The following is a 57,671-nucleotide window of genomic DNA, read 5'->3' as shown; positions in this document are numbered from 1 at the left end:
ATGTTAATTCCAAAACTGTAGTGTCTGATTCGTCGCCGTAGCCAACAAAAGCCAGAGTAAATTTACCGTCGGGATACTCTTTTTGTCGCAGCAATTTCATCCCCAGAACCTCGGTGTAAAATTTGAGGGACTCTTCCAGGTTGCCGACTCGGAGCATCGTGTGTAGTAGTTGCATTTAGCTCACTCCAAATTTTTTAAGCTTCCTCAATTTTAGCGATATCTTGCTGGAAAAAACCGCGTCGGCAAAGTTTACCTGGTGTTAGCTTGCTTTTTACTGAACAAAAACCACCACAACTCTAAACCCATTAATGTCAATCCGCCTGCTGTTACGCCAATTTTTACACCTAGTGGCTGTTCAATGCTGTGGAATTGATTCGTTGAAGTAGAATGCTGGACGGACTGTTCGGAAGCTTGAACTCCCGAGGCCATTCCCATCACAAGTCCTAAACTCGCGAGACTTCCCCAAATTTGACGATGGTGTAACATTTTTCTAATTCCTCCTAATTTAGGCAAGAGATTTTGGTTTAAAATTCCGCAATCGCAAAGCATTAGTAAGTACGGAAACTGAACTAAAAGCCATTGCTGCGCCGGCGATAATTGGATTTAGCAGCCAGCCAAAAATGGGGAACAAAATACCAGCGGCGATCGGTATTCCAGCGATGTTGTAAATAAACGCAAAAAACAGATTTTCGCGGATGTTCCGCATGGTGGCGCGGGAAAGTTTAATTGCTGTAACTATGCCTTGCAAATCTCCTGAAATTAAGGTAATGTCGCTGGCTGCGATCGCCACATCTGTGCCGGTGCCGATCGCAATTCCCACGTCTGCTAAGGCCAAAGCCGGTGCATCATTAATCCCGTCTCCCACCATCGCGACAATTTTTCCTCGCCGTTGCAGGGCTTGGATTTGAGCTGCTTTTTGGTCGGGTCTAACTTCAGCAAAAACACGAGTAATGCCCACGGATTGGGCGATCGACTCCGCAGTAGCGCGATTATCCCCCGTCAGCATCGCCACCTCCAAACCCAGTTTTTGAAGCGCTTTCACCGCCTGCGCTGACGAGGGTTTGAGGGCATCCGCAATGCCCAGAATTGCCTCTATTTTGCCCTCTATCGCCATCCAAACCACCGTTTTGCTCGCAGCTTCCAAAGCTCTCGCGCGCAATTCCAGATATTCAGTATCGCAGCCTAGTTCCTGCATCCACCTCAGCGTTCCCAGGGCGATCGACTTTCCGGCTACAACTCCGCGAACACCACTTCCCGCGATCGCCTCAAAATCCTTAACATCCGTCAAATTCACCTCTTGAGATTGAGCGTATCTCACAACAGCTTCCCCCAAAGGATGCTCCGAATTTCGCTCGACAGACGCAGCTAATTGCAGCAACTTTAACTCATTGCTATTCTCGGTTCCTTTAATTGTCACAAAATCAGTTACAGTCGGCTTGCCTTCTGTGAGAGTTCCCGTTTTATCTAACACGATAATTTGGATTTGGTGAGCCAATTCTAAACTCTCCGCTCCTTTAATTAAAATCCCGTTTTCTGCACCTTTACCAGTTCCCACCATCACAGCAGTCGGAGTCGCTAAACCCAAAGCGCAGGGACAAGCAATAATCAAGACTCCCACCATTGTCACGGTCGCTAGAGTGAAGTTTCCCGTCGTGTTAAACCAGATAATAAAAGTAGCTAAAGCGAGGGAAATTACTACAGGAACAAACCAACCAGTCACTTGGTCTGCTAACTTTTGAATTGGTGCTTTTGAACCCTGTGCGTCCTGCACCATCTTGACAATTTGAGCTAAAAATGTATCTTTGCCAACTCTTGTCGCCCGAAACTTGAAGCTGCCAGTTTTGTTAATTGTGGCTCCGATAACTTCGTCGCCAAGCTGCTTTTTGACAGGCAAACTTTCTCCCGTAACCATTGCTTCGTCTACCGTCGAAGCACCCTCAATAACATCTCCATCTACGGGGATTTGCTCTCCCGGCCGCACCTGCACGATGTCGCCAATTTCCACTTGGGCGATCGGCACTTCCAACTCTTCCCCGTTGCGAACTATCCGAGCAGTTTTTGCTTGCAAACCCATGAGTTTCCGAATGGCTTCGGAAGTCTCTCCCTTCGCCCGATTTTCTAGGGTTTTCCCCAACAGAATTAAGGCGATAACGCTGGCTGCTACTTCATAGTAAACGCTAGGAGTCAAACCTTGGGCTGTCAAGAAACCGGGAAAAAATGTCACAAATACAGAATAAAAGTAAGCAGCACTCGTTCCCAAGGCAATCAAGGTATCCATTGTCGCCACCCGCCGTTTGAAGGATTTCCAAGCTCCTACATAAAACGATTTGCCGCACCAAAATTGTACGGGGGATGTCAGGACTAATTGCAGCCAAAAATTGTGCAGCCATGGGGGAATAAATGGCAGATGCAAGCCGGTCATCGCTGGAATAGCGCCCACAAATAGCAGGGTGCTTATGATACCTGCTGTCCAGAGCTTCCGCTGCAAGGTTTGAGATTCAGATTTGCGAGCGGCTTGTTCGGAATCATCCTCTGTCGCGGCCATTTCTTGAAGCGGCAAAGCTTGGTATCCCGCATCATCAACAGCAGATTGAATTGTTTCTAAGTTGGTTTGCTTGGAGTCGTATTGGATGGTTGCTCGTTCCATCCCAAAATTGACATGACACTCAAGTACGCCGGGAACAGATTGAATTGCTTGTTCGATAGATGAAGCACAAGAAGCACAACTCATGCCCCGCAATTTAAGTGTGAGATTGTCCATAGATGCCCTCCTAACTTATAAAGTTACCTTCTGTCTTCAAATGACCTCGCCTAAAAACGGATAACGTGCGACGTACTCCTGTCGTGGAGAATCAAAAATTTTAGACTCTTGTTAAATCTCCCAGATTCAAAGCTGCAAGTAAATCTAAAATCTAAAATCTAAAATAGACTTGTTGGATAGCCCGCCGATGCGATCGCTTTCCTAACTTCACTTTCTGACTTAGCGGTTTGAATCGTGACCAATTTTGTCTTGAGATCGGCCTCAACCTTTGAGGCTGAGTCAATGGTTTGGACTGCTTTTGCGATCGTAGTCGCACAAGCAGAACAAGCCATCTTAGGAACTTTTAGCTGTAAAGTCATAATTTCAACCTCAGCAGAAACTACTCTGCTCAATCAATGAATTAACTCCATTGTAAAGTCTCCAGTACACAGGAGAGTCAAGGGGAATTGCAAAATAAATCAGGAATTATAAAAAAAGTGGTTTGACACCCTACCCATAGGGGTAAGGCGCGGACTGTGTACCCTACATAATTAGATTCAAGTGAGTTCTGTAAATCTTAAATTTGAGTGCGATCGACGGCACAGAAATAATTCTTTACAAGTTTGCCACAAAAATTTCATCCTAATTTCATTTATATATGAAAAACTGAAAATAAATAGCCGTTTTAAGGATATAAGCTCTATGAAACCAATTTCATTAAAAACAGGCTTTGCAGCGCTGACGCTGACCGCCACAGCCGCTTTTACCAGTGGATTGCTTGCAGCTTGTTCAAATGCCCCTTCCAGTGAAACTCCCGCCCCAAATGTTACGGCTGCAACTGAAGCAAACAACAAGCAAGACGTGGTACAAGGCGGTGGCATGGGTGGCATGAATCATGGCATGAATCACGATATGTCAATGGATTTAGGCCCTGCTGATGCCGACTACGATTTGCGATTTATTGATGGCATGACAGTACACCATCAAGGTGCTGTAAACATGGCTCAAGATGTGCTTAAACAATCCAAACGCCCGGAAATGAAAAAACTTGCGACTGATATAATTGCTGCTCAAAACCGTGAAATAAATCAAATGAAAGAGTGGCGAAAAACTTGGTATCCCAAAGCCAGCAGTACGCCGATGGCTTATCACGGTCCCATGGGTCACATGATGGCAATGACTCCCGAACAAATGCAAAGCATGATGATGAGCATGGATTTAGGGGCCGCTGACGACAAATTTGACTTGCGATTTATTAATGCGATGATTCCTCACCACGAAGGAGCTTTAGTGATGGCCCAAGATGCTTTGAAGAAGTCAAAACGCCCGGTAATGAAGAAATTAGCTCAAGAAATTTTGACTTCGCAAAAACAAGAAATTCAGCAAATGAAACAGTGGCGCCAAGCTTGGTATAAACAGTAATTTAGCTACCGTAAACAAAACATGACACAAATCCACAACATGAGTGACATGAATCACGTTAGGTCAAATGTTCAGGAAATACTTGCTTCACAAAAGCAAGTAATTGAGCAAATGAAAAAGTGGCGACAACCTTGGTAGACAAAGTAATGTAGCTCGACTGTGGCTGTCAGAATTTGTCTGACTCCACCTCAGTTTCCTGAGAGTACCTACACATACTGTAGATAATTGAACAGTCCTACGTCTAAAGTAGTAGAAACTTAGGTAAGAATACTGTAGACAATGGAGCAAATCTACCTCTAAAGTAGTAGATACGTCAGCAAAAATCTATATAGATAGATAGGGTAGTTTATGATATTGAATAGCTTGGAATTAAACACCACTTATAAATCAAATGCAGCCGTAGATGAGCTAGTGAGCGCATTGACAAACGAAATTGAAGCGCGAGCAGAGATTAAAAAAACGGAAAAAAATCTACAGCACAATCGCTTGTCATTAGGCACAACTTATCTTCGTATTTTAGAATCTGCTGGGCATCTGGGCTGCTGATGCGAAATTTCATCCTAATTTCATTTGACCGTGAAATACTAGGTTGAGTAGAGCATTTCTAGCTCTCGGTCATTGCTTAGCGGTCGCTTCTTGGAAAATGCTAATAAGTAACTTTACTTAATGAGTATCATTTACTTACCTTGGCAAAATACCAACTGCTAAACCTGTGGTACTCAACCTGATTTCAAGGACAATGCCAACGATGATATTTCATAAATATGCTCAATGTCCGGCAATTATTAGCAGCTTTTCGGGAAGTTTGTTCAGCCTAATTTTGCTAAGTTATCCTGCCGCTGTTTTTGCCCACGCTGGCCACGGAAATGAATTTCACCATAGCGGCGAAACAACTGAAACTCCTGCTGCTATTTCTGTCGATGCCGAAACAGCAAAACGGTTAGGAATTAAAATCTCCCCTGCCACGCGCCAGAGACTAGATATCGGCATTAAAACTACTGGAGAAATTGAAACTTTACCCAACGAAAAAGTAGAAGTTACGGCTCCTGTTGCTGGGAAAGTAGTAGAGTTGCTGGTTAAGCCTGGGGACAAAGTATCAAAAGGTCAAGCCCTTGCGGTTGTATCGAGTTCAGAATTAGGACAATTGCGGGTTGAATCTCTCTCGAAACGTGCCGAAGCTGAGGCCGATTTGCAGCAAGCGGAAGGAGATTTCAAACTAGCACGAGAAAATTACGATCGCCAAAGTCAGATATCTGCAGCAGAAATCGCCCAAGCCCAAACCCAATTGGCAGCGGTAACTAAGCAGTACCAGCAAGAACAAGAATTAGTAAATAAGCGTTCCGTGGTGCAAGCCGCTAAAGAAAACTATCAGCGTCAAGTTGAAATAGCGCAAGCCGAAATAGCGCGAGCCGAAACAGAACTGACTGTGGCTAAAGAACAGTTCGATCGCGACAAAGAATTAGTGGCATCAGGGGCGATCGCGCGGCGCACAATGCTGGAATCGCAAGCCCACTTCGCCGAAGCAAAAGCCGCTGTGGCGAAGGCAAAAAGCCGTCCTGAAGTTATCAAAGCCGAAACCGAAATTAAACAAGCCGAAGTAGACCTCCCAATGCGGGAATTGCGGGAATCTCAAGGCAGAGTAGCAGAAGCAAAAGCTCAACTTACCAGAGCTCAGAGCCGCCGGGAAGTCCTAGAAGCCGAGAACCAAGTCAAACGCGGCAAAACTGCCGTCGAAGTCGCTCAGTCGCGCATTCGCTTGGCTGACGCAGCCTATCAAGCGCGACTCCAACAATTAGGAACTGTTGCCAACGATCGAGGACTCGTTACCGTAGTTGCTCCGATTTCGGGGACGGTAGCCGATCGCGAAATCACCCCGGGAGAGTCAGTAAACGCTGAAAAACCGTTGATGAGTCTCTTAAATGACAGCCGCGTTTTTGCCACAGCCAATATTTACGAAAAAGACCTGAATCAAGTCAAACAGGGCCAGGAAGTCAGGGTAAAAGTCGCTAATTTACCCGATCGCACTTTCAATGGAGAAATCGCCTTAATTGGGTCATCCGTGTCAGGAGAAACGCGGGTGGTGCCGGTGAAAGCAGAACTAGATAATATTAACGGTGAATTAAAGCCCGGACTGTTTGCTGAGTTGGAGATTTTAACATACAAAACTGCCACAAATATTTTAGCAATTCCGAGTGCGGCGGTAGTGGATGTTAGCGGGAAAAAAACCGTTTACGTCCAAAATGGCAATGCTTATCAAGCGGTTGAAATTGAACTCGGTCAAACTGCGGGAGATTTAGTTGAAGTGAAGAGGGGTTTATTCGAGGGAGATTTGATAGTAACGCAGCGAGCACCTCAACTTTACGCACAATCTTTGCGCGGCGACAACAAGCCCTCAAAAGACGAGGAAAAGAAAAAGGCAACTCCAAAGGTAACAGAGGTTAATTTTCATAATTTACCCGTGTCTTTATGGTGGGCGGGAATAGGGGGAGGAGTTGCGATCGCATCTCTGACTTTTGCAGCAGGGGTTTGGTGGGGAAATCGGCGCGAAGAAAGTTCGGCAGCGGATTTTGTAACGGATGTAACGGATGTCAGGAAGAAGGCATAATACTGTAACTTTGTTAACTGTCAACAGTCAACAGTCAACTGTTTAAATATTCAGCACAATTCTTAGATGAGTAATTAACAGCCGCTGGCTAGTTTCGCCTTATCTCAGTTGGCGAAAGTTGGGAGTAAGATAGAATTACCAATTACCAATTACCTAACTAAATGTTCAGGACTATTGTAGTTGCACATACTCACTGCGGAAGTCCTAAGATGTTTAAGAAAAGTATCTTTACTCACATTCTCACCTCGTTCATCACTTTTTTACTGGTTGTTGCTTGCAGTCAAACCAATCAACCTACCACCACCACTAATACTCCGAGCAATACACCAGCAGCAGCTACACCCAATTGGGCCACTGCCCTTCCAATTGGAGCAGCATTCTCGCAAACCAGCAACTATGCTCTTTTAGCTCAAGAATCAGTGGGTGGTGTCAAAATTGCTGAGAAATATTTCAACGAGAGGGGAGGTGTTAATGGTACTCCTATTAAAATGGTGTTTCAAGACACTGGAGGAGATGAAGCAGGAGCCATCAACGCCTTCCAAACTCTAATTAATCAAGATCGAGTGGTTGGCATTGTTGGGCCATCATCTTCTCAGCAGGCATTTAGTGCCAATCCAATCGCAGAACGAGCAAAAGTGCCAGTCATTGGCGCATCGAATACTGCCAAAGGGATTCCTGAGATTGGTGAGTATATTGCGCGTGTCTCTGCACCTATTTCGCTTGTAGCTCCCAATGCAGTAAAGGCAGCGCTTAAGCTTAATCCTAAGATTAAAAAAGTCGCTGTCTTTTATGCTCAAAATGACGCTTTTACGACATCGGAGACAAAAATTTTCCAGCAAGCGATTAAAAACCAAGGGCTGGATATCGTCACCGTCCAAAAGTTCCAAACTACTGACACGGACTTCCAAGCTCAAATTGGTAATGCACTCGCTCTCCAACCCGACTTAGTTGTTATTTCAGGATTGGCAGCGGATGGAGGTAACTCGATCCGGCAACTGCGGGAACTGGGTTATCAAGGTACGATCGTTGGCGGCAATGGTTTGAACACATCTAATATCTTCTCGGTGTGTCAAGCACTCTGCGATGGTATTATCATTGCTCAAGCCTATAGTCCCGAAGCCCCAGGCGAAATCAATGCTGCCTTCCGCGATGCTTATGTAAAGCAAAGCAAGAAGGAACCACCGCAGTTTAGTGCTCAAGCCTTCACTGCCGTACAAGTATTCGTGGAAGCCTTGAAAGCTTTGGATAGTAAAACCAAACTCAGCGCGTTGTCATTGGCAGAGTTACGCACAAAGCTGAATCAGCAAATCCTAGCTGGAAAGTACAATACCCCTCTCGGTGAAATTTCCTTTACCCCTGAAGGTGAAGTTGTACAGAGCCAGTTTTACATTGCTCAAATCAAGATGGATGTAGATGGAAATAATGGCAAGTTCATCTTTTTGAAGTAAGTCAAAAGGGTACATCCCTATTTTGCAAAATAGTTGATTAATTTACCTACACGCAGAAATGCTCTACGATCGTTCTTCATCGAAAATATACGGCAGAGGTTTTTTACGCCCTTTGAATTTAGCGCGCATGATTACCCGTTCCGAGCGCTTTGGCGGTACTGGATTGTAGTCTATTTCGCCAATGCTTTCTACAGTTTGTGAGTAGTGTTTTGGTGCTTGCATAATAACTATTCTGATATCTTGCACTATTGTCAAGAACGGGCAAGATGCCCGTTCCACAAAGAATGACTTTTCTTGTGGAACAGGCATCTTGCCTGTTCCTAAACAAGTAATTGAGAATGGTGCAAGATGTGAGTATTGTTGTAAGCTGCATTGTCAAAAAAAATAGCAATACAGGTTATATCATTTTAGATTTTAGATTTTAGATTTTACATGACTTATGAATCCGGGTTGAAAGTTAAAATATTTCATCCTAATTTCATTTTTGGGTGTCAAGGTAAATAGAATGGCTATTTAACACTGTTCAGCCAAGGAATCGCGGGAAAAGCTACGGCAACCGGAGCCTTTAATATCTGCTAAATTTTATTGTTAAATAGTCGATCGCCTAACGGTGGCTAATAGTCATCACCTCTATAAAATCATAAAATGTTCAGCACAATTCTTAGATGGGTAATTAACCGCCGCTGGCTAGTCGTTATCGCCACCATTATTGTTAGTCTGTGGACATTTTCTATCATCCCCAAAATGTCCCTTGATGTCTTCCCTCCTTTTGCACCCCCGCAAGTCGAAATTCAGACGGAAGCACCAGGGCTCGCGCCGGAAGAAATCGAGTCTTTGGTAACACTGCCGATCGAAAGTGCGATTAACGGAACTCCTGGGGTGACAGCAGTGCGATCGTCTTCGGCTGTGGGTCTTTCTGCGGTTAAGGTAATCTTTGATTGGGGAACTGAAATTTATCAAGCGCGCCAGTTGATAACAGAACGGTTGCAGCAAGCACAAAGCAAACTCCCGGCTGGGGTAGAAACACCGCAAATTTCTCCCACAACTTCTCCTGTGGGCACTGTTATCACCTATGCTTTTACATCAGAAACTACTCCTTTGATGGAAGTGCGCCGTCTAGTTGACTGGCAAGTCACAAATCGGCTTTTGGCAGTGACTGGCGTTGCTCAAGTAGTAGCTTACGGCGGCGAAGAAAGGCAGTATCAAGTATTAGTAGAACCTGCCAAGTTAAAAGCTTTTAATGTGTCGTTGCAGCAAGTAGCTGAAGCGGCGGCTGCTGCGAATGTTAACGCGCCCGGGGGGTATTTAATTACGCCGGATCGAGAAACTTTAATCCGGGGGGTGGGGCGGATTGAGTCTCTGGAAGATTTGCAGCAATCGGCGATCGACTCTCGCCACGGAACGCCCATCAGAATTGCTGATGTAGCTGATGTCAAGATTGGTGCTGCAATCAAGCGGGGCGATGGCAGTTTTAACGGCAAAAAAGCTGTGATTGTGATGGTAAATAGACAGCCAGTTGCTGATACTCCGACGGTAACGAAAGCGGTTGAGGCAGCAATGGCTGAGGTGCAGCAAGCTCTGCCCAAAGATATTAAAGTTACTGTGACTTTTCGACAGGAAGAATATATTAATTCCTCGGTGGAGAATGTGCGATCGGCTTTAGTTGAAGGCAGTATTATAGTCACCCTTATTCTCATCCCGTTTTTGATGAATTGGCGCACTCTGGCGGTTGTTTTGCTGGATTTCTTTCTGACTTGGCTGTTGGCGCTGCTGGCGATGTATTGGCTGGGGCTGGGGCTGAATACGATGACTTTGGGGGGTTTGTCGGTGGCGATCGGCACTGCGATCGACGATGCGATCGTCTATGCCGAAAATACCTACCGCAATTTGAGAGAAAATGCGTCTTCTCTTCATCCTCGCCCGGTGATGGATGTGATTTTTGATGGCAGTCAGGAGGTACGCGATTCGTTAATTGGAGCGACTGTTATTGGCATTGTGGTGTTTTCGCCAATTTTTACTTTGCCCGGTGTAGAAGGTCGGATTTTTACGCCGATGGGGATTACTTATTTGGTAGTTGTGGTGATTTCTAGTCTGGAATCACTGTTAATATCTCCGGCCCTTTGCGCTATTTTGTTGCCTACCAAACGCATGAGTGGTAAAGAACCTTGGTTGCCGAGATTTTGCAAGCATATTTATCATTATTGTATCAGAATTTCAATGCGTTATTCGGCGATTATTTTAGCTTTTGCGGCTGCTAGTATAGTGGCTGTATTAATTATTTTGCCATCTTTTGGGCGGGTGTTTTTGCCGGAGTTTCAGGAGCAAACTTTGGTGAATACTATTATGCTTTATCCGGGGGTGTCTTTGGAGACAACAGATAGCGCGGCTTTTGCTATTGAAGATGCACTGAAGGATGATACCAGGTTTCAATACGTGCAAGTGCGATCGGGCAGAGCTCCGGGTGATGCTGATGCTGCGGGAGTTAATTTAGCTCACATTGATATAGGTTTGAGCGAGGTAGGGATGAAAAACAGGCCGCAAACTTTGGAAGCCCTGCGGCAGGAGTTTGGTAAATTGCCGGGAGTTGCACCAAATATCGGCGGTTTTATTTCTCACCGGATGGATGAGGTTTTATCTGGTGTCAGAAGTCAGATTGCTGTCAAAATATTTGGTCCGGATTTGGATCAACTTCGCAGCATCGGTGCCGAAGTTGAAGAGCAAATGAAAACTGTTGAGGGAATTGTGGATTTGCAACTCGAACCGCAGGTACCAGTGCCACAAATTCAAATTAAGTTTAACCGTCAAGCTGCGGGTAGATACGGTTTGAAAATCGGAGAGCTTTCTGAAATAATTGAGACTGCTTTAAACGGAAAAGTTGTTTCTCAAGTTTTGGAGGTGCAGCAAACTTTTGATTTAGTTGTTTGGTTGCAGCCTGAAGCGAGAAATAACTTAGAAACTATTCAGAATTTGTTGGTTGATACTCCAAGTGGCAATAAAATTCCCCTCGCCCAAGTTGCGACTGTCAAATACGGTACGGGCCCAAATACGATTAACCGTGAGAATGTTTCTCGCTTGATTGTGGCGGCGGCGAATGCTAAAGGTAGGGATTTGCGATCGGTTGTGAATGAAATTCAAGCTAAAGTCAAACGAGAGGTACAGTTGCCTTTTGGCTATTTTATCCAGTACGGCGGTCAATTTGAAGCAGAACAAAGAGCTTCGCAAAATATTATGATATTTAGTGCGATCGCCTTTTTGGTAATTACAGTATTGATGTACTTGTCCGTCAAGTCCCTTCCTTCAACTGCTATGATTATGATTAATTTGCCGATCGGATTAGTGGGAGGAGTAATTGCGGTAGCTTTGACTGGCGGCATCATCTCTGTAGCTTCCCTAGTTGGCTTTGTCACATTATTCGGCGTTGCTACCCGTAACGGCTTGCTTTTAGTAGACAACTACAACACTAAACTTGCTGAAGGACTGCCTTTTAAGGAAGCAATTATTAAAGGCTCAATGGAACGGCTGAATGCCATCCTGATGACCGCTTTAACTTCAGCTTTGGGTTTAGCACCTTTAGTATTTGAAGGTGGGGCGGGCAAGGAAATTTTGCAACCGCTGTCAGTAGTAGTTTTAGGAGGGTTATTTACTTCTACTGCCTTGACTCTGTTAGTTTTGCCAGCTTTGTATGCTCAATTTGGGCATTTTTTACGACCTCAACAACCTCAGCGAGTTATTGAAGACGGCAAGGTAGTTAATGTGTGATATTTTCTAATTATTGTCAGTCAGCAAGGAGTCAAACAAATGAAATCGCTTAAGTCAAATTTAATTGTTCTAGGTAGTGTCGGATTGCTGTTTTTGGGAGCTTGCAGTCAAGGCGACCAAGCAAGCGATCCAAATACCACTCCAGCCTCCCCTCCTGTCGCCTCTCAACCTGCGTCTTCGCCTCCCGCCACTGCTCCTGAAACAGCAACTAAAGGGGGGCAAGTTGTCAAGTCTGGAGCTTACTATTTAGAGTTTGTACCTGAAAAAGAAGCTACAGGAACTCATTTAGATGTTTTTTTGCAAAAAGGGGAGAAAAAGGAACCAGTTCCTAACGCCAAAGTGACGGCTCAAGTGCAGTTGCCGAATGGAAAGCAGCAAACCCTAGCTCTCAAGTATGATGCTGAGGGCAAACATTACGCTGTGGTGTTTCCCGGCAAAGATGCAGGAAGTTATCCCGTGAAAGTTACTGCGGATATTAACGGAGAAAAAGTTGACGGTCGTTTTACATTCAATCAATAGATAGCTGATGTCCTAATGCGCTCTAAGTTATACCAATTTTTTATGAGGCTGCATAGAATCCGATCCCCCCTAGCCCCCCTTAATAAGGGGGGGACAAGATTCCGATCAAAGTCCCCCTTCTTAAGGGGGATTTAGGGGGATCGAGATATGTGCAACTTCACATTAAATTGGTATTAGGGGCGAATTAGTTATTAGCAACAAACAACTGCCTCCTGCATTTCGACTACAAAGCCGATCGCGTTTCGATCGCACTTAATTTCTTATTTCGTTACCTGAGTTTTTTTTGAACGGGAAAAACACTCGACCTGCCAAACTTTGAAGGTAAATGCCACCGACGGTAATTAAAAAGACGAAATAAGCGATCGCCTGCACGACATAGAGCTTATCTGTGTAGCCAAATAGCGCACTCAACAACAAACCAGGAAACTTTTCTTCGGGAAGCAGTTGCGAGGTATTCCAGACGATTGGCCCGAGAATGCAAGAATGGATTTTAGTAAATCTTTCGTAATAGAAACACAGTGCGGCTGATTCGCGGTTTGTTTGCGATAAAATATTCATCGCGCTGTCAAAAATTCCCAAAGTAGATACCACTAAACCCGCTACAATGAAGAGCAATAAAATGCCCATATATTTGAAAAACAGGCGGATATTAATTTTGACTCCCCATTTAAACAGCAGGACGCCAAGTCCGGTGGCTGAGAGAATGCCAGCCAAAGCGCCGATTGCCGGAATAATCCCTTGTTGAAACTTGGCAACCACAAACAAAACGGTTTCAAATCCTTCGCGTAAAACGGCAATCAAAACTAAACTAAATACGCCCCAACCGGCATGAGAGTTGTACGTTAAGGCGGCACTCACAGCGCCTTCGACTTCGGCTTTCATAAATCGCGCTTGCTTGGTCATCCAAATCAGCATCCAACTCAGCATTGCGATCGCCACAAGCCCAAAAATTGCCTCTAGCAGCGACTCCATAATCGGTGCAAAAGGCTGATTGGATGCGGACAAAATTTGAATAGTCCAGCCGAAAAGTACACCTATCAAAGCGCTGGCAATAATTCCAACGCCAACACCGCCGAAAACCCAAGGACTTAAATAACTTTGTCCCGACTTTTTGAGACAAGCGAGAACGATTCCGACAACTAAGGCGGCTTCGACTCCTTCGCGGAGAGTAATTACAAATGTGGGCAATGCTTCGCCAAAATTCATTTTTTTAGTTGAGGTAATATCGGGAGGTAATTGGTAATCTTTTTACCAATTACCGTGGTTTCAGTTGACTTTTTTAAGAGGCGGGTTTGAGAACTTTTTGGCTGTCGCTTTCGATGGTTTTAACTAGCTGGTTGACTTGTTCGGTGGTTTTGACGGGGGCGGGGGGTGCGATCGCCGTTGGCCAACTTGTCTTCAGTTCTGTCATGTTAGCCACAATTGCTTTGTCAATTTCCGGGCTGGTTTTAGCCACTTGCTCGGCTATATCTTTGTACAGCATTTCCGCGTACATGACAAAACCCCGCGAATCTTGATATTCAATAATTGCGGAAATTTTGCCGTTAGCAACTGCGGCTCCGTATTCGGAATTAGCTGTATCTAGCAAGCCGTTAATCACTTGCAGCACGAATTTCGGATCTTTGCGCTGAGTTTCGGGAAGGGCGGCAATTGCTCCGTCAACTGCTTGCATTGATGTGTCAAATTCCGCCTTCACTTGAGCCGGATCTTTTGCACCTGCTTTAACTAAATCCTGCAATTTAATTAAAGTAGCCTTAAATTCAGGAATTTTACGCTCGTTTAGCTGATCTTCCACATCGGCATAAATTTCTTCGACTGGATGCCCGATGTGCGGTTCTGCCTGGTCTGGTTTGCCTTGATCCAATAGTTCTTTTGCTACGATAAGATGCCCTTTCATCAAGCCAAGTTTAGTCATGTAGTCTACATCTTTGGGTTCGCCTGTCAGCACCACATTTTCAATAGTTACCAAGTCTTTAATTTGGTCAAATTGGGCTTGAGTAATGACATTTTTTGAAACCAATTCTTCGACTTTTCCGTAAGGGCGGCTGGCTTGAATTTTGTTAGAAAGTGCCGGTACTCCTAACTTGGCTTCGAGTTTATCTAACTCTGAAAGAATGGCAGTATTGATGTTGATGCCGCCTTTGCCGCCGTGGTTCATGCTGTGACCGCTTGTGGATGCGGGACTGGCTGTAGCAACGGGTGAGGCGCTGCTGTCGGTGTTGCTGGCCGTGGGGGTGGAAGCGCAACCAGCCAGAGCAACGAGGATGGCTGTAGCGGTGGCGGTCGGTAATAAGCGAAAGGATTGTAACATGGCTGTTGCTAATTTTTACGTTATGTGCATTTCGACTCACAAGTTATTAAGAATAATTCTCAATTATTTGCGAGCTATTCATTCTACCTATTTGCGATCGAGCTTGTCAAATAATTTCATACTTTATTTGAATCGCTGCACCGTGGTAGCAGAATTTGGTTTAAGTGATGACTTCAAATACCCCCATGCAGCCTGCTTCGGCGATCGCATCTTGATGGGGATGAAACATATATTTTCCGGCGTAGCCGTAGGTGAATTCTAAAATATGTCTTTCAGCTACTCCCATTGTAATTACATCGGTTCTTTCACTGGGAGTCAAAGTCATTCCCGTGCGATATACGTCAAAAAAGTTGGCGTGCAGGTGAAAAGTCACGGCGGGTTCGTACTCAATCAGGTTGAGAACGTAAAGCCGGATTAGCTGATTTCGGTAAATAGGGATCGGGTTGTTCATGTAATAATTGGGCAACCCGTTAAAAGCGTAAAGTTCGTTTTTTTCGTCGTCGTTTACGTCGTATCCTCCCATGATTAATATGATTTCATCGGCGGGAGGACGGGGTTTTGGCGGATCAATGATGAACATTCCATAGAGTCCTTTACCTATATGGCGAGTTACAGGAGCAATATGGCAGTGATATAGATGCAATCCGTAAGGATTGGCATCGAATTCATAAATAAATACTGAACCGTTTTTTACTGGTTTAACGCCATCCATTTCGCTTGTATGAACGCCGTGAAAGTGCAGCGAATGAGAATGTCCGGCTTTGTTATAAAAAATGACGCGGATGCGATCGCCCTCTGTTGCCCTCAATGTCGGCCCCGGCACTCGATTGTTGACATTCCAGGTGTTGAAAGTGACGGCGCTGTTAAGTTGGACGATCGAAGAATTAGCTTCTAGGCGAAATTCCCGAACCGTGCGCCCGTTTTCGCGCGTCACCGTGCCGTAATCAAAATCCCGCGCAATTTGCATCGGGTTGATATTGCTGACGGTGAGTGCATCTGCGGGGATTGGCGGAATTCTCGCAACTGATGCCGGTTTGCGAGTCAAGTTTTGAAGTGCGATCGCGCCGCCCGCTACCCCAGCCCCAGCTATTCCTAGCTGTAGCAGTTGGCGGCGACTCCAGCGTCCCGGCTTTTTCATGGCGGGACGATCGGATAAATCTGTCATACTTATTGAAAATTTTTCTCAAATATTCACTCGTGGTTGATTATAAGACATTATCAGCTTGTTGTCAATTATTGTCAATAGTTCTCTTTTTCTGCGAATTCAGAAAATTTCATGCTGATTTCATCTCAGTATGTGATCTTAAAGATTGGGGTAGATGCTGCCGATCGCTAACAATGTATAAGGATTTACCGCTATAAATTAGAGTTATGAGAGTTTTGCTAGTTGAAGATGAGCCAGATTTAGGGAAAGCGATCGATCGCACTTTAAAGCAGGAAAAATATATAGTTGATTGGGCTTTGGATGGCAGTGAAGCTTGGGAATATTTAGACAGTCACTGGATGCAATATAACCTGGCTATTTTTGACTGGTTGCTACCAGGATTGTCAGGGTTGGAACTGCTGCGGAGATTGCGTGCTAAAAATAGCGCACTGCCCGTATTGATGCTGACAGCAAAAGACCGAATGGAAGATAAAGTTGCGGGACTAGATGCCGGAGCTGACGATTATTTAGTCAAACCGTTCGGGATGGCGGAACTGTTAGCAAGATTGCGGGCTTTGCAAAGGCGATCGCCCCAAATTCAACCGCAACAGCTACAGGTAGGAAATCTGGTTTTGCACTGCGGAAATCGAACTGTGTGCCATCTCGATCGAAGTGGTAACAGCCAGATAATTTCTCTAACAAACAAAGAGTTTCAACTGCTAGAATACTTTATGAAACATCCCAACCAAATTATCACCACTGACCAAATTCGGAATCAGCTATGGGAGGCGAGTGCAGATAGCTTTAGCAATGTGGTAGCAGCTCAAGTGCGCTTGCTGCGGCGCAAACTTGAGTCTGTTGGCGGCGCTAATTTAATAGAAACCGTTCACGGCGTCGGATACCGCATGAGAAATTAAAGCTGTAGGGGCAACAGCGGGCGGATTATATCTCGTTTCCAGTATCTGGCTATAATATAGAAAACTCGATCGGAAAAATGACTGCCATGAAAGATTTAATCCAACAAGAGTTAGAAAAGCTCGATATAGCACAACTCAAACAAGTATTTGAATTTATTGCTTTCCTGAAATTTCGTGCCAAATTAGTTACTATTCCAGCAATCGATGAAACTAACTTAGCTGCACTCTACAGCGAATTTGCCGAAGAAGACCGACAACTTGCGGAACTCGGAATGAGCGAATATGCAGAACTCCTAAAACATGAGGATTTGGCATAAAATTCAAATATAAAAAATGTATTTTTCGCCTGCAAACTTTTATTTTAATAGGACTTATGCAGGGGTGTCAGAAACCAGATTATTTAGCCTTATTCTCTCTTTGTTCCTCCTCTGCGTTCTCTGCGCCCTCTGCGGTAGATAAAAAAAGTAGATAAAAAAATATTATCTTCAACTAATTACCAATTACCAATTACTAGCAATATATGAAAGGTGAATCAAAATAAACTCTTTAACCGAACTCGCTGGCAATTAGCCATTTCCTATGCAGCAGTAATGGGTTTGATTTTAAGCTTGTTGGGATTTGGTGTATATAAGGCGATCGCCCACGCTCACTGGGTAGCCATAGACCGGGAATTAGAATCCGTAGCGGGGACGCTACACGACAGCCTAGAACTCAAATTGCAGCAGCCCGGACGCTTGGAGCCTATAGTCAACGAACTTTTACCCAACCTCCGCCTAATGGGAGTTAAAGGCATTACAGAACAGTTGCCAAGCCGCCATATTTTAAGCGCTATCAACCAAGGCTATTACTATATTCGTTTATTTGATTATTCCGGTAAATTAATTGCTACGGCTGGCGATTATCCAGAAGAATTACCAGCCGGATTTAACTCCCAATACTGGCAAACAATAACTGATACCAAAGGCAATGTTTATCACCAAATTTCTGTAGCGCTACATACCCAAACACAGCAAGATTGGGGATATTTTCAAGTTGGGCGGAGCCTGCAAGACTTTAATGATTATCTCAGTACAGTGAAATGGGTTTTGAAATTAGGATTGCCTACAGCATTGATTCTGATAGGGTTTGCTAGTTGGTTGTTGGCAGGATTGGCCATGAAACCGATTTACTCTTCCTACCGACAGATTCAACAGTTTACGGCCGATGCCGCCCACGAATTGCGGACGCCTTTAGCGGCTTCGCAGGCGACTGTAGAATCAGCACTGTTGACGCCTCAATTAGATGAAAAAGAGGCGAGGGAAATTTTGCGGACGATCGATCGCCAAAACCGACGACTGACTCAGTTAGTGGCTGATTTGCTGCTACTGGCTCGCATGGATAATCAAGTGATACGCGATCGCCCTCAATTGTGTTGTTTGAATGACCTGGTTAGCGATTTAGTAGAGGAATTGGCAGCTTTGGCGATCGCCTCAAAGGTAGCCCTAACATCCGAAATGCGCGTACAGCAGCAATTAAATGTTGTCGGCAATTCCGACCAACTTTATCGCTTAGTTGCTAATTTAATTGTTAATGCCATTCAATACACTCCGGCGGGCGGGAAAGTAACAGTTATTTTAGATTGCAATCACATCGAGGCGATCGTTCAGGTTCAAGATACCGGTATTGGGATCGCGGCGGCAGATTTAGAGCGAATATTCGATCGATTTTACCGAGTCAACAGCGATCGATCGCGCCATACTGGCGGTTCGGGACTGGGATTGGCGATCGCCCAAACCATTGCCCGGGCACATCGTGGCAGCCTCAGCGCCAGCAGCGAATTGGGGCAGGGCGCTACTTTCCTGCTGCGGTTGCCTTTGTGAGCTACTATGTGAGGGAAACTGACATCTTGCACCATGCTCAAGAACAGGCTTTCCTGCCTGTTCCACAAAGAGTGATTCTTGTTGTGGGGTGGGCATCCTGCCCGCCAGTCAAAGGCTGATTGAGAGTTGTGCAAGATGTGGGGAAAACCGAATCATCTTTTTGTGGTAATCCCTTTTGCAGAAGAGAGCACGATCGCCGAAAATCATTAAATAGCTATTTCTAAGCAATTAGCAGTCATCAGAGAGAAAAATTATGACAGTTTTAGAACAGGGAACAATCTCAATCCATACCGAAAATATTTTCCCGATTATCAAGAAGTCGCTATACACTGACCACGAAGTCTTCTTGCGGGAACTAATTTCTAACGGCGTCGATGCCATTGCCAAACTCAAAATGGTTTCCCGTTCCGGCGAATACGGCGGCGACATGGGCGAACCGCAAATCACCATAGCGATCGACAAAGAAAACAAAACCCTCTCAATTTCCGATAACGGCATCGGCATGACCGCCGATGAGGTAAAAAAATACATCAACCAAGTCGCTTTCTCCAGCGCAGAAGAATTTATTCAAAAATACCAAGGCAACGGCGACGACGCAATCATCGGTCATTTCGGTCTAGGTTTCTACTCTTCTTTCATGGTGGCGAAGAAAGTAGAGATTGATACTCTTTCTTACCAAGAAGGCTCCCCAGCAGTACACTGGTCTTGCGACGGGTCTCCCGCTTTTGAACTATCAGAATCTTCCCGCACGGAACGCGGCACTACTATTACTCTTACCCTCCAAGACGAAGAACAAGAATATTTAGAACCCAGTCGCATTAAGCAGTTAATCAAAACTTACTGCGATTTCATGCCAGTTCCCATCAAATTTGAGGGAGAGGAACTCAACAAGCACAAAGCAATTTGGCGGGAATCAGCCAGTAATTTGCAAAAAGAAGATTACTTAGAACTTTACCGCCACCTTTACCCGTACCAAGACGAGCCGCTGCTGTGGGTACACCTGAATACAGATTATCCTTTTATTGTCAACGGGATTCTTTATTTTCCAAAACTGCGCCCGGATGTCGATGTTACCCAAGGCAATATTAAGCTATTCTGCAACCAGGTTTTTGTCAGCGACCACTGCGAAGAAATTATCCCGAAATTCTTGATGCCGCTGCGGGGCGTTATTGACAGTACCGACATTCCGCTGAACGTTTCTCGCAGTTCTTTGCAAAGCAATCGCACTGTGCGGAGAATCGCTGATTATATTGCGAAAAAAGTGGGCGATCGCCTGAAAGAAGTCTACCGCGACGACCGTAACGAATACATCCGCTGCTGGCAAGATATCGGCACTTTTGTCAAGTTCGGAACTCTCAACGATGACAAGTTCAAAAAGCAAGTCGAAGATATTTTAATCTACCGCAGCACCTACGAACCAACAGCCGAGAAGCCAGAAACTGTAACGCCCGAAGTTCAGGTGCAAAGTGAGGAAGGAGATTTGTGGCAGGATGTGACTCCGAAGTCGGAAACTTCTACTTCGACGCAACCTTACACGACGCTGAAAGAGTATTTGGAACGCAATCAAAAACGCCACGAAAATCGCGTGTTTTATTGTACCGATCCTGCCTCTCAAGCAACTTACGTGGCAATGCACAAAAGCCAAGGTTTAGAAGTGCTGTTTATGGATTCTTTCATCGACACGCACTTTATCAGCTTCCTGGAACGAGAACACTCAGATGTCAAATTCTCGCGGGTTGATTCCGACATCGACGAAACGCTAATTGACAAAGAGAAAGAAGCGGAAATTGTCGATCCGGCGACGAATAAAACTCGCAGCGAACAAGTTAAAGAAATGTTCCAAAAAGCTCTCAATAAGCCGAAAGTGAACATTCGCACAGAAGCTTTGAAGTCTGACTCTGCGGAGGCGACGCCACCTGCGATCGTACTTTTACCGGAAGATGTGCGCCGGATGCGAGACATGACGGCGCTTTTGCGGCAGCAAGCGGCCGAATTCCCCGAAGACCACGTTTTGCTGGTGAATACGTCTCACCCGCTGATTCAAAATCTGGCGAGTTTGAGTCAGGGTGCGATTATTCAAGGCGGCGGGGAATCTCCGTCAAGTCAGTTGGCGAGTATGATTTGTCACCACGTTTACGACTTGGCTTTGATGGCCCAGAAGGGTTTCGATGCTGAAGGGATGAAGGATTTTGTCGAGCGATCGAATCAAGTCTTGACAAAGTTGACTGAACGTGCAATGTAATTAACCCCCCCAACCCCCCCTTGCTAAGGGGGGGAGTAAGAGTTTATTTCTATTGGTAAAGGGATAAGTCAAGCCTTCTTCCTTCTTCCTTCTTCCTTCTTCCTTCGGGTATAATAAAAGGCTGCACGCAAAAAAACGGTAATCTGGAGGGCAATATGTCACGGAAATGTCAGCTAACGGGAAAGAAGGCGAATAACGGTTTTGCAGTTTCTCACTCGCACCACCGCACTCACAAATTGCAAGACGCTAATTTGCAGTGGAAGCGGGTTTGGTGGCCGCAGGAGAAGCGCTGGGTAAGATTGCACCTTTCTACAAAAGCAATTAAAACCTTGCAACACAAGGGTTTGGAAATCATGGCGAAGGAAGCTGGAATTAACCTGTACAAGCTTTAAAAAACTTGGCTAAATTAAAATGAGGGCGATCGCACATTTGAGAGTGCGATCGCCCTTATTTTTAGAGAAAAACTTTTACTAAAGCTATTTTCGGCATTGCAGTAAATAAGTAGTCATCTGACCTTTGCCTTTAACTTCGATAGCGCCGCGGTTTTCAAAGAAATACTTTTCTCGCAACTGCTGATAAGTTGTCTCTGTTACGTGAATGCACCCCGGCAAGCCGTGAGATTCCATGCGGGAAGCAGTGTTAACGGTGTCTCCCCATAAATCGTAAATAAATTTTTTAATTCCAATAACTCCGGCAACAACCGGGCCGCTGTTGATGCCGATTCTGATGCTGAAATCTTGATTGTGGGTATTGCTGAAGTCAGTAATTGCCTGCTGCATATCCAAAGCCATTTCTGCGATCGCCTCTGCATGATCCCTGCGGGGCATGGGCAGCCCTCCAACTACCATGTAAGCGTCGCCAATCGTCTTAATTTTTTCCAAACCGTGCCTTTCTGCTAGGTTGTCAAATGTCGAAAAGATGTCATTCAGCAAGGCAACTAATTCCGTTGGAGAAACTCGCGAACTGAGTTGAGTAAAGCCTACTATGTCCGCAAATAAGACAGTAACATCAGCAAAAGTGTCTGCGATCGTACTGTCTCCCCGCTTCAACCGATTCGCTATTTCTTCAGGCAAAATATTCAACAGCAAGCGTTCTGATTGTTCCTGTTGAACTCGCAGTGCACTTAAAGTCTCATTCAGAGCATTAGTTCGTTCTTTCACTCTAAACTCTAACTCGTCATTCAGCTTTACAAGCTGCATTTCAGCCCGCCTGCGTTCTGTGATATCCGTACCGATTGCCAGCATTCCCGCGAACTTTCCTGCCGCGTCAAACAGCGGTTTATTTGCCCACGATACCCAAACCCGCTCGCCGCTGCGCCGGATACTTTCATTTTCATTTCGCGTATATTGTTCTGGGTTTTCCAAAATATCTCTCAACTTTGCTGCCAAGTCATTTCCTCTTGTATCTCTCTGGGGAATAATTGTTCCCACGGCGTTTTTGCCAATTATCTCTTTTTCATCGTAACCAAAAAACTTCTGTGCAAATTCGTTAAAAAAAGTAATATTTCCTCGCCTATCTATTTTTAAAATAATGCTGTTAGCATTTTCCACTAACTCCCGATACTTAATTTCGCTTTGCCGCAGCGAATCCTCAGCAGAGGCGCGTTCCGCTACTGTCGCCGCCAACAGCAGCGATGTAACTACAATTACGCTCATAAAAGCCTGTAAAAATAAGATTGCCTGATTGATATTTTCCGCTTTTGCAATAAAGGGGCCACCTCCCTGAGAACCGCCCCAAATTGCGATACTGGATACAATGAAAGATGCTAAAACAGCCCCACCCTGGCCGAATTGAATGGTTGCCCAAATTACCAAGGGAAATGGCAAGTATTCGAGGGGATAACCGGAGAGATTACTTTCACTTTTTGAGTTGTAAACTAGCCAACTGACTGTTACTAATAACAGCAGGCATATTCCGGCACCGATACGATTTAGAATTGTTTTAGAAGCTGTATTTTGTGAGGGGCTGGGCGCTGGCTTGTGGTTATATATAATCAACAGCATGGGAGTAAAAATTAAAACTCCTAATGTATCTCCAAGATACCAATTCCACCGAATGTGCCAATATTCGCTCCAGTCAACTAAACCAGTTACACAGAGGCGTAGCGTGCCGAGAGTACAGTTGATTTGAGTGGCAACTACAGCACCGCAGAAAACTAAGTTTACTACATCTATGAGCCGTTCTAGTGACGGGCGAAACTTGAGTTTCTGCAACAAACTAAATGCGATAAAAGCTTGCATACAAGCACTTAATGCAGATATTAATCCACTTATCAAGGAGACTTTTTGGTTAAAAATATCGAAAAAGAAGACGCCTAAAGCTATTCCAGGCCACACCTGCCGCCCAAACAATAAAAGTGCAGCTTGTGCAATTCCTGCGGGTGGCCAGACGCACGTACCTAATTTATTTATGCCAGGGATTGAAACTGCTATTTTTGCTCCTAAAGCGTAAGCCAAAGCAATGGCAGTTACTTTTGCTAAATATTGCCAATTTCTAGATTGAGAAAATTGCAAAAACTGATTTTTTGGGGAAACCATACTCAGTGTTATATTCTTAATTAACTATAGCAACCGCGCCCGAAGATTAGGAAATTATTAATTATGAAACATGACTTTTTATATTGCTTCTTCCTTCTTCATTCTTCCTGATGCTATAACTTTATCCCTGTCAGAAAATAAGTGTTCATCTGGCCTTTGCCTTTAACTTCGATCGCGCCGCGACTTTCAAATACATACTTGTCCTGCAATATATCATAAATTGCAGAGGTGACTTGAATGCACCCCGGCAAGGCGTGGGATTCCATGCGGGAAGCGGTGTTAACGGTGTCTCCCCATAAATCGTAAATAAATTTTTTAATACCGATTACTCCGGCGACGACAGGGCCGGTGTTAATCCCAATTCTGATGCTAAAATCTTGATTGTGGATATTACTGAAGTCAGTAATTGCCTGCTGCATATCGAGGGCCATTTGGGCGATCGCCTCTGCATGATCGTTGCGGGGCATCGGCAGCCCTCCTACTACCATGTAGGCATCGCCAATAGTCTTAATTTTTTCCAATCCATGCTTTTCTGCTAGGCGATCGAATGTGGAAAAAATGTCGTTAAGCAAGGAAACTAATTCGGGCGGAGAAATTTGGGAACTAATTTGGGTAAAACCGACTATATCTGCAAATAATACTGTTACTTCGGCAAAAGTATCGGCGATGATGCTTTGGTCTTGTTTTAATCTGTCGGCAATGGGTTGTGGTAAAACGTTTAACAGGAGACGATCGGATTTTTCTTGTTCTAAGCGCAAAGCTGCTTCAGCTTGTTTGCGAGTTGTGATATCTTGAACAGTACCTTCGTAATAAAGCAAATTTCCGTAGGAATCGCGCACTGTATAAGTATTTTCCGAAATCCAAATTATGCTGCCATCTCGGCGGTAAACTTGAGATTCAAAATCCGATACTTTGCCTTGTTCTTCTATTAAGCGGACAATTTCTGCCCGGCGTTCGGAGTCAACATAAAGCTGTTGGCTAATATCAGTTAATGTGCCGACCAATTCCTCGCGTGAACTGTAACCGTAAATGCGAAGCAAAGCAGGATTGGCGCTGAGATATTGCCCATCTGGGGTAGTTTGAAAAATGCCGACGATCGCATTTTCAAAAATGCTGCGGTATTTTTCTTCAGCTTGCCGCAGCGCTTCTTCAGCCCGCTGCCGTTCTCGCGCTTCCATTGCGAAAGTTACAGAGTCTGCTAGAGAAACAGCGAAACTTTGTTCTTCAATCGTCCAAAAGCGGGGCATTCCTACGTGTTCTAAACAGAAAACTCCTGCTGTTTCTCCGCCTATTTGAATCGGCGTATCTAGCATAGAAGTGATGCCCAAGGGAATTAGGTAAGATTCCGCAAATTCTTTAGTTCTAAAATCGTTTTGCGCGTCAAATGCAGCAATTGCGCGTTCTTCTCGCAGTGTTTGAAAATAGACAGGATAGTCTGCTGCTGCTAATTTCAAACCGTGTGAGTGCTGGTTGAGAGTGCGATCGAACAAATCCAGGCACTCCATCTTGGATTTAGTGCGATCGTACAGCCAGACGCTCGATCGGGCAACTTCCAGAGTACGGCTAGCAGTTTGAGTTATTTCTTGAAGCGCTTTGGTTAAGTCGCCTTGATTCAGCGCTTTATTTTTGGCTAAATCAATTAATGCCGATTTCTGTTTCTGTAGCTGAAGTTCGCTTTGTTTCAGGGCATTTGTCCGTTCTTCAACTCGGATTTCCAGCTTTTCATTCAGCTTTTGCAGCGCTATTTCAGCTTTTCGGCGATCGGTGATATCTGTGCCGATGCAGAGGATGCCCAAAAGTTTTCCCGCTGCATCAACCAACGGTTTATTTGCCCAAGATACCCAAACGCGATCGCCACTGCGCCGCATATTTTCATTTTCATAGCTGGTAAAGCGATCGGGATTTTGTAAAAGTTGACTATAAACCAACTCTAAGTTATTCCCTTCCATGTCCGTCTGTGGAATAATGGTTCCCAAGGCATTTTTTCCCAGAATTTCTTCCTCCTTGTAACCAAAGAATTTTTCGGCAAATTCGTTAAAAAAAGTAATATTGCCGTCAGCGTCCAGTTTCAGAATAATACTGTTAGCATTTTCCACCAATTCTCGATATTTAATTTCGCTTTCCCGCAGAGAATACTCTGCTGATGTGCGTTCAGCTACTGTCGCTGCCAATAACAGCGAGGTAATCGTAATTACACCCATAAAAGCTTGCAAAAACAAGATAGCCTGATTAATATTGTCGGCTTTGGCTGTGAAGGGCCCACCTCCATGAGAACTGCCCAAGATTGCGATGATTGAGACAATAAATGATGCTAGAACAGCGGCTCGCTGACCGAATTGAAGCGCCGCCCACATGATCAAAGGAAATGGCAAATATTCCAGGGGATAACGAGAAATAGCAGCTTGATGTTTCGACTCAAAAACCAGCCAGCTCACCCCAATTAATAAGATTAACCATACTACCCGCTCAATTAAATAATTTTTATGGGGTTCTGTTGGTATTTTTAAACGATCGGCGGTTACTTTAGGACGAAGAAAAATTAAAATCAATGGAGTGATAATTAAAACTCCCATTGTGTCTCCTAACCACCAATTCCATCGAGCAGACCAATATTCGCTCCACTCTATTTTTCCCGCTAAATATAGGGAAAATGCGCCAATAGTGCAACTAATTTGAGTAGCAATTAGACCGCCAAACAAGATTAAATTAATTACATCTTTCAAGCGCTCGATAGAGGGACGAAACCGGAACCAGCCCAGGACAATTACGGCAAAAACCGCTTGCAGAATCGCCCCGGCGTTTCCCCCCACCCAAAGTGCAAATATCTGTTCACTTGGGTTAACCAAATTGAGCAAAAATGTACCCAAAACTATGGCAGGCCAGACTTTACTCCCAAACAATAAAAGTCCAGCTTGGGCAATTCCTGCGGGTGGCCACACCGAGGCAGCAAAGGGATTGACACCTTGAATTGAAATTGCTAGCCTCGCCCCCACGGCGTAAGCGACAGCAACGACAGTTACTTGGGCTAAGTACCGCCCAATTCGGGATTGAGGGAATCGCAGAAACTGATTTAGGTTCAGATTCATACCGAGTTTTAAGTTTTAGGGAATTTCACATCAGAAGGAAGAGGGAAGTTCGGCAACGGATTATGTAACGGATGTAACGGATGTAACGGATGTAATGGATGTCAGGAAGAGGGAAGGAGGAAGAGAAAGAGGGGAGCTAATGTAGCTGTACACCGCGCACATTGCGAGCCTAAATGTAGGTGCGCGGTCGCGCACCTTACCAATTATAAAGGCTTAGTTGATGGCGGCTTCAATCCACTGTTTTAAAGTAGAATTTACTTCATCAATGAGAATTTCCTGTGATTTGTGAGTTGCTCTTTCCACGACTTCAACTTTGCCTGCTTTCAGCGAACGGCCCGGAACAATGCGATAGGGAATGCCAATTAAATCAGCATCTTTAAATTTGACTCCGGCTCGTTCATCGCGGTCATCTAGTAACGTTTCAATGCCCGATTGGTTAAGTTCTGCATAGAGTTTTTCGGCGACTTCTACTTGTTGGGCGTCGGAAATATTCGGGATGCTAATGATGGCGTGATACGGGGCGATCGCCACTGGCCAAATTATCCCGTCTTTGTCGTAGGATTGTTCTACAGCCGATTGAGCTAGCCGCGACACGCCGACGCCGTAGCAGCCCATAACAAAGGGCATTTCTTCGCCTTGTTCGCTGGTGTAGGTAGCGCCCATTGCTTGGGAGTATTTGGTTCCTAATTGGAAGATGTGGCCGACTTCGATGCCTCTGGCGCTTTGCAAGGTTTGTTCGGGGTTGTGCACTGCCCGATCGCCCTTTTTGGCTGTTCTGACACCCACAACCGTTGCTGGTAGAGGAAATTCTTTGTTCCAATTAGCACCGACAACGTGGTATCCTGATTCGTTTGAACCAGTGACAAAGTTTGTCAGGTCAACTGCAGTGCGATCGACCAAACGCAAAAACTTAGAGTTTACCTCCTTGCTGCCAGCGATATAATCATCAGCAACATCGGGAGCCATATAACCGAGAGGTAAAGATTTAGCAGCCCATTTCCGCTGAGCTTCCGCATCGGGAACAGTCAAAAATAAAACAGTTTTAGCTTGATAATTGCCCGCTAACTTCGTCAACTCATTCAGCAACTTTACCTGATTCACATCTTGGTCGCCGCGAATGCTTACCAATACCAAAACAGTCATGCCATTGTCGTAAACAGCTTGGTAAAGCACATTTTTGACAACTTGAGTCGGAGAACATTTCAAAAATTTGCAAAGTTTATCAATTGTTTCAGTTCCCGGTGTTTCCCGCTTTTCAAAATTTGCAAAGGGCGACGGTTCCACATCCGCAGGCATCGATACAGCCTTTTCCACATTAGCGGCATACTGACCATCTTCAGTATAAAGAACTTCATCTTCTCCCGCTTCAGCCAACACCATAAACTCTTGAGAACCAGAACCGCCAATTGCTCCCGAATCAGCATCTACTGCTCGAAACTGCAAGCCGGATCGGCGCAGCATATTGCTATAAGCTTGAGCCATATCCTGATAAGTTTTTTTCAGACTTTCTTCGTTAGTATGGAAAGAATAGCCATCTTTCATAATGAATTCGCGGCCGCGCATCAACCCAAAACGCGGGCGAATTTCATCGCGAAACTTAGTTTGAATTTGATATAGATGTACAGGCAATTGCCGATAGGAACGAATCATATCTTTAGCAATTGTAGTAATTACTTCTTCGTGAGTTGGGCCCAGTCCCAATTCTCGCTGCTGCCTGTCTGTCATGGCAAACATAATACCTTCAGCTTGAGTATAGGTATCCCACCGGCCAGATTCCCGCCACAAATCGGCCGGTTGCAATTGCGGGAGGAGACATTCTTGAGCGCCGGTAGCGTCCATTTCTTCGCGCACAATTTGAGATACTTTTTTGAGAACTCGCCACATTAAAGGTAGATAAGCGTAAATTCCGCTACCGATGCGCCGGATGTATCCGGCACGGAGTAATAATTTGTGGCTAGGAATTTCTGCTTCTGCCGGGTCTTCGCGCAGGGTAACAAAAAGCATTTGAGATAGTCGCATGGCTGATTTCCTTAAAATACCGGATGAGTGTAATTTTAGATTAACTTCTGATATTATCAGAACTAAGCCCGATTTGATTAAATATATGAATAAAATTTTGCAAAACTACCAAAAAGGTATGGCAGCATTTGATGATTGTCACTCTCCTACTGTGCAATCTCAGTGGCTTGCCTTAAAAGATGAAATAGGAGAATTTGTTCGAGAACCTAATTTAAGCGAAATTTGGGATATTGTTCATGCTGCTGGTCGATTGCTTTACAAACTAATCGGAATTCCCTTATATTTACTGGCCTATCCTACTGTTCGCAAACACAGTCAACGTTTCGAGGAGTACGGCTGTATTCGCAGCATTCGCAACTGTCAGGGTAAATGCTGCGGCAAAAAATCGTAGGGTACGCTGCGGCGCACCTAATATCATGTTTGTTGAATGACGCGCAATTACATTCTAATGACTGGATTAAAAAAACAATGCAACTTGAGGCAAGCGCCAAACCCATATCCAGTAACTAATTCCCACTCTCAAATCTAAAATCGCATGACCAGATTTATTCACGACCAATTTGCTAAACAGTATTTGAAAGAACTATTAACCCCTCTCGGTAATGTAGAAACCAGCCGGGATGTTGCTGGAGAAGTAAGGCAGGTTGACGTTTTATTTTCCCCGAAAGCAGAACCGGAAGTCGAAGCAACAGCCCTCGGCATTTTGGGTCAAATCGCAGCAAAACCCGCTGTATTTGAACCCTTCCGCAGCCCTGTCCAAATCGGAGAAATTCGCAGTTGTCTGGGCAAACTCTTCGATATCCACGGGGAATTTGAACGCGCCGCAGTTAGAGAAAATACCCGGATTGCAGAGGCAGACTTGCCCCAACTTTGGATACTGTCGCCGACTGTTTCCGACACGATATTAGCTGGATTTGGAGCGATTCCCGAACCGGAAAATTGGGTAAGTGGAGTTTATTTTATGGGCCCATCTCTGAAAGCAGCGATTATTGCCATTCACCAACTGCCCCGCACGCCAGAAACGCTGTGGCTGAGAGTTTTGGGGAAGGGAAACGTGCAGAAGCAAGCTATTGCCGAATTGAGAGAGTTACCCTCAGATAATGTCTTTCGGTTGAATGCGTTAGAATTGTTGTACAACTTGCGAACTATTTTAGAAGTTCGCCAAGACATAGATCGAGAAGATAGGGAGTTAATTATGGAACTGTCACCCCTCTACTTGCAACGGTTGGAAGATGCAACTCAGCGAGGTATCCAGCAAGGTATCCAGCAAGGTATTCAGCGCGCTCAACGCCTGATGGTTGAGAGTATGCTACAAGTGAAATTTGGCGAAATAGATGAAGAATTAGCCCAAATAATCGAGCCTTTGATTCAGCTAGAACCCCTCGATCGCACGCGACTAATTAGGCAGCTCGATCGCTCTGAATTGCTAGCTCATTTTGAACAAAAAAATCAACCGGAATCCTGAGTCAGCAGCGCACTCTACAATCGGTAGGGTGCGCTCAATATCAGTTTACTATTTATTATCGACAAAATCTGGAGTTAATTATGGAACTATCACCCCTCTATTTACAACGGGTTGAAGAAGCAACTCAGCGAGGTATCGAGCAAGGTATTCAGCGAGGTATCGAGCAATGTATTCAGCAAAGCAAACGCGAGATTCTTGAGAGTATATTATTACAAGTAAGATTTGGCGAAATAGATGAATAACTAGCCCAAATAATCGAGCCTTTTATTTAACTAGAATCTCTGGAAATCACGCGACTGAGTATGCAGCTCGATGATCGCAATTACTCGCTCGTTTTGAGCCTGAAAATCCAACGGAATCCTAACTCGGTAGCACACTCTACGATATGTAGAGTGCATCACATCGCACTTTACTACTATTGATAATTGGTGGGTATTGCCCCCGCATCAAACTTGCCAGTTTTATGCGAACTCTGCTGCTACCAATCCCTTAAAAAGTAATTTCTGACTTTAGACGGATTTATTTTTTAGCTTCCAGAGCCATAATAAGCAGTAAGGATGAGATCACTATAGAACTGATTTACCACTCATCCCAATGTCACTAATAAGGGCTTCCGTAAGATAAAGCCGAACCCAAACAAAACCTCATCTAAAGATTACAAACACCCCTAGAAAAAAGTTGGGGGCAATTTTCGCTATGCCGAGTTAGGCATAAAAATTAAGGAGGTAAATTATGTTTCAAAGCGAGTTATTAATGTCGCTGTACACTCCAAAACTCGATAGGGGCCAAATGCCAGTAGAAATGCCAGTACAAATGCCAGTAGAAATAGATGTGCCATTTGACCACCCCGATATCGGAGGGCTGATGTTTTTAAGCCCTCAGTTTTTCGTGGCCTTAATCGCCGGAGTCATTATGGCTTTCGGCTTCCAATTCCTGTTAACCAATTTCTCAATCGCCGCCAAAATATCAAATTGGGACGAGGCTTTACCCGACGATGACGATGATGATGAGTCCGAAAGTTTAGGCAAAAAAGTTCGGAAAATCGAAGGTTTAGTCGGGGGTTGGATTTTAGTCACCGTTAACCTGGCTTTATTTTTGGCTTGTTTTCTGGCAGTCAAACTAACTTCAATTGCCAGCGTAGACGGAGCGGCAATTATTGGTGTGGTCATCTGGGCGGCGTACTTTTTAACCCTAGTGTGGCTCGGTTCTAGCGCCGTCGGTTCTATGATCGGTTCCTTGATAAAAACCGCTTTTTCGGGCGTTCAAGGCATCATGGGTACTGCGGGTGCAGCGATCGGCGGCAAGATGGCTAGCGACCAAATGGTCAATACTGTAGAGGCATCTGTGGCCGCTGTACGCCGCGAATTGAGTTCGGCGGTAGACCCGGATAGCATTCGCGAAACACTGCAAGATTATGTGGGTTCTTTGCAGTTACCGAAGCTAGATGTTAAGGAAATTCGCGGTCAATTTGAAAAGTTGCTGGGCGATGCAGATATCAAATCTCTTGCGGGAAGCGACGTTCTGAAGAATGTTAACCGCCAGACTTTTGTGGATTTAGTTAAGAGTCGCACAGACTTTTCTCAAGAGGAAATAACTCAAGTTGCTGACCAACTCGAAGGCGTTTGGAAGCAAACTTTCGGCAAGCAGCAAGAGCAGAAAGACCCGAATTTAGAGTTGGTTGATTTTCTCAAGTTTGCCGCTCCCGATTTGCTGAAGTCTGACGAACTCAACGCCAAGCTGTCTCAAATTCTCGAAAGTAGGGAAAACAAATCGGAATCCAGCAGCCCCATGAAGCGAGCGATGCAGTTGGGTGTGGAAGCTCTTGTGGGTACTGTTTTGTCGCGGACAGATTTGTCTGATTTGGATGTTGAAAAAATCACTGGTCAGTTGCAGCAACTGACAGCCAAAGGGACGGAACAAGCTAAATCTTTGGCTTCTAAGGTGGGCGACAAAGTGCCTGCGCTGCCTTTCAATACAGCTAAGGCTGATGTGGAAAACTACTTGATGAATGCCCAACCTTGGCATCTCAACCGGGAGACAATCAAGCAGGAATTTAGGGATGTGATTTACGACCCGGAAGCTTCTCCTGGGGCGGTTTTGCGCCAGTTAGAAATGTTTAATCCTGATTATTTTGTAGGGATTCTGGGCCGCCGTGAGGGGTTTGCTCCTGAACAGGTGACGGAAATTGCCGAACAGCTTGAAGGTGTCCGACAAGAAGTGTTGGAAATTGTGCGAGATGCCGCTGGTGAAGAACAGTCTCAAGATTTGCGGAGTCGGATTGAGAATTATTTGCGATCGACCGGCAAGGAAGAATTGAATCCTGAAGGTATCGAGCGCGATTTCCAAGCGCTTTTGGACGATCGCGATGCTGGTTTTGAAGCTTTGCGCGATCGCCTGTCGCAGTTTAACCGCGATACTTTGGTGCAGTTGCTGGGTCAGCGGGAAGATTTCAGTCCAGAGGAAGCCGATCAGTTAATCGGGCGGCTGGAAAGTTCGCGCGATCGCGTAATTTCAAGAGCTCAAGAATTGCAAGAGCAAGCGCAATCTAAAGCCCAAGAATTGCGGCAAAAGGTAGAGGACTATCTCCGCAATACTAATAAGGAAGAACTCAATCCTGAAGCGATCGAGCGCGAGTTTCAAACGCTGTTAAACGACCCGGAAGCCGGATTCAAAGCGCTGAGAGAACGCTTATCTCAATTCGACCGCGATACGCTGGTGCAGTTGCTGTCACAGCGCCAAGACCTCAGCGAAGAACAGATCAATCACACGATCGACCGGATCGAATCTGTGCGCGACAACATTATCCACGCGCCGCAAATAGTTGCAGATAGAGCTAAGCAACAGTACGAGGAAGTTACTGCAAAAATTGGCGAGTACCTGCGGAATACAAACCTGGAAGAACTCGATCCAGAAGCCATCAATCGGGATTTGACTAAATTGTTTGAAAATCCGAAAGAGGGTGCTTTGGCACTTCGGGACAGACTTTCTCAGGTCGATCGCGAAACTTTAGTCAAGCTGCTTTCCCAGCGGGAAGATTTGAGCGAAGAACAGATCAATCGGACGATCGATCGCGTGCAAGATTCAATTCGCAGCATCGTGAAATCTCCTCGCCGCTTGGCCTCTCGCGCTCAAAAAACAGTCCGCGATTTCCAAGGAAGTTTGGAAAATTACTTGCGGAATACGGACAAGGAAGAACTCAATCCTGAAAGCATCAAACGCGATTTGCAGTTGCTGTTTAGTGAGCCGGGAATGGGGATGCAAAGTTTGGGCGATCGCCTGAAGCACTTCGATCGCTCGACTCTGGTAGCATTGCTGTCGCAGCGGGAAGACATCTCGGAAGAGGAAGCCAACAAAATTGCCGACCAAATTGAATCTGTCCGCAACCAAATTGTCGAACAAGTTCAAATGGTTCAGGACAAGTTTCAGTCAGCAATGGATGGTATTTTCGGGAAAATCCGGGATTACCTCAATTCGCTCGATCGACCAGAACTCAACTACGAAGGCATCAAGCGGGACTTCCGCAAAGTGTTTGACGATCCGCAGGCCGGATTTGACGCGATTAAGGAGCGTTTAGGTGAGTTCGATCGCGGTACTTTAGTTGCCCTACTGAGTTCTCGTTCCGATATTTCCGAGACTGACGCTCACCGAATTGTTGACCAAATGGAAGGAGCCAGGGACAGCGTTTTATTGCGATCGGAACGCCTGCAACATGAAGCCAAAAAACGCATCAAACAGCTCAAGAAAAAGACCAAGCAGCAAGCAGAAGATGCGCGCGAAGCGGCAGCAGCCGCAGCTTGGTGGCTGTTCGGTACGGCTCTGACTTCTGTGGTTGTTTCCGCTTTGGCTGGAGCAATAGCAGTCAACGGGATTTCGGGTTTGTTTAGCTAGATTTTCAACGAGTTTGAAATAAAGTTCTCCTGATTCTAGGCTGGCGTTTTGCCAGCCTATTTTCTTTGGAATAATATCAGAGTCCTTCAGGATTCTATAGTTGGCGGAAATACTCTCGATAAATCGAGCGCCAAGTCGTGAAAATAAGACAGATTAACAGACTCGTTGGGCAGAAAAATCAGCGTCCTGCGATAACCAAATTGGCCAGGGGCATTCTGATACGGATCGCTGTAACATTCCAAGCAAGTTTGTAATAAATTAAATATCCAATAGTTCGAGATTCGGGCTTCAGCATAAAGGGGGAGCTTAACCTGTTTGTCGTAACTCAAAGAAGAATCTGCAATCTCAATCAGCAACAGTATATCCCCTGGACAGGGGTGAGAGGATAGATAGTCGTCAGGGCGATTTTGGACGATCGCACGATCGGGTTCTGGTTCGCTGTCATCAGGCAGAATAATAGGTTGTTGTCCCCGCAGTGTCGCCCTTTCTCCCAGCAGCTTAAATAACTCGCGTTCCAAGCGTGTCTCGCAAACCGAGTGAGCGGTACCTTTAGCTGCCATTTTCACAAGTTCTCCCTTGATTAACTCAACTCGATCGTCCTCATTAAAGAACCCCAGTTCTGTCAGGCGGTGATATTCCGCTATGGTGAAGCGTTTTGCAGTTGCGATCGACATAACAGCCACCTCAATACAGGTATGTTGCGATTATAGGCGATCGGCGATCGGCTAAACAATGCTAATCATGAGAGCCACTAACAACAATCTTGTCAAATTTTCCTCATCCTTTGGTTGCACTTTTTCCCAACTTTGGTGAATTTACTCCCCGAACTTATGTCCCGGATCATCTCTGTCTTAAGCAAGATTCTAGCATCACTATTTATTAGGTACTTTAACTTAAGTAGCAAACAAAAGTTTTCTCAAAAATAAGAAAACTGAGCAATACATATTATTTTGGAGGCTTGAATGACCTTTACTACCAGTGCTTACGACCAAGGAAAAGCAGATATTAAGAAGTTGAGTGTAGACGACCAATTAGGTTTGCTGTGGTTTGTTTACACCGAAATGGGCAAGTCAATAACGCCAGCGGCTCCCGGTGCTTCCGGTTCCGAAATCGCTCAGGGTTTGTTCGAGCAAGTCAAGCCGCTGCCCCACGAAGAACAACTACAAGTAATGCGCGACATTGCCTCAAAAGCCAATACCGAAATCAGCCGGATGTACGGCTCGATGAGCCCTGAAACGAAACTGGCTTTTTGGTATTTTCTAGCAGTAGGAATGGACGAAGGAACTATTATTCCTGTCCCTCCAGACTATCAACTTCCCGACGCAGGAAAATCTTTATTAGGAAAGATTGAGGGCATGGACTTCCAGCAGCAAATTGATTTCCTTCGCGGTACAATTTTAGAAATGGGTGCTGAAGCAGCTCCGGGGGCTGGCATTTAAAAATAGGACTTACTACGAAAAAAAACCCGGTTTCTCGGATGTCGCAACGAGGCATTTAGGAAAAAACCCGGTTTTTAGCCGTTGGATGCCTAACTCCTCAAAAAGATTAGTAAGTAGCTCAAACTAATACGTCGCGACAGAAACCCGGCTTCTTGAAGAAACCGGGTTTCTGGCTGTTCTGTTTTTTTAGGTTGACGGAAAATACCCGCACTTTACAGCTAATAACTGAATTCAACGGCTCTGTTTCCCACAACTTCCGGCGCAGCGACTTTTAAACGCATATCTTCGGAGCCAAAAGTTAGCAAGGGGTGGCCTAAGTTTAAGCTGGCAAAAGGGCTTTCTTCTGGCACATCTAACTCGCCTTTAATCAAACCGATGCGAGACTGCAATCCTCCTTTAAACAACAGCAAATTGGTGCGCTCAGCGCTGAAAACATTTCCGCTAAAAGGCAGCGGGAAAGCTAAAGTTTGCTTGCTGTAATTGAGACTGCACAGTTGACGGTTTCCTTGGCGAACTGTGACGCGGTAGCCTAGCGGTGCTGCCTTTACCGAATCGCTACCTTCCCAACTAAATTGAGCTAATTCTTTAGGAAGTCCCCAAATTTCGCGCCCGCCGGCTACCGAGTTAGGATTGTCTACGTAGATGTGGGAAATCCAAGCGCCCCATTTTCCAGCATAATTAGCGATCGCGCTAACTACAATTAACTCATTGTACTCCATCACCGAACCCAACCCGTAGGAGGATACATAAATGCCACCTAGGGTTTTTCCTGGCAATAAAGAGACAATTTCTAATTCAGAGGGAACTAAGGCGCGCACTCGTGCCACATCTACTAATTGTAAAGTCTGAACAGCATAACCTTGCAGATTCCAAGGTGCAGGTGGATATACCATTTTCAGTGATTAAATATCTGAGATTTTATCTTTATTTTAGCTTAGGGTCTAAAAAGCGACAGCCCTTTGCATTTCTTCACACATTGTGAGGGAATTTAGTTTATTTAAACAAATTAATATGTGACGAGAAATTAGATGAATAATTGACGTGGGTTATCTGTTGTAGGGGGGCGGGTTTAGTAATATTGTCAACAGGAATTAGATATTATTATTCAAACCCGCCCCTTGTATCTTAAAAGAGTGAGTCAGGCGATTGCCACGTCATTGATTCGATCATACCGACAAGTGGGCGATCGTACCGACAAGTGGGCGATCGAGCCGACAATCAGTCGATCGTACCGACAATCAGTCGATCGTACCGACAATCAGTCGATCGTACCGACAATCAGTCGATCGTACTGATCGACGAAGTGAATCTAAAGAAACAAGGAAAGTTTTGTAGAAACGGTTCTGTAACAGGCGAAAGTGTGAGCAAGAGAACATCAGAAATCGGTGAAGTTGGCCCGCCCCTTAGACAGTCACAAGTCTGTTGTGTAGATAAGCTCCCATTACTGATGACAGGCGCACCAAGCTGGACAGTATCTTAGGCTCTCGATCAAAGGAGCGAGAAAGCCTGCATTCACAAGGTTAGTATTAATTGCCTGTCAAGTTCTTTAATAGATCGGAGTACATGGAGAGCAAATAATGACAACAGTCTTAGGGATAGACATCAGTAAAAAAGACTTTCATCTCTCATTACTGAGAGAAGGTCGTGCAACTAAACCCAGAAAGTTTACGAACAATACTCAAGGGTTTGAGAGTTTGCATAACTGGCTCAAACAACAAAGTGTCGTCGAACTCCATGCTTGTATGGAAGCTACTAGCATCTACGGCGAAGCCTTGGCAGAATTCCTTTATGGGGAAGGCTTTCAGGTAAGTATCGTCAATCCGGCTCGTATTAAAGGGTTTGCTAAAAGCGAACTTCTGAGAACGAAAACAGACTCCGTAGATGCGGCACTGATTGCCCGTTTTTGTGCGGCAATGAAACCATCATTATGGACTCCTACAGCCCCCGAAGTCAAGGAATTACAAGCCTTGTTACGGCGGCTCGAATCAGTCACAGAAATGATGACGAGCGAACAAAACCGTTTGGAGACAGCTACGCCAACAGTTGCTGCCCTTACCCAGGAACATTTGGACTATCTAAAACAGCAACAACAACTAATCAAAAAACTGATTAGTGACCATTTTGACCAACACCCACACTTAAAACAACAGCGCGAGCTGTTGAATTCAATTCCTGGCATTGGAGATTTAACAGCTTCTATATTATTAGCTGAAATTGGCGATGTTTCTGATTACGATAATGCTCGTCAATTAGCAGCCTATGCTGGTTTAACACGCCCGCGAACGTACTTCTGGGACTTCGGTTAAGGGCAAAACTCGTTTGTCTTGTACGGGTAATGTCCGACTGCGAAAAGCTTTGTATATGCCAGCGGTAGTGGCGATGCGTTATAACCCTTTGTTGAAAGCTATGAGTGACCGATTATTGGGTCGTGGGAAGGTCAAAATGCAGGTAATTGGTGCTTTGATGCGGAAATTGGTGCATTTGGCTTTTGGTATTTTAAAGTCCCAAAAGCCTTTCGACCCCAATTATTTACTTGCTACCCCTTGACAGGTCAAGACAGTATCTACAACTAGAAAGGGCGGATTTGTATGGTGTATATCTAGACAAGTGCTTCTTGATAATCGAGATTTTCATCGAGATAAATAGCCCGAATATCCTCCGGCAAGTTGGATTCTAAAGTTTGATATCCTTTTTGCAGCAAAGCCTTTACCTGAGCGGGCGAAATGGCTTCGCCTTCTGCTTGCAAATAAGCTGCAATTCGAGTTTCGCTCCAGCGGAAAGTCTGAGCCATCAACACCACTAAACGCGGCAGCGGCGCTAACAACTCCAAGGCTTGTTTGACGTAACACCACAGGGGAGGCGGAGCCGATTGCAAAGAGTAGTGAATCGACTCAACAGGGGGCAATTCAGCTTGATTGATGCAGACGGCGGTGACATTAATCAGCCAGTTTTGGAGACTAAGATTTCCGCCATCAGACTCTTGGATCTCGCGGCGCAAATCGAGGCCTCGCAGTTCGTGATAGATGTGCAGCCAAGTGTGGGCAAACAGGTAATCGCCTTGTACGGGCGATCGTACGGAATGGCGAATCAGGGAGTGGACTATTTGAGCGTAGCGGCAAAAAATCGCCGTGAAAAACCTACCCTGATCGGGATGGTTTTGAAACAGAGTCAATAATTCCTGGTCGCTGTGATGGAACAGGGATTTGACTACAGGATGGTTGAGTTCTGAAAAATTAGGTGTTTGCACAATTGTTCTGGAAAGGTTTTGGGAATAAATGCTGGTGCAGCCCGATTCTACACGATTTGTCGATCGACATTCCAGAGTTGAGGGCTATTTTTTAGCGGTGCGGTGCCAGCAGAGCGGTATTTCTGGCATTTTGTCCCTCTTTCAAGATAATATATACTTTTCACTTGTGCGATCGGGCTTTTCACACATCAGAAAAGTTATCAAAAACTCTGGCTATATTACTTCCCCTAAAAAAGAATTTTCACCGGAACAATGCGTGTCGGTTCATCACGATAAATTAAAAAAGATCGCTTACTTATATCGTTTCCGGTAGCATCAGAATGATACCGAGGACGCAGCAGTGCCGTGTCCTGACTGTGGGTAATATTAATTCCGATGCTACCGGAGTTGATATTACTACTATAAATAACCATATCCTCCACCCCCCGGAGTCTCAATGACAAACACATCCCCCGGCTGCATTTCCAAACTCGCCGTACTTCCCAACTCCTCAACCTTTCCATCAACCTTTTCAACATAATTCCGTCCAACTTTACCGGCTTCACCCCCATTCAAACCGCAAGGACAAATCACCCGCCGCCCCGATAAAATTCCCGCCGTCATCGCTTCCCGAAACCTTACTCGCCGCACAACTCCATTACCGCCGCGATGACATCCATTCCCCCCACTATTAGCCAGAATTTCAAAACTTTCTAACAACACTGGGAACCGCCACTCTAATACTTCGGGATCGGTTAAACGCGAATTAGTCATGTGAGTTTGAACCGCATCCGTACCGTCAAAATCTGCACCAGCACCCGAACCGCCGCAAATAGTTTCATAATATTGATAGCGCTGATTTCCAAAGGTAAAATTATTCATAGTTCCCTGAGAAGCCGCCATCACTCCCAACGCACAATACAAAGCATCGGTAATATTCTGCGATGTTTCCACATTGCCGGCAACTACCGCCGCTGGATAGCGAGGATTTAGCATACAGCCTTCGGGATTGATGATTTCGAGAGGTTTCAAACAACCCGCATTTAGAGGAATATCGTCATCTACCAACGTGCGGAAAACATACAAAACAGCGGCTTTGCACACGGCTGCAGGAGCATTAAAATTGTTGGTTTGTTGAGCAGAAGTGCCAGTAAAATCTATTTTTGCACTGCGCGCAGATTTGTCAATTGTAATCGCTACCTTAATTTGTCCGCCACTATCCATCGGATAAGTAAACTCGCCATCACTCAAAACATCAATTACCCGCCGTACCGACTCTTCCGCATTGTCTTGTACAAAGCCCATATAAGCTTGCACAGTCTCTAATCCATAATGTTCTACCATCTTGATCAGCTCTTCTACGCCGCGCTTATTAGCAGCAATTTGTGCTTGCAAATCGGCTATATTTTGAGGAGAATTGCGAACTGGAAAATTACCCGATGTCAGAAGTTCTAGTAATTGTTCTTCTCGAAAATTGCCCTCGCTTACTAACAGGAAATTGTCAAGCAATACACCTTCTTCAGTTACTGTTGTACTGTTAGGAGGCATGGAACCGGGAGTAATGCCGCCGATGTCGGCGTGGTGTCCCCGCGAGGCCACATAAAACAAAGGAAGGGAGGAATCACGATCGAATACTGGAGTAATAACGGTGATATCTGGTAAATGCGTGCCGCCGTTGTAGGGATTGTTAGAAACATACACATCGCCCGGTTGAATCGCATTGCCTTGTGCTAAAATTAAAGCTTCAACGCTTTCGCTCATCGAGCCTAGATGTACGGGAATGTGCGGCGCGTTGGCAACTAATTGCCCGTTTTGGTCGAAAATTGCACAGGAAAAGTCGAGACGTTCTTTGATGTTGACTGAGGAACTTGTGTTTTGCAATGTGACGCCCATTTGTTCCGCGATCGCCCGAAACAAATTATTAAAAATTTCCAGCAAAACCGGATCGGATTTAACCGCAGATAAACGCGAATGAACGCGGATATTATCTGCGTCTATCTGCGTGCATCTGCGGTTCAAAAATAGATCGTTTCTCTCTGTTAATTCCGCTTCCCAGCCCGGTTCTATGATATTAGTTCCCGTAGCTTCAACAATCATAGCAGGGCCTTCTATGCAGTCGCCCGATCGCAAATCGTCTCTCCGATAAACAGGCGTTTCCCGCCACCCGCCAGCAACATAGGTTTGCACCGTTGAAATTGGTTGCACAGGCAAGATGCGCGTCCCACCAGAGGGGGAAATTGTGGATGCTTCCGGCACATCCATTCTTTCTACAACTTCCACCGAAACCGCTTCCACAATCAGCGGTTTTTCTGGCATAATAAAACTGTAACGCTGTCGGTGGGCTGCTTCAAATTCAGCCTGCATCGCCTCAATATTATCAGCAAAATCTACCGCCAAAACCGAGTCACTTCCCTGATATTTTAAGCGCAGCTTCCTAACAACTAAAACCTCTGACACATTCTCTGTGTTCTCTGCGCCTCTGCGGTTCAATTCCCTCTTTCCCTCAGCCTCCAATTCGGTTAAAATATGATGCAAATCAGGTAATAATTCTGCATTTAATTGTTGCTCGATCGCCCTTTCGCGAATAGCCCGCACATCAGCCAAACCCATACCGTAAGCCGACAACACACCCGCATAAGGGTGAATAAATACCCGTTTCATCCCCAAAGCATCGGCGAGCGCACAAGCGTGTTGGCCGCCCGCACCACCGAAACAGCACAATGTATACTCCGAAACATCGTAACCGCGCTGAAGCGAGATTTTTTTGACAGCATTCGCCATCTTTTCCACCGCGATCGCCAAAAAACCCTCCGCCACCTCTTCGGCCGTCCTCTCGCCCCCAATTTCCCCCGCTAATTGCTCAAATTTTTGCTTTACTACGTCAGGGGCGATCGGCAAATCTCCATTCAATCCAAATACTTTCGGGAAAAAATCCGGTTGAATTTTCCCCAACATCACATTGCAATCAGTCACCGTCAAGGGGCCGCCTTTGCGATAGCAAGCAGGCCCAGGATTGGCCCCAGCAGACTCCGGCCCCACGCGGTAGCGAGCCCCGTCAAAAAACACAATTGAACCGCCGCCGGCTGCTACAGTGTGAATTGCCATCACGGGCGATCGCAATCTCACCCCTGCAATTTCCGTCTCAAATTCGCGTTCGTATTCGCCGTTAAAATGGGCAACATCTGTGGAAGTTCCGCCCATATCAAAAGTAATAATTTTATCAAAACCTGCCTTTTTGCTCGTTTGAACTGCACCGACAATTCCCCCAGCAGGCCCGGATAAAATACTGTTTTTTCCTTGAAATTGTGCCGCGTCCACTAAGCCGCCATTCGATTGCATAAACATTAATTTGGGGGGCGGGCACGGGGAGGAGGAGGAGGGCGGGCACGGGGGCACCGCCCCTACAGATAACTGACTGGTTACTTGTTCGACGTATCGACGTAAAATCGGAGATAAATAAGCATCGACAACCGCAGTATCTCCCCGCGAAACTAATTTCATCAGCGGACTAACTTCGTGAGATACGGAAATTTGAGTAAAGCCAATTTCTCTCGCTATTTTAGCAACTTGTTTTTCATGTTCCGAGTAGCGGTACCCGTGCATGAATACGATCGCACAACTGCGAATTCCCTCATCGTATGCTTGCTGCAAAGAGGGGATAAACTCGGGATTGACAGCAGTTAACTCCTCACCTTGAGCGCTGTAGCGTTCTGCAACTTCAATAACTCGATCGTACAGCATCTCCTGCAAAACAATGTGACGCGCGAAAATATTCGGGCGGTTTTGATAGCCAATTCTCAGCGCATCGCCGAAACCTTTAGTAATTAACAAAACTGTGCGATCGCCCTTTCGTTCCAGCAAAGCATTTGTCGCCACCGTCGTCCCCATTTTAATCGCTTCAATTTCGGCCGCAGGTATCGATGCGTCGGCGGGAATTCCCAGAATGTCGCGAATTCCTTGAACTGCGGCATCGCTGTAGCGTTCTGGGTTTTCCGAAAGCAGCTTGTGAATGACTAATTTACCGTCGGGGCTGTTGGCGACAATATCGGTAAAAGTGCCACCGCGATCGATCCAGAATTGCCAGCGAGTGCGATCGGGATAATAAGTAGGATTCATATCTCTTTTTTTGCAAATTTTTGCTTGATTAATTTACAAGTATTCAACAAACTTCTGTTCGAGTCAATTCATAAAATTCATAACTTCGGGTCATAAAAGTCATAATTTCTGGTCGCTCAAACTAGCAGGCGATCGATCGTGTTAATTATAGATGTCGAATGCCCTTGACTAACCCCTGACAAACACCAGCCAGAAAATCCAAATCCAAAGTCTCAATCTTATCGCTTTCTCGATGATAATGCGGATTTCGCATATTAGCAGTATCAGTCACCATAATAGCCGGATAACCATTATCCCAAAAAGGAACATGATCGCTGCGGCGAGTATCCGGCACAATTAAACCTCGATTCGGCACCGGTAGCCACTCACAGGGCTGACCAGATTTGCGAATTTTGCCACTCAAATTAATCAAATCGGGAACCGTCCGCAAAGTGCCAATTAAAGCAATAAAATTACCAGTATTTGGATAAAAATATTTCAAGCCAGCGGGATAGCTTTGAGAATTAGGATTATGGTTGCAATAACCCAACATTTCCAAAGAAATCATTAACCGGATTGACTTTTGCTGTTGCTTGTATTTAGCTGCATGATGACTGCTTCCCAAACAACCGTATTCTTCCATATCGAAGGCAACTAATTGCACTGGATATTTGAGCGGCCCAGATGCGATCGCCCTTGCGAGTTCCAGCAAAACAGCAACACCAGTAGCATTATCATCGGCCCCAGGCGATCCGGGTACAGTATCGTAATGAGCACCAATTACGATCGGCGGCAACCGCTTATTAATCCGCTTTTCAATACCCAGATTCTCTTGCTTTCCCCCCTTAGCAAGGGGTGATTCTTCTTGCTTCCCCCCCTTAGCAAGGGGTGATTCTTCTTGCTTCCCCCCCTTAGCAAGGGGGGGACTGAGGGGGGGTAAATCCAAGATAAAATTGTGATGAATTCGCCCGCGCACCGAAAAATCGTCAATTTCTACAGTTCCCCACTGTGCCAACTGTTCGCGGATGTATTGCTGAGCATAAAAATGCCCTTGGGATGCGAGGTATGGGTTGCGATCGCGTACAATTTGAATCAGATGGCTGTGCAAGCGTTCTTTGAGATTCATGCGATCGGAGATACAATGAGTACACTAAGATTATATGGGATTGAATTATGATAGGAGAAGTCAGAATCGAAAATTATAAGTCCATTCAAAAGCTGAAGCTAGAATTAGGACGAGTAACTGTATTGATCGGTGAAAATGGCTGCGGCAAAAGCAATATCCTAGAGGCGATCGCCCTGGCTTCTGCGGCGGCAGATGATAAGCTGGATAACGAGTTTTTAGCTTCTCGGGGCATCAGAGTTACAGAACCTCAGTTTATGCGATCGGCTTTTGAAATGGAAAACTTGGTTAAAGATATCAAAATTGAGTTAAGAGGGAATGAGGGACAACCATTTAGTTGTATTTTGCAAAATGATAATTCTCCCTATTCTCATTGGGTTAGTAAAAACTTTTTTGGTGATAGTGAAACCTCTATAAAAAATGCTATTAATATTGTTATTCAAAAACACGGTGGAGCAGAAAGAATAAGAGCTATTTTATTAGAGCAAACCGAATCTTCTGAACAAGAATTCTCAAGAATCCTCAAAGATTCACAAGCATTTATTAGGATTATTAACCTTAATGAATTTATAATCTATTCTCCTGAAAACCAAGCTTTACGAACTTTTGAAAAAGAAGGTCAAATTCAACCATTAGGGATTAATGGAGAAGGTTTGTTTAAACTTTTAAAATTTTTGAATTCTGATGATAACCAAGAGCAGCTTAATGAAATTAAAAAAAAGCTGCAATTGATAGATTGGTTTCAAGATTTTGAAGCCACTCCAAATTTATCAAATATTCAAAATTTTCTCCAAATTAAAGATAGGTACTTAGATCCTGATCTAACTTACTTTGACCAAAGAAGCTCTAATGAAGGCTTTTTATTCTTGCTTTTTTACTTCGCTTTATTTATTAGCGATATCACGCCTAAATTTTTTGCAATAGATAACATTGATGCTTCTCTCAACCCCAGATTGTGTCGCAGATTAATGCAAGAATTAGTCGAATTAGCAAAAAAACAGGACAAACAAGTTATATTCACAACCCACAACCCGGCAGTTTTGGACGGTTTGGATTTAGGTGATGAGGAACAGCGGCTGTTTGTGATCTACCGCAGCCAACTAGGTCATACTAAGGCTATACGTATTCTCAAACCCAAACCTCTGGAGGGACAAGAACCTGTAAAATTATCAGAGGCTTTTTTGAGAGGCTATATCGGCGGACTTCCTGAAAATTTTTAATATGATTAAGTTTGGATTGATTACAGAGGGACTTACTGACCAGATTGTTATTAAGAGTATTTTAGCTGGATATTTCAACAGATCCGATCTAGTTATCAGATCGCTGCAACCAGAAATAGACAAAGACAAAAACTATGGCGGTTGGACTCTAGTTTTTGATTATTGCAAGTCAAACATTTTTCGAGAATCATTTCAATATAATGACTATATCATTATCCAAATAGATACAGATGTTTTGCTGGATTCCCAAAATTCTAATTATAATATTCCCAAGCGAGATGAAAATGGTAATGAATTTACTCCTCAGCAGTCGATCGAAAAAGTTATTGAAAAATTCAGAGATACGATTGGTGAGGATTTTTATGATAAACATCAACAGCGGATCGTGTTTGCAATTTCTGTTGACTCTATTGAGTGTTGGTTCCTCCCACTGTATTATACAGACAGTAGAAAAGCTAAAATTACAAACTGTCTCGACACGTTAAATCGGGAACTGGCGAAAAAACACAATTTTACGATCGACGCTAATGCTAAAAATCCTGATTATTATCGAGAAATTTCAAAACCATATCGCAAGCATAAAGTTTTGATGAAGCATTACTCAGAAAATCCCAGTTTAAAAACTTTTATAGAAGAGATTAAAAGCAGAGACATTAAGATTGGTGATGAAGAGGATTGGTAATGAAGCAAGTTATTATGTCATATAATAGAAACATAGTTACCGGAGATTACCATGCAAGCATACAAACTTAGAGGTAAAATCGATGCAACTGGCAACTTGGTAGTTGTGGAAGCTGTGAATATGCCGCCGGGAGATGTAGAAATCATCGTCTTGCAGCTACCTGATACGGTTAAACAAGCCAGCGCGTCAGAAAATGTCGCACCTGAAGCACCTCAAAAAAAGTTTAAAACTAACGTGAAGGCATTTCAAGGTTTATTCGATCGAGATGCTGTACCGGAACCGCTGGATTTTGACGATCCAGACAAACAAGCAAAATGGGAATATTTAAAGGAGAAACATAACTTGTGAAACTCCTGATAGACACCAATATAATAGTAGATGTTGCGCTCGAACGAGAACCTTTCTTTGCTGAGAGTGATCGCATTTTAACTTTTGTTGAAGAAGCACAAATTCAAGGCTATATTTCAGCCTCAACTTTTAGCGACCTTTACTATATTATCCGCAGAGACAGATGCCGCGATTGGACGCTGGATTTTTTGCGGCAGCTAGCCACATTTTGTCAAGTAGCAACCGTAGATAACTCTGTGATTTCAATGGCATTAACTTGCAACTTCAAGGATTTTGAAGATGCTATTCAGTACAGCACTGCTGTAATCAATCGAATTGATGCCATTGTCACCCGCAACCCGCGAGATTTTCCAGTTACTACTCCTAGGATTTTAACTCCAAATCAGTTAATTCAAGAATTAACCAATTCTCCCTAAATTTTTCCACCTGCTACACTTCTGATTCCAATTCGCTAACCCGCAACTGCACGGGTAATTCTACAGAATTCAACTCAGACGACTCTAATAATCCTGTTGCTTCAACTTCTGCACTCGCTTCACCCGATCGCATTTTGTTAAATTTCTCGCCCAAAGTATCCCGCTGATTAATCAAATAAATACTAACCAAAGTCAGCCCAACTCCCATCGATTGTAGCGGATTGAGCACTTCGCCCAAGAACAAGTTGCCGAATAGCAAAGCAAATACAGGCGTAAGAAAGGTAAGAGAACTTAAACTGGTTAGACTGCCACTCGAAGCAAAATAAAAAAATAAACCGTAGGCGATCGCACTTCCGAACACAGTAGAATAACTTAACGCCATCCACCCGGAAAAATCGATATTCACAAACTGTTCAGACTCAGTTGCAGCCGAAATTGCCAACAGCGGCAAACCGCCCAAAATCATGTGCCAACCAGTCGCCACCACCGGGTCAACATAACGACAAACCCAGCGCACCAAAACCGTACCCACAGCCATCGACAAAGCAGCCAACAGCATCAACCATTCTCCACCCTGAAACAACTGTTCGATACCCGCAGAAACCTGCGCGTTTTCAGGATGAAAAAGCCCCAAAATCCAGCCATCGGGCAACCCGATCAAACTGATGCCCGCAACGCCAATAACTAATCCCAACCAGCCCCAAAAACCTATTTTTTCTTGAAACAGCCACAAACACAAAATCGCCACTGCTAGCGGTTGAGAATCAATCATCACCGAACCCAAACCCGCACCGGTTCTCGCCAAACCTTCGGCTAAAAAGCCTTGAAACAAAGTAGCGTCAACTAAAGCAAACAGCGAAATCCACAGCCAAGCTTTCCAACCCTGCGGCTGTGGTTTTCCCATCAGTGCCGCCGCCAGCAGCACCAACACGCCCGCAGGTACTAGACGCACGAATGCCACAAACAGTGGCGTTGTGTGCGGCATCACCCCCTTCATCGCTACCATCGCGGTTCCCCACAGGAAAAATGGCGCAATTAGCAACAGCGGGGCAAAAGGTAGTTTTGAATCGGTAAGTTTTAGCTGCATGGCGGAGACTCCAAATAATTGATGAGATTGATTCTCGTGGGGATGATGTAGTTTTGTTAAGCAATTTTTACAATTATATATTGGTGTTGAGTTAAATGCGATCGCACAAATCTCGGCCATTATGAACAGGCAAGATGCCTGTTCCACAAAATCAAGGTGGAACAGGCATCTTGCCTGTTCCTAAATGCCACAACATCTACCCCTATGAATAAGGCACACTATAAGAAGTTAGCTACAAAAATTCGTAACATTGCCTGTACACTGCCCATGATTTGGCCATTCAAGCCCCGCTACCGCAAACAAATCGCCCGTATCGAAATCACCGGCGCCATTGCCGGAGAAACCCGTAAACGAGTCCTAGAAGCTCTCAAAACCGTTGAAGAACGCAAATTTCCCGCATTGCTGCTGCGGATAGACAGCCCCGGCGGCACTGTGGGCGATTCCCAGGAAATTTACAGCGCGCTCAAGCGTTTGCGCGAAAAAGTCAAAATTGTTGCCAGTTTCGGCAATATTTCTGCTTCTGGCGGAGTTTACATCGGCATGGGAGCCGAGCATATCGTTGCTAATCCCGGTACAATTACTGGCAGCATTGGCGTGATTATCCGGGGCAACAATCTAGAACGGCTGTTAGAAAAAGTAGGCGTTTCTTTTCAGGTGATTAAATCGGGGCCGTATAAAGATATCTTGGCATTCGATCGCGAATTGACCGATCCTGAACAGCAAATTCTGCAAGACTTGATCGACACCAGCTACCAGCAATTCGTGGAAACCGTTGCGGAAGCCCGGAACTTGGCTGTTGAGAAAGTGAAAAGTTTTGCCGATGGTCGCGTTTTTACCGGTCAGCAAGCCTTAGAATTGGGTTTGGTCGATCGACTGGGAACAGAAGAGGACGCTCGCCGCCTTGCCGCCGAACTCGCAGGCCTCGACCCGGAAAAAACCGAGTCTTGCACCCTAGAAAAACAAAAACCTTTCCTAAATCGTGTCTTGGGGAGTAGTCTGGATATATCCGGGCTTTCAGCTTACAATAATTTGCTGGAATTCGAGCTTTCTACTAGCGGTTTGCCGCTATGGATGTATCGCCCGTGATTAAATAAATTAGTCATTGGTCAGGAGTCAGTAGTCATTAGTTACTCCCTGGATGATTGGGCGATTGAAATCTGTTGACCTCAAACTCAAATGTGGCGCTTCGCCCGTCATAAGCGCTTCCCGCTGGCTTCGCCTACGAGTTCGAGGTCAAACTACACAAACGAAGTCCACTCAAGGGGGGACTAAGAAATAAACTGGGTATTTAAGCCTAATTTAGTATGACTAATGACTAATGACTAATGACTAATGACTAATAACTAATGACTAATGACTAATGACTAATAACAAAAATATGGAGGAAATTTGCGTGGAGTGGCAAGTGCGGGGGATTCGTGGGGCAACTACTGCTAGCGAGAATTCGGTGGCAGCAATTCGAGAAGCGGTGAGAGAATTATTAGATGAATTAGAAGCAAAAAATGATATTAATCCAGAATTAATTATTAGTGCTACGTTTTCTGCTACTCGTGATTTAGATGCTGTGTTTCCGGCTGCGATCGCCCGCGAACGTCCTCATTGGTGTAATGTTCCTTTGTTGGACGTGCAGCAAATGCACGTTGAGGGTGCTTTGGAACGCTGCATCCGGTTTTTAATTCACGTCAATTGGCCGGCAAATACTGAAATTTATCATCCTTATTTGCGGGGAGCTCAAAATTTGCGCCCGGATAGGAATTTAGCGGTGGCGGTGGCTGGGGAAAAATAATAGATTCACTTTGGGCTTGATTTAAAAGTTAACTCACCATTACAGGTGGGTTTATTTTTTACGGGACTTGATACAGTACAAAACCTGCCCCGGGGATATATGCTTAAAAGCTTTTATTAGAAAAAAAACCCGGTTTCTTTGAGAAGCCGGGTTTTTTGTCATCAATCAGACGCTTTCTTGTGATGCAGCCTAATCCCTAAAAAAATGTCATATATAAAACTCCAAAAGTCCTTTTTCCCTTCCAATATTCCCAAAGTTTGAGGAGAACCTTTCTCATCCAACAGCGGCTTGACAGCCTCATAAGCAGGCTTGTAATTGTACCAAGGAATGGAAGGCCACAAGTGATGAATCAGATGATAATTCTGCCCCAAAATCAAGATATTTAGAATAGGACTAGGATATACTCTGGCATTTTTCCAGCGATCGCGCTCGTGAAACGGACGGTGCGGCAAATAATCAAAAAATAACCCCAAGGCCAACCCCACCACCAAAGCAGGAGAAAACCAAAAATTCAGCACGTAACCTAAATGATCGTACTGAATGGCAATATACACCACCGCTACGACAAACAAACGGCTGAGAAACCATTCCAAGAGTTCGTATTTCCGCCACAGTTTGCGCTTAAAAAAGAAAATCTCGTGGTAAAAAAACCTCGCAGCAATCAACCACAAAGGCCCGCCAGTCGAAACATAATGGTCTGGATCGTTATCTGGGTCATTAACGTGGGCGTGATGCTGCATATGTACCCGCGTAAACACCGGGAAAGCAAAACCCAACATCAGCGCGCTACCGTGTCCCAAAATAGCATTAACTGTGCGATCGCGATGAGCCGCATTATGAGACGCATCGTGAATCACAGTTCCAGCCATGTGCAAAGCCAACACGTTCAGCGAAAAACAGCACCATTGGGGCCATTCCCAATACCAGAAACCCAAGTAAGAAATCACGATAATCGCTACTGCACTCAAAAACAGCAGTAGTGTCGGATTAAAGTCACCGGGAGGACTCAGAAACTCTTTCGGCACTGTCAGCGGCCGTCCTGCCTCCGACATTTTTGTTAAGACTCCTTAATATTTCACACTTGCGTAGTATAAGATACAAGCCGGACAATAGTAAAGTTTTGTCAGGAACCTCAGCCTCAAGGCATGAAAGAACAGAGTTCGATCGCCAGAAACTAGCCTCTGCACAAACAGGAAAATATTGATGTTGTGCAAGGATACCAGTGCTAAATTAGCCAAAATAGTTCAGCAGACTACATAAAATCAATGGGTATGTCTGTATTTATGTCAAGCCTGAAAGCGAAAAATTTGCAAAAAAGAGCGCTCCCGAAGAAAAAATTACCGATCGGTAAAAAGTCAGATATTCTATATATTGTTCAATACCTGCTTTTTTGACGACTATCAAAATTTTTAAGACTTGAGACTAGCGTCATTGCTTGTAGTGCAAAAATGAAACGTTAGCCGAAATTTACACAAGAAATCCACCTGCCTCCCCAGAACACCGCTGATGCAATTGCCAAAAGCCCTACGCCGGACTAAAATCGTCGCCACCATTGGCCCAGCAACCTCGGACCCACAAGTGCTGCGCCAGCTCATAGAAGCAGGTGCCACAACTTTGCGACTCAACTTTTCCCACGGAACAGAAGAAGACCACCAGCGCAGCATTCGCTTAATCCGGCAAACATCCTTTGAACTCAACCAGCCGGTTGCCATCCTCCAAGACCTCCAAGGCCCAAAAATTCGTTTAGGGCGCTTTGAGACAGGCTCTATAGTTGTCAAAAACGGCGATCCTTTCATTCTCACCAGTCGCCAAGTTCCCGGCACCGAGCTCATTTCTTCCGTCACCTACGACCCCCTAGCAGACGAAGTTCCAGAGGGAGCAGTAATTCTGCTCGACGACGGCAAAGTGGAAATGCTGGTCGAAAAAGTAGACCGCGGGGCGCGGGAATTGTACTGCCGCGTCGTAGTCGGGGGGCCGCTTTCCAACAACAAAGGCGTGAATTTTCCAGGAGTTTACCTCTCAATTAAAGCGCTGACTGATAAAGACCGCAAAGATTTAATGTTCGGCCTCGACCAAGGTGTCGATTGGGTAGCCCTGAGCTTTGTGCGGAATCCCCAAGATGTGCTCGAAATTAAAGAGCTGATTGCCAGTGCGGGCAAGCAAGTACCGGTGATTGCCAAGATCGAAAAGCACGAGGCGATCGAACAAATGGAGGAAATTCTCACCCTTTGCAACGGGGTGATGGTCGCCCGCGGCGATTTGGGAGTGGAACTACCCGCCGAAGATGTGCCGATTTTGCAAAAGCGGCTGATTGCTACCTCCAACCGCCTGGGTATTCCGGTAATTACCGCTACCCAGATGCTCGACAGCATGGTCAACAATCCCCGTCCCACCCGCGCCGAGATTTCCGACGTGGCAAACGCGATTCTTGACGGAACTGATGCCGTGATGCTCTCGAATGAAACTGCTGTCGGCAAGTTTCCCGTCGAAGCGGTGGCGACGATGGCGAGAATTGCGGTGCGGATGGAGAGGGAAGGAATTAAACGGAATATTAGGAATGTAGAAGATATTGGTCGATCGATCCCCAACGGTATCAGCCAAGCAGTCAGCCAAATCTCCGAACAATTGAACGCGGCGGCCATCATGACGCTGACCAAAACCGGCGCCACAGCCCGAAATGTCTCGAAATTCCGACCCAAAACTCCGATTTTGGCAGTTACTCCTCACGTAGACGTAGCCAGACAACTGCAATTAGTATGGGGAGTAAAACCTTTGCTGGTGTTGGATTTGCCCTCCACCGGCCAGACATTTCACTCTGCCATGACAGTCGCCCAGGAAAAAGAGTTAGTGTGCGACGGAGATTTAGTGGTGATGACCGCCGGTACTCTGCAAGGGGTTGCGGGATCGACGGATTTGATCAAAGTTGAGGTAGTGACAGCAGTTTTAGGCAAAGGCACCGGTGTCGGTTTGGGATCGGTGAGTGGCATGGCTAGGGTTGCTCGCACTGCTGCGGATGTAGGCAATTTCCACGCAGGAGAAATTTTGGTAGTGGAACACACAAGCGTCGCTTTTGTGGAGATGATTCGGAAAGCCGCAGGTGTGGTGACGGAGGAGGACAGTTTGACTTCTCACGCGGCGATTATCGGTTTGCGCTTGGGCGTGCCGGTGATGGTGGGCGTGAAGAATGCCACGCGGGTAATTCGGGACGGAACTATGCTGACGCTGGATATGCAGCGGGGTTTGGTTTATTCCGGGGCCAGAGGCGGCTCAACTGACACGGAAGTGACCGTTTAACTGTTTGTGAGCTAGGGGTTGTGGAGTTTTGAATTAAATTCTACAACTCCTTGCTTTTTTCGCTATATTTGTGCTACAATTCAAAATTGTCTGTGCCGATGTAGCTCAGGGGTAGAGTATTCGATTCGTAATCGAACGGTCGTGGGTTCAAATCCCACCATCGGCTTGGAGTTTCAGCGATTTTTGATTTTAGGATTTGTGAGAATGTAGCAAATCTGTAGCAAAACGCAGTTTAACTGCTCAAAAATGCTCTCGGCAAAGTAGCCGAGAGCATTTTTATTTGCCCTAAATCCTTGTGTGGTGGAGATTGTGAATTTTTTCAATCATATCGTTTCCGGTTGCATCGGTATTGTTCAAATGTCCAAACAGTCAGTTGTCATATCAATTCCGGTTGTATCGGAATGATGAAACCGCAGAGGACACAGAGAAAGGGAAGAGAGAGATGAATAATTCCGATGCCAACGGATTTGATATCATATTATTTCCGGTTTCATTGGAATAATAAAATCGACTCAACATTTAACACTCAACAATTCAGTTTTTCGACCACTCCTTCTACAGTCAACAGTCAACAGTCAACAGTCAACAGTCAACAGTCAACAGAGGACTTACATTCCTGACTACAAACCTGACATCGTATTAGTTCGGGGGCCGGGGGATGCGAAAACTCAGGGGACTGAGGATTTGATTGAGAGTTCGCAGTTGTTCAGCAGTACCCAAACAAATCAGCATATCTCCTCCTTCGATCGCAGTTTCTCCGGTAGGCCCCACAATCAAAGTCCCGCCAGCGCGCCGCACTGCTAAAACCAAGGCCCCCGATTGCGATCGCAACTTGGCATTTCTCAAAGTTTCCCCAACGTAGACACAACTATTGGGATCGACCAAAAATTCTTCCATGTAAAAAGAACTGTCGGTACCAGTCAAAACACCGTCTAAAAAATCCATAACTTGAGGCCGCAAAGCCGCCGCCGCCATGCGCTTTCCCCCGGTAATGTAGGGGGATACGACGGCATCGGCGCCGCCCCGCTGCAACTTCTTTACCGCTTCTTCTGTGGTGGCGCGGGCGATCGCCCGTACCTTCGGATTCAGAGTTTTCGCTGACATGACAGTGTATAAATTCTCGGCATCCGAAGGCAAAGCTGCTACTATGCAAATTGCGCGATCGATGCCTACATTTACCAAAGTTTCGTCCAAAGTCGCGTCTCCTTGCACAGCCGTGTACCCCAGAGCCAAAGCTGCCTCAACCGACTGTATCGCCGAATCTATCACCACAAAAGAGATATATTCGGCCTGAAATTCCAAGGCAATTTGGCGGCCAGTGCGCCCAAAACCGCAGAGAATGTAATGCCCGATCAAAGAATCTACCAATCGTCGCTGCTGCCTAATTCTTGCTCCTTCTTGAAAATATCCTTCAATCAGCGCTTCTGTAAAGCGGTTGACGATGAAACCAATCACAATCACACCCATCAAAATCAGGCATATAGTAAACATTCGCCCGCGTTGACCGAGGGGCTGAAGTTCACCGTAGCCCACAGTTGCTAGGGTAAATACTGTCATGTAAGCGGCATCTAGGAAAGACCATTTTTCCACTTGCCAATACCAGAGAGTACCCGTACATACAATGCCACCAAGGGCGATGACTCCGTTTCTTAAGTCTTTTTGCAGGCGCTGGTACTTTTGTTCTAGAGTTGAATACACCGATCGGGCTGACCTATTACCTATTAGCTGCTACCAAATTAAACCATATCAGCCCTAGACGCAGGGGCGGTCAATCGATTTTAGATTTTAGATTTTAGATTTTAGATTGACTTGCGCGAGATGCGGGGGCTTGAGGATTTTCGATTTGACATTTTGGATTGATTCCACGGATAAATCACGTGGCGGGTACCACCTTTGAAAATCTTGGTCAAAAAGCCAGTTTCTGCCTAGATACTTTGCTGCAAAACTCAACATTTTGACCGAAAGCCTCCAGGATAAAAGCCACCGAATTTATCCGTATGGTCAATGCTTCAATTCTTTAATCTCAATTCTAAAATCTAAAATTTAAAATCTAAAATCTAAAATCGATTGACCCGGTTTTTTTTGCGTGAGTTCCGACTGAGTTCCAATCCCATCGCAGAGGTGGCGATTGTTTTGATTGGCGATCGGATTTGTCTGCAAATAATTGCGGGCTCCATTACAACCCTGCTGCAATAAATCGTCAAGATTAAAATTCCACAGCATCACCGTACCGTCAGCACTAGCACTAGCGATCGCTTTGCCGTCTGGACTAAAACTCGCACTCCAAACAGCATCCTTGTTACCTTTTAAAGTTTTGAGCAATGTACCGTCAATGTTCCACAGCCTCAGCATTTTGTCTGTGCTTGCAGATAGCAAAATTTGACTGTCGAGACTAAAGCTAATACTTGTCACTCCACTTGTATGCTTTAAAATACTTAGCGGTGTGCCGTCTTTGCTCCAAATTGTCGCAGTTCCTCCAGCACTTGCAGCCGCCAGCATTGCTCCATCGGGACTGAAAGTTACACTCATAATTTTATCACTTTCCATCTGTAAAGTTCTGAGCAATTTGATATCGGTGCTGGCTTCGATTGACTGCTGTTTTTGTAACTTTTCCATAACCTTTCTCAAGCTCCAAAGTTTAATAGTGCCATCTGTACCAGCCGCAGCAATTATCTGACCGTCTGGGCTAAAATTTGCGCTGATTATCCAACCTCGATCCACTTTTAAACTTAAGAATTCTTCACCGTTTATTTTCCATAGTTTAACTGTTCCATCGGTACTTGCTGAAGCAATAATTTTACCATCTGGACTAAAAGAAACGCTTGTTATTTGACCGCTTTGTCCTTTGATATCATGAATTAACTTGCCATCTTTTTGCCAAATTTTGAGAGTTTTGTCGTTGCTGGCAGAGACAATCATCTGACCGCTCGGACTGAAAATTGCCCTAATAATTTTATCAGTATGCCCTGTTAATGTTGCTTGCAAAGTTCCATTAGTTTGCCAAAGCTTGATATAATTATCATCGGTAGCAGTCACAATTGTTTGACTGTCGGGACTGAAAATCGCGAAAGCAAGGGTACTCGCTTGAGTCTGCAAGCGGCGGCGTTCCCGAAAGTTGTAAACTGCCTGTTCGAGGGCGATCGCCACTCGCATCTGAATATCTGAACTCACTCCGAGCGATCGTTTCATTTCTGTAACAGCTCGAATGCTTTCTAGCAAAGCTTCTTCTTTCTTATCCGCAGCAAATAGGGTTTCTGATAGCAAACTGAGAGTGAGGATTTTGTTGTTTCTTTCTTCGATTGACGGTTTAACCCAAAAAGTTACTATCAGGATTGATATTAATATGACTGCGGCTCCTGTAACTGTTTGCACTCTCAGTTGTTGCTCGCGCCAAAGTTTAACTGCAATCGCTTTTTTCTGCTTTTGTGCTTCGCTTAGTTCCTCTAGTAACTTTTTTTCGCGGCGCAGTTGTTCAATTTCTGTTTGAGTTTGTTTTTCGCGATCGCGCAATTTGGCAAATTCCGCTTCTTGACTCGCACCTAAAAATTGATAATCTTGGGTGTTCAAGCTTTTATTTGCCGCCCACTGTCTGGCATCTTCCAGTGATTGACCGCGCAACAAGCGAGATTCGTCTTGACAATTTGTAGCTATCCATGCTGTTAGGGATTCAGCATAGGGGCGCAAGTCGCCGAGTGCTTTTTCTACCCAGTTATGGCTGAATATAGCTGCGTAAATGCGGTTGGATACGGTTAATTTCCCGGCTCGTTTTACTACTAATCCGCTCAGCCGCAATTCTGTTTGTTCGGGAGTATCATCCGCCCAGATTCCCCCTACCAGGGCGGGCACGGGGGCACAGCCCCTACAATCGGGGAGTTCTGAAAGTGGCAATATTTTTTGATATAGTCCTAATAACCTACTGGCGCGGTGCGGACTTCTGAGAAGGCGATCGCGAATTGTTTTGATGTGTACCGGTTCATCGGATGATTCCCAATTATCAATAATATGAGATTGCACTATCTGGCTAATTAATAATTGATTTATACGAAGATTTTTAGTTTTGCTTTCATCCGTTGAGTATGATATAATAGAAGCCGAAGCTAAGCTTTTTACATGGTGCAAAATCAGCTTGCAAAGCTTTTGAGTCAGAAATGGCTGCCCTCCCGTCCAGTCCAAAATCTCTTTTAAAACCTCTTGAGGATTCTCTACTTTTCCCTCAAATCCCTTTGCTAAAGGCAGAGCTTCTTGTAAGTTAAAACCGTGCAATTCAATAGCTAACCCGATATTAAATGGCGTGCGAGTTGCATCGCTAATTAAATCCGAGGGCGTAGCTACTCCCAGCAAAGCAAATGTAATGCGCTGGTATTCTGAATTGTGAGCGCGTTTATTGTAGCAACATCTAATTAATGCAAAGAAATCGTCTAGCGGTTCTTGGAAACTCAGAACGCTATCAATTTCATCAATAAAAATGACCAGATTTTGAGAAATTTTGACCAGCAGCAATTCTTCAATTAACTCTCCTAAGCGCTGCACCGGCGACATCAACTCTCTCTCCCGCCACCAAGCCATAAACTCGACTGGGTTAAACAGGTTGAAGCTGCACAATAGCTTGTAAGCGACGCCGCCGTACCACTTATCTAGAGAGACTTGCTGGTTGCCAATGTCCGAAAGGTCGATCGTAGCACAGGCAATGCCATCAGCCGAGAGTTTTTGTACAGTTCGCACCAGCAAACTGGATTTGCCCATTTGTCGGGAATTGAGTACGTAACAAAACTCTCCAGCTTTGAGGGCTTGATAAAGTTCTGAGTCAGCTTGTCGCACTACATAAGTAGGTGCATTTTGCGGGAGACTGCCGCCGATTTGATATTGGTAATCGACTGTCATGATCTAGCCCCTAGTCATAAGTTTGTCTCAGTTCTGTGGTGCCTGTAGCACAAGCAATTTTACCATTTTGATAAGTTGGTTCTGGTGGTTTAATTGTACCAGCAGAATCAGCT

Annotated in this window: 45 protein-coding genes and 1 tRNA gene (1 of these 46 running past the window's edge); 26 read left to right on the top strand and 20 right to left on the bottom strand. The window is 45.0% G+C overall.

Annotated features, from left to right (window positions below; translation table 11 throughout):
* From gloA to QT979_RS14925, 4 genes are all read right to left on the bottom strand, one after another.
* Positions 1-175, bottom strand: the beginning of a protein-coding gene (gene gloA / locus QT979_RS14940; RefSeq protein WP_333214048.1) for a lactoylglutathione lyase. 254 nt of this gene lie to the left of the window's left edge; only the first 175 of its 429 coding nucleotides appear in the window; its start codon is at positions 173-175; its stop codon lies beyond the left edge, outside the window.
* Between the two features lie 74 nt (positions 176-249).
* On the bottom strand, positions 250-486 hold the full coding sequence (locus QT979_RS14935; RefSeq protein ID WP_333214051.1) for a hypothetical protein: 237 nt from the start codon (positions 484-486) through the stop codon (positions 250-252).
* Positions 487-505: 19 nt separating this feature from the next.
* Entirely contained in the window at positions 506-2,761 is a 2,256-nt protein-coding gene (locus QT979_RS14930; RefSeq protein WP_333310803.1) for a heavy metal translocating P-type ATPase, read from the bottom strand.
* Between the two features lie 158 nt (positions 2,762-2,919).
* A complete protein-coding gene (locus QT979_RS14925; protein ID WP_333214055.1) occupies positions 2,920-3,120 on the bottom strand; it encodes a heavy-metal-associated domain-containing protein in 201 nt (66 codons plus the stop codon).
* Between the two features lie 322 nt (positions 3,121-3,442).
* Here QT979_RS14925 and QT979_RS14920 point away from each other — a divergent pair, with 322 nt between their 5' ends.
* The 3 genes from QT979_RS14920 (at position 3,443) to QT979_RS14910 (ending at position 8,215) form a co-directional block, all read left to right on the top strand.
* Positions 3,443-4,162 carry a DUF305 domain-containing protein gene (locus QT979_RS14920; RefSeq protein ID WP_333310801.1) on the top strand — a complete coding sequence of 240 codons (720 nt, stop codon included), beginning with the start codon at positions 3,443-3,445 and terminating at the stop codon, positions 4,160-4,162.
* Between the two features lie 748 nt (positions 4,163-4,910).
* Entirely contained in the window at positions 4,911-6,767 is a 1,857-nt protein-coding gene (locus QT979_RS14915; RefSeq protein WP_445304786.1) for an efflux RND transporter periplasmic adaptor subunit, read from the top strand.
* A 209-nt stretch (positions 6,768-6,976) separates the two neighbouring features.
* Entirely contained in the window at positions 6,977-8,215 is a 1,239-nt protein-coding gene (locus QT979_RS14910; protein WP_333216988.1) for an ABC transporter substrate-binding protein, read from the top strand.
* 63 nt (positions 8,216-8,278) lie between these two features.
* Here the strand turns inward: QT979_RS14910 and QT979_RS14905 are convergent, their stop codons facing one another.
* On the bottom strand, positions 8,279-8,524 hold the full coding sequence (locus tag QT979_RS14905) for a hypothetical protein (RefSeq protein WP_333216986.1): 246 nt from the start codon (positions 8,522-8,524) through the stop codon (positions 8,279-8,281).
* 336 nt (positions 8,525-8,860) lie between these two features.
* Between QT979_RS14905 and QT979_RS14900 the strand changes: the two genes are divergently transcribed.
* Positions 8,861-11,974: an efflux RND transporter permease subunit gene (locus tag QT979_RS14900; protein WP_333310797.1), complete on the top strand. Its 3,114-nt coding sequence runs from the start codon at positions 8,861-8,863 to the stop codon at positions 11,972-11,974.
* 39 nt (positions 11,975-12,013) lie between these two features.
* The gene (locus QT979_RS14895) at positions 12,014-12,493 is read left to right on the top strand and encodes a hypothetical protein (RefSeq protein ID WP_333310796.1); all 480 of its coding nucleotides are present in this window, start codon (positions 12,014-12,016) and stop codon (positions 12,491-12,493) included.
* Between the two features lie 252 nt (positions 12,494-12,745).
* On the opposite strand, the gene QT979_RS14890 is transcribed toward QT979_RS14895, so the two are convergent.
* The 3 genes from QT979_RS14890 to QT979_RS14880 all read right to left on the bottom strand — a co-directional run bounded on the left by QT979_RS14890 (position 12,746) and on the right by QT979_RS14880 (position 15,969).
* Positions 12,746-13,699: an FTR1 family protein gene (locus QT979_RS14890; RefSeq protein ID WP_333212878.1), complete on the bottom strand. Its 954-nt coding sequence runs from the start codon at positions 13,697-13,699 to the stop codon at positions 12,746-12,748.
* A 73-nt stretch (positions 13,700-13,772) separates the two neighbouring features.
* On the bottom strand, positions 13,773-14,804 hold the full coding sequence (locus QT979_RS14885) for a helix-hairpin-helix domain-containing protein (protein WP_333212879.1): 1,032 nt from the start codon (positions 14,802-14,804) through the stop codon (positions 13,773-13,775).
* Between the two features lie 160 nt (positions 14,805-14,964).
* Positions 14,965-15,969 (bottom strand): multicopper oxidase domain-containing protein, encoded by a 1,005-nt coding sequence (locus QT979_RS14880; protein WP_333310794.1) that lies wholly within the window; start codon positions 15,967-15,969, stop codon positions 14,965-14,967.
* A gap of 206 nt (positions 15,970-16,175) precedes the next feature.
* On the opposite strand from QT979_RS14880, the gene rppA reads away from it, so the two are divergent.
* The 5 genes from rppA (at position 16,176) to rpmB (ending at position 21,358) form a co-directional block, all read left to right on the top strand.
* Positions 16,176-16,865: a two-component system response regulator RppA gene (gene rppA / locus QT979_RS14875; RefSeq protein ID WP_333310793.1), complete on the top strand. Its 690-nt coding sequence runs from the start codon at positions 16,176-16,178 to the stop codon at positions 16,863-16,865.
* Between the two features lie 86 nt (positions 16,866-16,951).
* Positions 16,952-17,182, top strand: coding sequence for a hypothetical protein (locus tag QT979_RS14870; protein ID WP_333310791.1), 231 nt, complete (start codon positions 16,952-16,954; stop codon positions 17,180-17,182).
* 210 nt (positions 17,183-17,392) lie between these two features.
* On the top strand, positions 17,393-18,724 hold the full coding sequence (gene rppB, locus QT979_RS14865) for a two-component system sensor histidine kinase RppB (protein ID WP_333212885.1): 1,332 nt from the start codon (positions 17,393-17,395) through the stop codon (positions 18,722-18,724).
* Positions 18,725-18,977: 253 nt separating this feature from the next.
* Positions 18,978-20,966 carry a molecular chaperone HtpG gene (gene htpG, locus QT979_RS14860; RefSeq protein ID WP_333310789.1) on the top strand — a complete coding sequence of 663 codons (1,989 nt, stop codon included), beginning with the start codon at positions 18,978-18,980 and terminating at the stop codon, positions 20,964-20,966.
* Positions 20,967-21,121: 155 nt separating this feature from the next.
* Positions 21,122-21,358 carry a 50S ribosomal protein L28 gene (rpmB, locus tag QT979_RS14855; protein ID WP_006634309.1) on the top strand — a complete coding sequence of 79 codons (237 nt, stop codon included), beginning with the start codon at positions 21,122-21,124 and terminating at the stop codon, positions 21,356-21,358.
* An 84-nt stretch (positions 21,359-21,442) separates the two neighbouring features.
* On the opposite strand, the gene QT979_RS14850 is transcribed toward rpmB, so the two are convergent.
* From QT979_RS14850 to proS, 3 genes are all read right to left on the bottom strand, one after another.
* A complete protein-coding gene (locus QT979_RS14850) occupies positions 21,443-23,503 on the bottom strand; it encodes an adenylate/guanylate cyclase domain-containing protein (protein ID WP_333212889.1) in 2,061 nt (686 codons plus the stop codon).
* A gap of 113 nt (positions 23,504-23,616) precedes the next feature.
* A complete protein-coding gene (locus QT979_RS14845; protein WP_333310787.1) occupies positions 23,617-26,589 on the bottom strand; it encodes an adenylate/guanylate cyclase domain-containing protein in 2,973 nt (990 codons plus the stop codon).
* Between the two features lie 213 nt (positions 26,590-26,802).
* Positions 26,803-28,608, bottom strand: coding sequence for a proline--tRNA ligase (gene proS, locus QT979_RS14840; protein ID WP_333212891.1), 1,806 nt, complete (start codon positions 28,606-28,608; stop codon positions 26,803-26,805).
* Between proS and QT979_RS14835 the strand changes: the two genes are divergently transcribed.
* From QT979_RS14835 to QT979_RS14820, 4 genes are all read left to right on the top strand, one after another.
* Positions 28,607-28,999: a hypothetical protein gene (locus QT979_RS14835; protein ID WP_333310785.1), complete on the top strand. Its 393-nt coding sequence runs from the start codon at positions 28,607-28,609 to the stop codon at positions 28,997-28,999. The genes proS and QT979_RS14835 overlap by 2 nt on opposite strands.
* A 144-nt stretch (positions 29,000-29,143) precedes the next feature.
* Positions 29,144-30,073 carry a hypothetical protein gene (locus QT979_RS14830; RefSeq protein WP_333310782.1) on the top strand — a complete coding sequence of 310 codons (930 nt, stop codon included), beginning with the start codon at positions 29,144-29,146 and terminating at the stop codon, positions 30,071-30,073.
* 80 nt (positions 30,074-30,153) lie between these two features.
* Positions 30,154-30,315 (top strand): hypothetical protein, encoded by a 162-nt coding sequence (locus QT979_RS14825; protein ID WP_333227126.1) that lies wholly within the window; start codon positions 30,154-30,156, stop codon positions 30,313-30,315.
* 490 nt (positions 30,316-30,805) lie between these two features.
* The gene (locus QT979_RS14820; RefSeq protein WP_333310780.1) at positions 30,806-33,961 is read left to right on the top strand and encodes an MFS transporter; all 3,156 of its coding nucleotides are present in this window, start codon (positions 30,806-30,808) and stop codon (positions 33,959-33,961) included.
* A gap of 86 nt (positions 33,962-34,047) precedes the next feature.
* On the opposite strand, the gene QT979_RS14815 is transcribed toward QT979_RS14820, so the two are convergent.
* On the bottom strand, positions 34,048-34,635 hold the full coding sequence (locus tag QT979_RS14815; protein ID WP_333310778.1) for a Uma2 family endonuclease: 588 nt from the start codon (positions 34,633-34,635) through the stop codon (positions 34,048-34,050).
* Between the two features lie 288 nt (positions 34,636-34,923).
* Between QT979_RS14815 and QT979_RS14810 the strand changes: the two genes are divergently transcribed.
* Positions 34,924-35,400, top strand: coding sequence for an orange carotenoid protein N-terminal domain-containing protein (locus QT979_RS14810; protein WP_333212899.1), 477 nt, complete (start codon positions 34,924-34,926; stop codon positions 35,398-35,400).
* 218 nt (positions 35,401-35,618) lie between these two features.
* Here QT979_RS14810 and QT979_RS14805 read toward each other — a convergent pair whose 3' ends face one another.
* Positions 35,619-36,293 (bottom strand): acetoacetate decarboxylase family protein, encoded by a 675-nt coding sequence (locus QT979_RS14805; protein ID WP_333212900.1) that lies wholly within the window; start codon positions 36,291-36,293, stop codon positions 35,619-35,621.
* Positions 36,294-36,557: 264 nt separating this feature from the next.
* On the opposite strand from QT979_RS14805, the gene QT979_RS14800 reads away from it, so the two are divergent.
* From QT979_RS14800 to QT979_RS29045, 3 genes are all read left to right on the top strand, one after another.
* Entirely contained in the window at positions 36,558-36,695 is a 138-nt protein-coding gene (locus QT979_RS14800; protein ID WP_333310776.1) for a hypothetical protein, read from the top strand.
* 282 nt (positions 36,696-36,977) lie between these two features.
* Entirely contained in the window at positions 36,978-37,706 is a 729-nt protein-coding gene (locus tag QT979_RS14795; RefSeq protein WP_333310774.1) for an IS110 family transposase, read from the top strand.
* 13 nt (positions 37,707-37,719) lie between these two features.
* A complete protein-coding gene (locus tag QT979_RS29045; protein ID WP_445304785.1) occupies positions 37,720-37,947 on the top strand; it encodes a transposase in 228 nt (75 codons plus the stop codon).
* A 52-nt stretch (positions 37,948-37,999) separates the two neighbouring features.
* Here the strand turns inward: QT979_RS29045 and QT979_RS14790 are convergent, their stop codons facing one another.
* The 3 genes from QT979_RS14790 to QT979_RS14780 all read right to left on the bottom strand — a co-directional run bounded on the left by QT979_RS14790 (position 38,000) and on the right by QT979_RS14780 (position 43,847).
* Positions 38,000-38,647, bottom strand: a complete 648-nt coding sequence (locus QT979_RS14790) for a sigma-70 family RNA polymerase sigma factor (RefSeq protein ID WP_333125558.1) — start codon at positions 38,645-38,647, stop codon at positions 38,000-38,002.
* A gap of 399 nt (positions 38,648-39,046) precedes the next feature.
* A complete protein-coding gene (locus QT979_RS14785; protein WP_333310772.1) occupies positions 39,047-42,742 on the bottom strand; it encodes a hydantoinase B/oxoprolinase family protein in 3,696 nt (1,231 codons plus the stop codon).
* A gap of 145 nt (positions 42,743-42,887) precedes the next feature.
* The gene (locus tag QT979_RS14780; protein WP_333310771.1) at positions 42,888-43,847 is read right to left on the bottom strand and encodes a M20/M25/M40 family metallo-hydrolase; all 960 of its coding nucleotides are present in this window, start codon (positions 43,845-43,847) and stop codon (positions 42,888-42,890) included.
* A 47-nt stretch (positions 43,848-43,894) separates the two neighbouring features.
* Between QT979_RS14780 and QT979_RS14775 the strand changes: the two genes are divergently transcribed.
* The 4 genes from QT979_RS14775 to QT979_RS14760 are packed head-to-tail and all read left to right on the top strand — an operon-like array spanning position 43,895 to position 46,510.
* Positions 43,895-45,064, top strand: coding sequence for an AAA family ATPase (locus tag QT979_RS14775; protein ID WP_333212905.1), 1,170 nt, complete (start codon positions 43,895-43,897; stop codon positions 45,062-45,064).
* Between the two features lies 1 nt (position 45,065).
* Positions 45,066-45,746, top strand: coding sequence for a phage tail protein (locus QT979_RS14770; protein WP_333212906.1), 681 nt, complete (start codon positions 45,066-45,068; stop codon positions 45,744-45,746).
* A 51-nt stretch (positions 45,747-45,797) separates the two neighbouring features.
* Positions 45,798-46,094 (top strand): hypothetical protein, encoded by a 297-nt coding sequence (locus QT979_RS14765; RefSeq protein WP_333212907.1) that lies wholly within the window; start codon positions 45,798-45,800, stop codon positions 46,092-46,094.
* Positions 46,091-46,510 carry a PIN domain-containing protein gene (locus QT979_RS14760; protein WP_333212908.1) on the top strand — a complete coding sequence of 140 codons (420 nt, stop codon included), beginning with the start codon at positions 46,091-46,093 and terminating at the stop codon, positions 46,508-46,510. Before QT979_RS14765 ends, QT979_RS14760 begins: the two co-directional genes overlap by 4 nt.
* Positions 46,511-46,523: 13 nt before the next feature.
* Here the strand turns inward: QT979_RS14760 and QT979_RS14755 are convergent, their stop codons facing one another.
* A complete protein-coding gene (locus tag QT979_RS14755) occupies positions 46,524-47,597 on the bottom strand; it encodes a DMT family transporter (protein ID WP_333310768.1) in 1,074 nt (357 codons plus the stop codon).
* Between the two features lie 267 nt (positions 47,598-47,864).
* On the opposite strand from QT979_RS14755, the gene sppA reads away from it, so the two are divergent.
* On the top strand, positions 47,865-48,683 hold the full coding sequence (gene sppA, locus QT979_RS14750; protein ID WP_333141974.1) for a signal peptide peptidase SppA: 819 nt from the start codon (positions 47,865-47,867) through the stop codon (positions 48,681-48,683).
* Between the two features lie 274 nt (positions 48,684-48,957).
* Complete coding sequence (aroH, locus tag QT979_RS14745) at positions 48,958-49,383, top strand: chorismate mutase (protein WP_333212910.1); 426 nt, start codon at positions 48,958-48,960, stop codon at positions 49,381-49,383.
* A 161-nt stretch (positions 49,384-49,544) separates the two neighbouring features.
* Here aroH and crtR read toward each other — a convergent pair whose 3' ends face one another.
* Positions 49,545-50,435 carry a beta-carotene hydroxylase gene (crtR, locus tag QT979_RS14740; RefSeq protein ID WP_333212911.1) on the bottom strand — a complete coding sequence of 297 codons (891 nt, stop codon included), beginning with the start codon at positions 50,433-50,435 and terminating at the stop codon, positions 49,545-49,547.
* Between the two features lie 454 nt (positions 50,436-50,889).
* Here crtR and pyk point away from each other — a divergent pair, with 454 nt between their 5' ends.
* Both pyk and QT979_RS14730 read left to right on the top strand, forming a co-directional pair.
* On the top strand, positions 50,890-52,677 hold the full coding sequence (pyk, locus tag QT979_RS14735; RefSeq protein ID WP_333212912.1) for a pyruvate kinase: 1,788 nt from the start codon (positions 50,890-50,892) through the stop codon (positions 52,675-52,677).
* A gap of 94 nt (positions 52,678-52,771) precedes the next feature.
* Positions 52,772-52,843, top strand: a tRNA-Thr gene (locus QT979_RS14730).
* 473 nt (positions 52,844-53,316) lie between these two features.
* On the opposite strand, the gene QT979_RS14725 is transcribed toward QT979_RS14730, so the two are convergent.
* Both QT979_RS14725 and QT979_RS14720 read right to left on the bottom strand, forming a co-directional pair.
* On the bottom strand, positions 53,317-54,375 hold the full coding sequence (locus QT979_RS14725) for a potassium channel protein (protein WP_333310766.1): 1,059 nt from the start codon (positions 54,373-54,375) through the stop codon (positions 53,317-53,319).
* Between the two features lie 345 nt (positions 54,376-54,720).
* Positions 54,721-57,558, bottom strand: a complete 2,838-nt coding sequence (locus QT979_RS14720) for an AAA-like domain-containing protein (protein WP_333310764.1) — start codon at positions 57,556-57,558, stop codon at positions 54,721-54,723.
* Positions 57,559-57,671: the final 113 nt, after the last annotated feature.

Origin of the sequence: Microcoleus sp. w2-18bC1 (assembly GCF_036700365.1) — a bacterium.
In the GTDB taxonomy this organism is placed as follows: Bacteria; Cyanobacteriota; Cyanobacteriia; order Cyanobacteriales; family Microcoleaceae; genus Microcoleus.
This window is presented reverse-complemented; position numbering and strand designations above follow the sequence as displayed.

Excerpts from the sequence above, each read along its gene's own strand:
- QT979_RS14935 (WP_333214051.1), bottom strand. The coding sequence starts at position 486 with ATGTTACACCATCGTCAAATTTGGGGAAGTCTCGCGAGTTTAGGACTT.
- QT979_RS14930 (WP_333310803.1), bottom strand. The coding sequence starts at position 2,761 with ATGGACAATCTCACACTTAAATTGCGGGGCATGAGTTGTGCTTCTTGT.
- QT979_RS14925 (WP_333214055.1), bottom strand. The coding sequence starts at position 3,120 with ATGACTTTACAGCTAAAAGTTCCTAAGATGGCTTGTTCTGCTTGTGCG.
- QT979_RS14920 (WP_333310801.1), top strand. The coding sequence starts at position 3,443 with ATGAAACCAATTTCATTAAAAACAGGCTTTGCAGCGCTGACGCTGACC.
- QT979_RS14915 (WP_445304786.1), top strand. The coding sequence starts at position 4,911 with ATGATATTTCATAAATATGCTCAATGTCCGGCAATTATTAGCAGCTTT.
- QT979_RS14910 (WP_333216988.1), top strand. The coding sequence starts at position 6,977 with ATGTTTAAGAAAAGTATCTTTACTCACATTCTCACCTCGTTCATCACT.
- QT979_RS14905 (WP_333216986.1), bottom strand. The coding sequence starts at position 8,524 with ATGCCTGTTCCACAAGAAAAGTCATTCTTTGTGGAACGGGCATCTTGC.
- QT979_RS14900 (WP_333310797.1), top strand. The coding sequence starts at position 8,861 with ATGTTCAGCACAATTCTTAGATGGGTAATTAACCGCCGCTGGCTAGTC.
- QT979_RS14895 (WP_333310796.1), top strand. The coding sequence starts at position 12,014 with ATGAAATCGCTTAAGTCAAATTTAATTGTTCTAGGTAGTGTCGGATTG.
- QT979_RS14890 (WP_333212878.1), bottom strand. The coding sequence starts at position 13,699 with ATGAATTTTGGCGAAGCATTGCCCACATTTGTAATTACTCTCCGCGAA.
- QT979_RS14885 (WP_333212879.1), bottom strand. The coding sequence starts at position 14,804 with ATGTTACAATCCTTTCGCTTATTACCGACCGCCACCGCTACAGCCATC.
- QT979_RS14880 (WP_333310794.1), bottom strand. The coding sequence starts at position 15,969 with ATGACAGATTTATCCGATCGTCCCGCCATGAAAAAGCCGGGACGCTGG.
- rppA (WP_333310793.1), top strand. The coding sequence starts at position 16,176 with ATGAGAGTTTTGCTAGTTGAAGATGAGCCAGATTTAGGGAAAGCGATC.
- QT979_RS14870 (WP_333310791.1), top strand. The coding sequence starts at position 16,952 with ATGAAAGATTTAATCCAACAAGAGTTAGAAAAGCTCGATATAGCACAA.
- htpG (WP_333310789.1), top strand. The coding sequence starts at position 18,978 with ATGACAGTTTTAGAACAGGGAACAATCTCAATCCATACCGAAAATATT.
- rpmB (WP_006634309.1), top strand. The coding sequence starts at position 21,122 with ATGTCACGGAAATGTCAGCTAACGGGAAAGAAGGCGAATAACGGTTTT.
- QT979_RS14850 (WP_333212889.1), bottom strand. The coding sequence starts at position 23,503 with ATGGTTTCCCCAAAAAATCAGTTTTTGCAATTTTCTCAATCTAGAAAT.
- QT979_RS14845 (WP_333310787.1), bottom strand. The coding sequence starts at position 26,589 with ATGAATCTGAACCTAAATCAGTTTCTGCGATTCCCTCAATCCCGAATT.
- QT979_RS14835 (WP_333310785.1), top strand. The coding sequence starts at position 28,607 with ATGGCTGATTTCCTTAAAATACCGGATGAGTGTAATTTTAGATTAACT.
- proS (WP_333212891.1), bottom strand. The coding sequence starts at position 28,608 with ATGCGACTATCTCAAATGCTTTTTGTTACCCTGCGCGAAGACCCGGCA.
- QT979_RS14830 (WP_333310782.1), top strand. The coding sequence starts at position 29,144 with ATGACCAGATTTATTCACGACCAATTTGCTAAACAGTATTTGAAAGAA.
- QT979_RS14825 (WP_333227126.1), top strand. The coding sequence starts at position 30,154 with ATGGAACTATCACCCCTCTATTTACAACGGGTTGAAGAAGCAACTCAG.
- QT979_RS14820 (WP_333310780.1), top strand. The coding sequence starts at position 30,806 with ATGTTTCAAAGCGAGTTATTAATGTCGCTGTACACTCCAAAACTCGAT.
- QT979_RS14815 (WP_333310778.1), bottom strand. The coding sequence starts at position 34,635 with ATGTCGATCGCAACTGCAAAACGCTTCACCATAGCGGAATATCACCGC.
- QT979_RS14810 (WP_333212899.1), top strand. The coding sequence starts at position 34,924 with ATGACCTTTACTACCAGTGCTTACGACCAAGGAAAAGCAGATATTAAG.
- QT979_RS14805 (WP_333212900.1), bottom strand. The coding sequence starts at position 36,293 with ATGGTATATCCACCTGCACCTTGGAATCTGCAAGGTTATGCTGTTCAG.
- QT979_RS14795 (WP_333310774.1), top strand. The coding sequence starts at position 36,978 with ATGACAACAGTCTTAGGGATAGACATCAGTAAAAAAGACTTTCATCTC.
- QT979_RS14785 (WP_333310772.1), bottom strand. The coding sequence starts at position 42,742 with ATGAATCCTACTTATTATCCCGATCGCACTCGCTGGCAATTCTGGATC.
- QT979_RS14780 (WP_333310771.1), bottom strand. The coding sequence starts at position 43,847 with ATGAATCTCAAAGAACGCTTGCACAGCCATCTGATTCAAATTGTACGC.
- QT979_RS14775 (WP_333212905.1), top strand. The coding sequence starts at position 43,895 with ATGATAGGAGAAGTCAGAATCGAAAATTATAAGTCCATTCAAAAGCTG.
- QT979_RS14770 (WP_333212906.1), top strand. The coding sequence starts at position 45,066 with ATGATTAAGTTTGGATTGATTACAGAGGGACTTACTGACCAGATTGTT.
- QT979_RS14765 (WP_333212907.1), top strand. The coding sequence starts at position 45,798 with ATGCAAGCATACAAACTTAGAGGTAAAATCGATGCAACTGGCAACTTG.
- QT979_RS14755 (WP_333310768.1), bottom strand. The coding sequence starts at position 47,597 with ATGCAGCTAAAACTTACCGATTCAAAACTACCTTTTGCCCCGCTGTTG.
- sppA (WP_333141974.1), top strand. The coding sequence starts at position 47,865 with ATGATTTGGCCATTCAAGCCCCGCTACCGCAAACAAATCGCCCGTATC.
- aroH (WP_333212910.1), top strand. The coding sequence starts at position 48,958 with ATGACTAATAACAAAAATATGGAGGAAATTTGCGTGGAGTGGCAAGTG.
- crtR (WP_333212911.1), bottom strand. The coding sequence starts at position 50,435 with ATGTCGGAGGCAGGACGGCCGCTGACAGTGCCGAAAGAGTTTCTGAGT.
- pyk (WP_333212912.1), top strand. The coding sequence starts at position 50,890 with ATGCAATTGCCAAAAGCCCTACGCCGGACTAAAATCGTCGCCACCATT.
- QT979_RS14720 (WP_333310764.1), bottom strand. The coding sequence starts at position 57,558 with ATGACAGTCGATTACCAATATCAAATCGGCGGCAGTCTCCCGCAAAAT.